The sequence below is a fragment of the Streptomyces sp. NPDC126510 genome (genome assembly GCF_040302345.1).
Lineage (GTDB): Bacteria > Actinomycetota > Actinomycetes > Streptomycetales > Streptomycetaceae > Streptomyces.
This window is the reverse complement of record NZ_JBEORR010000003.1, coordinates 283,899-340,546: the sequence shown is the minus strand read 5'-3', so window position 1 is coordinate 340,546 and position 56,648 is coordinate 283,899. Positions and strand designations below refer to the sequence as shown.

The 56,648-nt window shown below is 70.8% G+C and carries 50 protein-coding genes and 1 pseudogene (2 of these 51 cut by a window edge); 23 read left to right on the top strand and 28 right to left on the bottom strand.

Annotated elements, in window-relative coordinates; translation table 11 throughout:
- From typA to ABTX60_RS05520, 3 genes are all read right to left on the bottom strand, one after another.
- Positions 1 to 1,376 carry the 5' portion of a translational GTPase TypA gene (typA, locus tag ABTX60_RS05530; protein ID WP_352095751.1) on the bottom strand. The gene continues 532 nt to the left of window position 1, outside the view, so only the first 1,376 of its 1,908 coding nucleotides appear in the window; its start codon is at positions 1,374 to 1,376; its stop codon lies beyond the left edge, outside the window.
- Between the two features lie 140 nt (positions 1,377 to 1,516).
- The gene (locus tag ABTX60_RS05525; protein ID WP_352095750.1) at positions 1,517 to 2,167 is read right to left on the bottom strand and encodes a hypothetical protein; all 651 of its coding nucleotides are present in this window, start codon (positions 2,165 to 2,167) and stop codon (positions 1,517 to 1,519) included.
- Positions 2,168 to 2,280: 113 nt separating this feature from the next.
- Positions 2,281 to 4,434 (bottom strand): ABC transporter family substrate-binding protein, encoded by a 2,154-nt coding sequence (locus ABTX60_RS05520; RefSeq protein ID WP_352095749.1) that lies wholly within the window; start codon positions 4,432 to 4,434, stop codon positions 2,281 to 2,283.
- A gap of 288 nt (positions 4,435 to 4,722) precedes the next feature.
- Here ABTX60_RS05520 and ABTX60_RS05515 point away from each other — a divergent pair, with 288 nt between their 5' ends.
- From ABTX60_RS05515 to ABTX60_RS05500, 4 genes are read left to right on the top strand one after another with little or no spacing between them, the layout of a single operon-like run.
- Positions 4,723 to 5,013: an Rv0250c family protein gene (locus ABTX60_RS05515; RefSeq protein WP_053671702.1), complete on the top strand. Its 291-nt coding sequence runs from the start codon at positions 4,723 to 4,725 to the stop codon at positions 5,011 to 5,013.
- 57 nt (positions 5,014 to 5,070) lie between these two features.
- The gene (gene sdhC, locus ABTX60_RS05510; RefSeq protein ID WP_352095748.1) at positions 5,071 to 5,907 is read left to right on the top strand and encodes a succinate dehydrogenase subunit SdhC; all 837 of its coding nucleotides are present in this window, start codon (positions 5,071 to 5,073) and stop codon (positions 5,905 to 5,907) included.
- A gap of 18 nt (positions 5,908 to 5,925) precedes the next feature.
- Positions 5,926 to 7,866, top strand: a complete 1,941-nt coding sequence (locus ABTX60_RS05505; protein ID WP_352095747.1) for a fumarate reductase/succinate dehydrogenase flavoprotein subunit — start codon at positions 5,926 to 5,928, stop codon at positions 7,864 to 7,866.
- Entirely contained in the window at positions 7,863 to 8,639 is a 777-nt protein-coding gene (locus ABTX60_RS05500; protein ID WP_352095746.1) for a succinate dehydrogenase/fumarate reductase iron-sulfur subunit, read from the top strand. Before ABTX60_RS05505 ends, ABTX60_RS05500 begins: the two co-directional genes overlap by 4 nt.
- Here ABTX60_RS05500 and ABTX60_RS05495 read toward each other — a convergent pair whose 3' ends face one another.
- The 9 genes from ABTX60_RS05495 to ABTX60_RS05455 all read right to left on the bottom strand — a co-directional run bounded on the left by ABTX60_RS05495 (position 8,640) and on the right by ABTX60_RS05455 (position 17,662).
- On the bottom strand, positions 8,640 to 9,728 hold the full coding sequence (locus ABTX60_RS05495; RefSeq protein ID WP_352095745.1) for a glycoside hydrolase family 18 protein: 1,089 nt from the start codon (positions 9,726 to 9,728) through the stop codon (positions 8,640 to 8,642).
- A 69-nt stretch (positions 9,729 to 9,797) separates the two neighbouring features.
- Entirely contained in the window at positions 9,798 to 12,434 is a 2,637-nt protein-coding gene (locus tag ABTX60_RS05490) for a SpoIIE family protein phosphatase (protein WP_352095744.1), read from the bottom strand.
- Between the two features lie 252 nt (positions 12,435 to 12,686).
- Positions 12,687 to 13,094 carry an ATP-binding protein gene (locus tag ABTX60_RS05485; protein WP_352095818.1) on the bottom strand — a complete coding sequence of 136 codons (408 nt, stop codon included), beginning with the start codon at positions 13,092 to 13,094 and terminating at the stop codon, positions 12,687 to 12,689.
- A gap of 330 nt (positions 13,095 to 13,424) precedes the next feature.
- On the bottom strand, positions 13,425 to 13,880 hold the full coding sequence (locus ABTX60_RS05480; RefSeq protein ID WP_352095743.1) for a (deoxy)nucleoside triphosphate pyrophosphohydrolase: 456 nt from the start codon (positions 13,878 to 13,880) through the stop codon (positions 13,425 to 13,427).
- Positions 13,881 to 13,942: 62 nt separating this feature from the next.
- A complete protein-coding gene (locus ABTX60_RS05475; RefSeq protein ID WP_352095742.1) occupies positions 13,943 to 14,137 on the bottom strand; it encodes an SPOR domain-containing protein in 195 nt (64 codons plus the stop codon).
- A gap of 341 nt (positions 14,138 to 14,478) precedes the next feature.
- Entirely contained in the window at positions 14,479 to 15,231 is a 753-nt protein-coding gene (locus tag ABTX60_RS05470) for a GntR family transcriptional regulator (protein ID WP_352095741.1), read from the bottom strand.
- Positions 15,232 to 15,378: 147 nt separating this feature from the next.
- Positions 15,379 to 16,527 carry a DUF4190 domain-containing protein gene (locus ABTX60_RS05465; protein WP_352095740.1) on the bottom strand — a complete coding sequence of 383 codons (1,149 nt, stop codon included), beginning with the start codon at positions 16,525 to 16,527 and terminating at the stop codon, positions 15,379 to 15,381.
- Positions 16,528 to 16,610: 83 nt separating this feature from the next.
- Positions 16,611 to 16,754, bottom strand: a complete 144-nt coding sequence (locus tag ABTX60_RS05460; RefSeq protein WP_352095739.1) for a hypothetical protein — start codon at positions 16,752 to 16,754, stop codon at positions 16,611 to 16,613.
- The gene (locus tag ABTX60_RS05455) at positions 16,751 to 17,662 is read right to left on the bottom strand and encodes a LysR family transcriptional regulator (RefSeq protein ID WP_352095738.1); all 912 of its coding nucleotides are present in this window, start codon (positions 17,660 to 17,662) and stop codon (positions 16,751 to 16,753) included. The genes ABTX60_RS05460 and ABTX60_RS05455 overlap by 4 nt, the downstream gene beginning before the upstream one ends.
- Positions 17,663 to 17,750: 88 nt before the next feature.
- Here ABTX60_RS05455 and ABTX60_RS05450 point away from each other — a divergent pair, with 88 nt between their 5' ends.
- Positions 17,751 to 18,581 carry an oxidoreductase gene (locus tag ABTX60_RS05450; protein ID WP_352095737.1) on the top strand — a complete coding sequence of 277 codons (831 nt, stop codon included), beginning with the start codon at positions 17,751 to 17,753 and terminating at the stop codon, positions 18,579 to 18,581.
- A gap of 10 nt (positions 18,582 to 18,591) precedes the next feature.
- Here ABTX60_RS05450 and ABTX60_RS05445 read toward each other — a convergent pair whose 3' ends face one another.
- Entirely contained in the window at positions 18,592 to 18,966 is a 375-nt protein-coding gene (locus ABTX60_RS05445) for a MarR family winged helix-turn-helix transcriptional regulator (RefSeq protein ID WP_352095817.1), read from the bottom strand.
- A gap of 24 nt (positions 18,967 to 18,990) precedes the next feature.
- On the opposite strand from ABTX60_RS05445, the pseudogene ABTX60_RS05440 reads away from it, so the two are divergent.
- From ABTX60_RS05440 to ABTX60_RS05410, 7 genes and pseudogenes are all read left to right on the top strand, one after another.
- Positions 18,991 to 19,362: pseudogene (locus ABTX60_RS05440) on the top strand (MMPL family transporter); the annotation flags it as partial.
- A gap of 117 nt (positions 19,363 to 19,479) precedes the next feature.
- Positions 19,480 to 21,063, top strand: a complete 1,584-nt coding sequence (locus ABTX60_RS05435) for an SDR family oxidoreductase (protein ID WP_352095736.1) — start codon at positions 19,480 to 19,482, stop codon at positions 21,061 to 21,063.
- A 4-nt stretch (positions 21,064 to 21,067) separates the two neighbouring features.
- Positions 21,068 to 22,441 carry a cryptochrome/photolyase family protein gene (locus ABTX60_RS05430; RefSeq protein WP_352095735.1) on the top strand — a complete coding sequence of 458 codons (1,374 nt, stop codon included), beginning with the start codon at positions 21,068 to 21,070 and terminating at the stop codon, positions 22,439 to 22,441.
- A gap of 85 nt (positions 22,442 to 22,526) precedes the next feature.
- On the top strand, positions 22,527 to 23,669 hold the full coding sequence (locus ABTX60_RS05425) for a polyprenyl synthetase family protein (RefSeq protein ID WP_352095734.1): 1,143 nt from the start codon (positions 22,527 to 22,529) through the stop codon (positions 23,667 to 23,669).
- On the top strand, positions 23,666 to 25,228 hold the full coding sequence (locus ABTX60_RS05420; protein ID WP_352095733.1) for a phytoene desaturase: 1,563 nt from the start codon (positions 23,666 to 23,668) through the stop codon (positions 25,226 to 25,228). The genes ABTX60_RS05425 and ABTX60_RS05420 overlap by 4 nt, the downstream gene beginning before the upstream one ends.
- On the top strand, positions 25,215 to 26,195 hold the full coding sequence (locus tag ABTX60_RS05415; protein ID WP_352095732.1) for a phytoene/squalene synthase family protein: 981 nt from the start codon (positions 25,215 to 25,217) through the stop codon (positions 26,193 to 26,195). The genes ABTX60_RS05420 and ABTX60_RS05415 overlap by 14 nt, the downstream gene beginning before the upstream one ends.
- A complete protein-coding gene (locus tag ABTX60_RS05410; RefSeq protein WP_352095731.1) occupies positions 26,188 to 27,204 on the top strand; it encodes a Rieske (2Fe-2S) protein in 1,017 nt (338 codons plus the stop codon). Before ABTX60_RS05415 ends, ABTX60_RS05410 begins: the two co-directional genes overlap by 8 nt.
- 100 nt (positions 27,205 to 27,304) lie before the next feature.
- Here the strand turns inward: ABTX60_RS05410 and ABTX60_RS05405 are convergent, their stop codons facing one another.
- The 4 genes from ABTX60_RS05405 to ABTX60_RS05390 all read right to left on the bottom strand — a co-directional run bounded on the left by ABTX60_RS05405 (position 27,305) and on the right by ABTX60_RS05390 (position 32,372).
- On the bottom strand, positions 27,305 to 28,813 hold the full coding sequence (locus ABTX60_RS05405) for an FAD-dependent oxidoreductase (protein ID WP_352095816.1): 1,509 nt from the start codon (positions 28,811 to 28,813) through the stop codon (positions 27,305 to 27,307).
- Between the two features lie 98 nt (positions 28,814 to 28,911).
- Positions 28,912 to 29,643: a class I SAM-dependent methyltransferase gene (locus ABTX60_RS05400; RefSeq protein WP_352095730.1), complete on the bottom strand. Its 732-nt coding sequence runs from the start codon at positions 29,641 to 29,643 to the stop codon at positions 28,912 to 28,914.
- Complete coding sequence (locus ABTX60_RS05395) at positions 29,640 to 30,869, bottom strand: lycopene cyclase family protein (RefSeq protein ID WP_352095729.1); 1,230 nt, start codon at positions 30,867 to 30,869, stop codon at positions 29,640 to 29,642. The genes ABTX60_RS05400 and ABTX60_RS05395 overlap by 4 nt, the downstream gene beginning before the upstream one ends.
- Before the next feature lie 186 nt (positions 30,870 to 31,055).
- A complete protein-coding gene (locus tag ABTX60_RS05390) occupies positions 31,056 to 32,372 on the bottom strand; it encodes a MerR family transcriptional regulator (RefSeq protein WP_502992275.1) in 1,317 nt (438 codons plus the stop codon).
- Positions 32,373 to 32,533: 161 nt separating this feature from the next.
- Here ABTX60_RS05390 and ABTX60_RS05385 point away from each other — a divergent pair, with 161 nt between their 5' ends.
- From ABTX60_RS05385 to ABTX60_RS05370, 4 genes are all read left to right on the top strand, one after another.
- Positions 32,534 to 33,139, top strand: coding sequence for a sigma-70 family RNA polymerase sigma factor (locus tag ABTX60_RS05385; RefSeq protein WP_352095728.1), 606 nt, complete (start codon positions 32,534 to 32,536; stop codon positions 33,137 to 33,139).
- 97 nt (positions 33,140 to 33,236) lie between these two features.
- Positions 33,237 to 34,064, top strand: a complete 828-nt coding sequence (locus tag ABTX60_RS05380) for a DUF4397 domain-containing protein (RefSeq protein WP_352095727.1) — start codon at positions 33,237 to 33,239, stop codon at positions 34,062 to 34,064.
- Entirely contained in the window at positions 34,057 to 34,737 is a 681-nt protein-coding gene (locus ABTX60_RS05375) for a class F sortase (protein WP_352095726.1), read from the top strand. Before ABTX60_RS05380 ends, ABTX60_RS05375 begins: the two co-directional genes overlap by 8 nt.
- Positions 34,725 to 35,108, top strand: a complete 384-nt coding sequence (locus ABTX60_RS05370; protein ID WP_352095725.1) for a hypothetical protein — start codon at positions 34,725 to 34,727, stop codon at positions 35,106 to 35,108. The genes ABTX60_RS05375 and ABTX60_RS05370 overlap by 13 nt, the downstream gene beginning before the upstream one ends.
- Positions 35,109 to 35,345: 237 nt before the next feature.
- Here the strand turns inward: ABTX60_RS05370 and ABTX60_RS05365 are convergent, their stop codons facing one another.
- The 4 genes from ABTX60_RS05365 to ABTX60_RS05350 form a co-directional block, all read right to left on the bottom strand.
- Positions 35,346 to 35,777 carry a YybH family protein gene (locus ABTX60_RS05365; protein ID WP_352095724.1) on the bottom strand — a complete coding sequence of 144 codons (432 nt, stop codon included), beginning with the start codon at positions 35,775 to 35,777 and terminating at the stop codon, positions 35,346 to 35,348.
- A 133-nt stretch (positions 35,778 to 35,910) separates the two neighbouring features.
- Entirely contained in the window at positions 35,911 to 36,933 is a 1,023-nt protein-coding gene (locus ABTX60_RS05360) for an alcohol dehydrogenase catalytic domain-containing protein (protein WP_352095723.1), read from the bottom strand.
- 39 nt (positions 36,934 to 36,972) lie between these two features.
- On the bottom strand, positions 36,973 to 38,409 hold the full coding sequence (locus tag ABTX60_RS05355; protein ID WP_352095722.1) for a carboxylesterase family protein: 1,437 nt from the start codon (positions 38,407 to 38,409) through the stop codon (positions 36,973 to 36,975).
- 410 nt (positions 38,410 to 38,819) lie between these two features.
- Entirely contained in the window at positions 38,820 to 39,641 is an 822-nt protein-coding gene (locus tag ABTX60_RS05350; protein WP_352095721.1) for a helix-turn-helix domain-containing protein, read from the bottom strand.
- A 234-nt stretch (positions 39,642 to 39,875) separates the two neighbouring features.
- On the opposite strand from ABTX60_RS05350, the gene ABTX60_RS05345 reads away from it, so the two are divergent.
- From ABTX60_RS05345 to ABTX60_RS05335, 3 genes are all read left to right on the top strand, one after another.
- Positions 39,876 to 40,271 (top strand): MmcQ/YjbR family DNA-binding protein, encoded by a 396-nt coding sequence (locus ABTX60_RS05345; RefSeq protein ID WP_352095720.1) that lies wholly within the window; start codon positions 39,876 to 39,878, stop codon positions 40,269 to 40,271.
- Entirely contained in the window at positions 40,268 to 40,636 is a 369-nt protein-coding gene (locus ABTX60_RS05340) for an MmcQ/YjbR family DNA-binding protein (protein WP_352095719.1), read from the top strand. The genes ABTX60_RS05345 and ABTX60_RS05340 overlap by 4 nt, the downstream gene beginning before the upstream one ends.
- A 100-nt stretch (positions 40,637 to 40,736) precedes the next feature.
- The gene (locus ABTX60_RS05335) at positions 40,737 to 42,050 is read left to right on the top strand and encodes a replication-associated recombination protein A (RefSeq protein ID WP_352095718.1); all 1,314 of its coding nucleotides are present in this window, start codon (positions 40,737 to 40,739) and stop codon (positions 42,048 to 42,050) included.
- 300 nt (positions 42,051 to 42,350) lie between these two features.
- Here ABTX60_RS05335 and ABTX60_RS05330 read toward each other — a convergent pair whose 3' ends face one another.
- Together ABTX60_RS05330 and ABTX60_RS05325 are read right to left on the bottom strand one after the other, a co-directional pair.
- Positions 42,351 to 43,535 (bottom strand): tyrosine-type recombinase/integrase, encoded by a 1,185-nt coding sequence (locus ABTX60_RS05330; protein ID WP_352095717.1) that lies wholly within the window; start codon positions 43,533 to 43,535, stop codon positions 42,351 to 42,353.
- Positions 43,510 to 44,073 carry a hypothetical protein gene (locus tag ABTX60_RS05325; RefSeq protein ID WP_352095716.1) on the bottom strand — a complete coding sequence of 188 codons (564 nt, stop codon included), beginning with the start codon at positions 44,071 to 44,073 and terminating at the stop codon, positions 43,510 to 43,512. The genes ABTX60_RS05330 and ABTX60_RS05325 overlap by 26 nt, the downstream gene beginning before the upstream one ends.
- A gap of 142 nt (positions 44,074 to 44,215) precedes the next feature.
- On the opposite strand from ABTX60_RS05325, the gene ABTX60_RS05320 reads away from it, so the two are divergent.
- Together ABTX60_RS05320 and ABTX60_RS05315 are read left to right on the top strand one after the other, a co-directional pair.
- Positions 44,216 to 44,380: a helix-turn-helix domain-containing protein gene (locus tag ABTX60_RS05320; RefSeq protein ID WP_352095715.1), complete on the top strand. Its 165-nt coding sequence runs from the start codon at positions 44,216 to 44,218 to the stop codon at positions 44,378 to 44,380.
- Positions 44,381 to 44,488: 108 nt separating this feature from the next.
- Entirely contained in the window at positions 44,489 to 45,436 is a 948-nt protein-coding gene (locus tag ABTX60_RS05315) for an AAA family ATPase (protein ID WP_352095714.1), read from the top strand.
- 556 nt (positions 45,437 to 45,992) lie between these two features.
- Here ABTX60_RS05315 and ABTX60_RS05310 read toward each other — a convergent pair.
- The 5 genes from ABTX60_RS05310 to ABTX60_RS05290 form a co-directional block, all read right to left on the bottom strand.
- A complete protein-coding gene (locus ABTX60_RS05310; RefSeq protein WP_352095713.1) occupies positions 45,993 to 48,053 on the bottom strand; it encodes an ATP-binding protein in 2,061 nt (686 codons plus the stop codon).
- A 141-nt stretch (positions 48,054 to 48,194) separates the two neighbouring features.
- Entirely contained in the window at positions 48,195 to 48,875 is a 681-nt protein-coding gene (locus ABTX60_RS05305) for a M48 family metallopeptidase (RefSeq protein ID WP_352095712.1), read from the bottom strand.
- Positions 48,876 to 48,909: 34 nt separating this feature from the next.
- Complete coding sequence (locus tag ABTX60_RS05300) at positions 48,910 to 52,002, bottom strand: type I restriction endonuclease subunit R (protein WP_352095711.1); 3,093 nt, start codon at positions 52,000 to 52,002, stop codon at positions 48,910 to 48,912.
- The gene (locus ABTX60_RS05295) at positions 51,995 to 53,236 is read right to left on the bottom strand and encodes a restriction endonuclease subunit S (RefSeq protein WP_352095710.1); all 1,242 of its coding nucleotides are present in this window, start codon (positions 53,234 to 53,236) and stop codon (positions 51,995 to 51,997) included. The genes ABTX60_RS05300 and ABTX60_RS05295 overlap by 8 nt, the downstream gene beginning before the upstream one ends.
- On the bottom strand, positions 53,233 to 55,668 hold the full coding sequence (locus ABTX60_RS05290; RefSeq protein ID WP_352095709.1) for a type I restriction-modification system subunit M: 2,436 nt from the start codon (positions 55,666 to 55,668) through the stop codon (positions 53,233 to 53,235). Before ABTX60_RS05290 ends, ABTX60_RS05295 begins: the two co-directional genes overlap by 4 nt.
- Before the next feature lie 317 nt (positions 55,669 to 55,985).
- On the opposite strand from ABTX60_RS05290, the gene ABTX60_RS05285 reads away from it, so the two are divergent.
- Positions 55,986 to 56,381, top strand: coding sequence for a hypothetical protein (locus tag ABTX60_RS05285; RefSeq protein WP_352095708.1), 396 nt, complete (start codon positions 55,986 to 55,988; stop codon positions 56,379 to 56,381).
- 232 nt (positions 56,382 to 56,613) lie between these two features.
- Positions 56,614 to 56,648, top strand: the start of a protein-coding gene (locus ABTX60_RS05280) for a hypothetical protein (RefSeq protein ID WP_352095707.1). It continues 277 nt past the right edge of the window; 35 of the gene's 312 nt are visible here — the first part of the coding sequence; its start codon is at positions 56,614 to 56,616; its stop codon lies beyond the right edge, outside the window.

The following is a 56,648-nucleotide window of genomic DNA, read 5'->3' as shown; positions in this document are numbered from 1 at the left end:
GACATGTTGTCCATGCGGCCCTTGCGGACGCCCATGAGCTGCGTGACGGCGCCCATGTGCTCCTCGGGCACGTCGATCGTCATGCGCTCGACGGGCTCGTACGTCTTGCCGTCGACCTCCTTGGTGACGACCTGCGGCTTGCCGATGGTCAGCTCGAAGCCCTCACGGCGCATCTGCTCGACCAGGATGGCCAGCGCCAGCTCGCCGCGGCCCTGCACCTCCCAGGCGTCGGGACGCTCGGTGTCGAGCACGCGGAGGCTGACGTTACCGATCAGCTCGCGGTCGAGGCGGTCCTTGACCTGGCGGGCGGTGACCTTGCGGTCCTTGACGGCCGCCTTGTTGTCGGCGCCCTTGCCGGTGGCGCCACGGCCGACCAGCGGGGAGGTGTTGGTGCCGATGACCATGGAGATCGCGGGCTCGTCGACCGTGATCAACGGCAGCGCGACCGGGTTCTCCGGGTCGGCCAGGGTCTCGCCGATCATGATGTCCGGGATGCCGGCGACGGCACAGATGTCACCGGGGCCCGCCATCTCGGCCGGCTTGCGGGTGAGCGCCTCGGTCATCATCAGCTCGGAGATGCGGACGTTGCCGACGGACCCGTCGCGCTTCATCCAGGCGACCGTCTGGCCCTTGCGCAGCTCGCCCTGCTCGACGCGGAGCAGCGCGATACGGCCGAGGAAGTTGTCGGCGTCGAGGTTGGTGACGTGGGCCTGGAGCGGGGCGTCCTCGTCGTAGGTCGGGGCCGGGATGTGCTCCAGGATCGTGGAGAAGAACGGCTCCAGGCTGGTGGAGTCGGACGGGACCGTGCCGTTGTCCGGCTTGGTCAGCGAGGCGATGCCGTCGCGGCCGCAGGCGTAGACGATCGGGAACTCGATCTGCTCCTCGTCGGCATCCAGGTCGAGGAAGAGGTCGTAGGTCTCGTTGACGACCTCGTCGATCCGGGAGTCCGGGCGGTCCGTCTTGTTGATGCACAGGATGACGGGCAGGCGCTGCTGGAGCGCCTTGCGCAGCACGAAGCGGGTCTGCGGGAGCGGGCCCTCGGAGGCGTCCACGAGCAGGACGACGCCGTCGACCATCGACAGACCGCGCTCCACCTCGCCGCCGAAGTCGGCGTGGCCGGGGGTGTCGATGATGTTGATGGTGATGACGTCCCCCCCGTCCTTCGGGTGGTACTTCACCGCCGTGTTCTTGGCCAGGATCGTGATGCCCTTCTCACGCTCCAGGTCGTTCGAGTCCATCATGCGGTCGTCGACCGAGTCGAGCTGGTGCGCGGCGAAGGCGCCGGCCTGCTTCAGCATGCCGTCGACGATGGTGGTCTTGCCGTGGTCGACGTGGGCGACGATGGCGACGTTGCGGATGTCGTGGCGCGTGGCCATAAAAGGCGTACTCCCGGAGTAGTGAATGCCCTGCGCGTACGTCGGTGGTGCGCGGGCCCTGCCGGGCTCAACATGCCACGGCCTCACCCCATGGTACGGGGCTGCGGCGGCAGGGGTTAGCCGGGCTACGTCGGCGCAGGTCAGGCCGGTCCGCAGGACCGCCGGGCGGCCTCCCGGGCCACGGGTGAGTCCGGGCGTACCCCGCAGTCGGTCAGGACGGCGAAGTCGACCGTCCAGTTCCGGGCGTGACCGGAGACGGTCCTGCCGTCCGGGCAGCGGTAGCGGAAGTCCGCCGCCACCTCCCTCACACCGGCGTACTGGATGTACTCGCCCGCCGTGTCGGGCTTGATGCGGTCGGTGTCGAGCTCCGGGGCCGGCTGCCGGGCGTCGGTGAACGGCCAGGTCTCGCCCGCCTCCGCCAGGGTGCGCGCGTCGGAGTCGATCTCGCCGGCCTTCTTGCCGAGCGAGAAGAGGATCTCCGCGGGGGACGGGGCCGGTCCGTCGGCGCGTACCGAGGGGCTGGGGGTGTACACCCGCCGCATCGGGTTCTGCAGAGGGCCGCCGCCCTTCCCGAGCCGCTCGGGGTCGGAGACGCCGGTCAACCGGTCCCGCTCGGTGAGGTGGGACCAGGTGAAGGTGCCGTTCGCACAGGCCGTCGCGACGGGCTTGACCGGCCTATGGCCCTGGTCGGCCTCGTTCCCGCCCGCGCTCCCCGTGCACGCCGCCACCCCCGTCACCAGCACCCCGATGACCAGCCCCGCCCCGCAGGCTCGCCCCACTCTGCCGCGCATCCCCCGGCTCCCCTCCCCTGCATACGGACGCCCGGCGTCCGCACCATGATCACTGCTGATCCCAGGGTGCGGACGCCGGGCGGGGACGGCAAGCCGTTTGAGCGTTCCCAGAGCTACGGGGCGGTCGTGCCCTTCACCGACGGGCCCGCCGCCGGCTTCGCGCCCTTCTTCAGGAAGCCCATGTCCTCGTAGACCGGCGTGCCGAGGCCGAAGGCGCCGGTGTTGACCAGGTTCTTGCGGGCCGCCAGGAGCTGGGGGCGCTGGAAGAGGGGGATCGAGCCGGCCGCCGCCCAGATCCGGGAGTCGGCCTTGCGGAGCAGGGAGTTCGACTCGCCCTCGTCGAGTGTGGCCACGGCCTCGTCGAAGAGCTGGTCCACCTGGTCGGTGCCGACGCGGGTGTAGTTCTGCTCGACGTTCAGCGAGCCGTCGGCGGCCGGGACGGGCTTGGCGTAGACGGGGCGGGCGTCGGTGGCGGGGAACGCCGTGGCGGGCCAGGAGTACAGGGCCAGGTCGTACTGGCCGGAGGCGATGTGGTCCTTGAAGTAGGACTCGTCGGAGACCTTGGAGATCTCGGTGGTGATGCCGACGCGCTCCAGCATGCGGGAGATGCGGTCCGCGACCGTGCGCAGCGGCTGGGAGCCGGGCCCGGAGGGCAGCACGAAGCGGAGCGTGAGGGGCTTGCCGTTCTTGGCGAGCGGGGCGGCCTCCTGGTTCGCCGGGGCGGCTGTGCCCCCAGGGGCGTACGCCCCTGGGGCGCCGCCCTGGTGCGGGGCCGCGTACTGCTTGCCGTCCCGGACGAGGTGCTCGGCGGGGTCCGGTCCGCGCCGCGCCTTGTCGTCCTCGCCGGAGTCGTCGGCCTTGCCGCCCTCGGGGCCGGCCGCCTTCTCCTTCTCCTTCTTCTTCTCCTCCTTGACCGGGCCGCCGCGCACCCACCCGGCGTCCGCGAGCAGGGCCTGGGCCTCCTTGGTGTCCTGGCCGCCGAGGGCGCCGCTGTTGTCGGCGTAGGCGGCCTGGCCGGACAGGGCGAGGTGGCTGCCGACCGGGACGGCGGGCAGGCCGAGGGGCCCCAGGACGACCCGGGCGAGTTCCTTGCGGTCCAGGGCGCGGGCGACGGCCCTGCGGACCCGCTCGTCGGTGAGCGGGCCCTCGGCGCCGTTCAGGGCGAGCTGGGTGTAGGCGGGCTCCAGGGACTTGCGGACCTCGAAGCCGCTGAGTGCCTGCTGCTGGCGGGCGTACTTGACGGCCGCCTTGCGCAGCTTCTTGCGGGCGACGGTCTCCTCGTCGGCGGCGTCCTCGTCGGAGCCGTTGGCGCGGGCCCAGGACTCGAGGGAGTCCGCGGCGGACCGGTCGGCGCCGGGGCCCATGAGCGGGCTGGCGGAACTTTGCGGGCGGGCGGCGACGGTGATGCGGCGGGCCGCCGTGGGGTCGATCTCGGCCAGGTCGAGCTCGCCCGCGGCCAGCTCGGCGGCCCGCTTGTCGCGCGGGACGGTGCGCAGCACGATCTCGGAGAGCTTGGCCGGCTTGCCCCACCAGCGCGGGCTGCGGGCGAGGGTGATCTCCTCGTCCTCGCGGTCGACCTTCTTCACGGTGAAGGGTCCGGCGGTGACCTTGAGCTTCTTGCGGGCCCCGTCGTTGAAGGAGTCCGGGGTGCCCATGACGTCCTTCGGGTACAGCGGGGAGAACAGCGAGCGCCAGTCCGCGTAGGGCCGGCTGAAGGTGACCCGGACCTCCAGGGCGTTGTCGCCGCGCTCGATCTTCTGGATGCGGTCGTAGCCGGCGTTGCGGGCGGTCCAGTAGGCGGTGTTCTTGCCGGACAGGGCGCGCCACTGGGCCGCGAAGTCGGCGGCGCCGATCTCCCGGCCGTCGCTCCAGACGGCCTGCTGGTTGAGCTTGTAGAGGACGACCTGCTTGGGCTCGGTGTCGACGACCTCGGCGGACTCCAGGTAGTCGGGGTCGCGCTCCGGGCGGCCGGAGGCGTCCATGCGGAACATCGACGGCAGGACGGCCTGGGCGACGCGGGCGGTGGTCGCGTCGGCGTCCGACTGGAAGGTGTTCAGCGTGTCCGGTACGGAGTCGACGGCCCAGCGCAGGGTGCCTCCGTCGGTGATCCGGTCCCGGGGGGCGGGCTGGATGTCCTGCCCGGCGAGCGGCTTGCCGGACGGGTCGTCGGAGCCGCATCCGGCGAGCGCGGGCACCGCGAGCACTCCCGCGGTGAGGAAGGCGACCGAGCGCATGACCGCGCGCGGGCCGACGCCGTGCTGGGACATCTGTGCTACCTCCGGGAAGCCGCGGGCGTTATGATCACGTTTGGCGGTATTTGGCTTTCATCTGATGTATGCGGCCACTGAAGAGGAAAGGGTTCGGCAACACAGGGCGACACGGCGGTCACGGACGGGAAGTCACCCGTGCGGCGCAACGCACCGCGCAATGCACCCGTACGCCTCGGCCAATCGATGCACATCCCTTCACAGCACAAGGTGTGACGCGCAACACTCGCAGGCGCATGAGCGTCGCCGCCTTGGGCCACGAAGGACCCGCGGAAGTGAGGGCAAGTCATGTCCGTTCACGACGAACTGATGTCAGTCCAGCGCAGTCTCGACGAGGTGTTCCGATCGCTGGGGCGCCTGGAGAAGCAGCTCGGCACCGGCGGCCTGGAGATGCGCCGCGTCCGTGCCGACGCCAACCACCTGCGCGAGAGCGTCGCCCTGCTGCGCGACGCCGCCGCGTCACCGGCCGCGCCGACCCGCCCCGAGCTGGTCACCATCTCGGACACGCCGTACGACTCCGCCCTGTGGAGCGACTCGGACGACGAGGGGCTCGGCGCCCGGGACCGGCGCGCTCCCTGATCCGGGGAGGAGTCGAGCCCGACCGGCACCTCCCCCGAACCCGACCGGAGTCGTCACGTGGCCACTGGTACGGAACCCCCTGCCACCGAACCCAGACCTGAGAGCGGCGGTGTCCGGGGCGCCGCGCGCGCCGCGATCGCCGCCCCGCACCTGCGCACCGACCGCTGGTGGCTGGCCCCGGCCGGCACCGCCGCGGGCCTGCTCGCCTTCATCGTGTACTCGACGTGGCGGGCCTTCGCGAACACCGACTACTACGCGGCGCCGTACGTCTCGCCCTTCTACTCCCCGTGCCTGGCGGAGAACTGCGAGCCGATGAGGTCCGGCCCGAACTGGGAGCTCTTCGGAAGCTGGTGGGGCATCTCGCCCGCGATCATCATCCTGATCTTCCCGCTCGGCTTCCGCCTGACCTGCTACTACTACCGCAAGGCCTACTACCGGGGCTTCTGGGCGTCCCCGCCGGCCTGCGCGGTCGCCGAGCCGCACGGGAAGTACACCGGCGAGACCCGGTTCCCGCTGATCCTGCAGAACATCCACCGGTACTTCTTCTACGCCGCGATCGTGGTCGCCGGGATCCTGACCTACGACACCGTGCTCGCCTTCCGCGACGAGACCTACGCCTGGGGCCACATGGGTCTCGGCACGCTCGTGTTCCTGGTCAACATCGTCCTGATCTGGGCGTACACGATCTCCTGCCACTCCTGCCGGCACATCGTCGGCGGCAAGCTCAAGCACTTCTCCAGACATCCGGTGCGCTACCGGATGTGGCAGTGGGCGGGGAAGCTCAACGCCCGGCACATGCAGCTCGCCTGGGCGTCGCTGGTGAGCGTGGCGCTCGCCGACTTCTACGTCTACCTGGTCGCGTCGGGTGCCTTCGACGATCCGCGCTTCTTCTAGAGGGATGGGACCTTATCGATGTCCGTGGTCGACCGGCAGGAGTGGGACGTCGTCGTGGTGGGCGCGGGCGGCGCGGGCCTGCGCGCCGCCATCGAGGCCCGGGAGCGGGGCGCCCGTACGGCCGTGATCTGCAAGTCGCTGTTCGGCAAGGCGCACACGGTGATGGCCGAGGGCGGCATCGCCGCGGCCATGGCCAACGTCAACAGCGGTGACAACTGGCAGGTGCACTTCCGCGACACCATGCGCGGCGGCAAGTTCCTCAACCAGTGGCGGATGGCCGAGCTGCACGCCCAGGAGGCGCCGCAGCGGGTGTGGGAGCTGGAGACCTGGGGCGCGCTCTTCGACCGTACGAAGGACGGCCGGATCTCCCAGCGCAACTTCGGCGGCCACGAGTACCCGCGCCTCGCGCACGTCGGTGACCGCACCGGCCTGGAACTGATCCGCACCCTCCAGCAGAAGATCGTCTCCCTCCAGCAGGAGGACCACAAGGAGACCGGCGACTACGAGTCCCGGCTGAAGGTCTTCCAGGAGTGCACGGTCACGCGCGTGCTGAAAGAGGGCGGCCGGGTCTCCGGGGTCTTCGCCTACGAGCGCGAGTCGGGCCGCTTCTTCGTGCTGGAGGCGCCGGCCGTGGTGATCGCCACCGGCGGCATCGGCAAGTCCTTCAAGGTGACGTCGAACTCCTGGGAGTACACCGGCGACGGCCACGCACTCGCCCTGCTCGCGGGCGCTCCCCTGCTGAACATGGAATTCGTGCAGTTCCACCCGACCGGCATGGTCTGGCCGCCGTCGGTGAAGGGCATCCTCGTCACCGAGTCGGTGCGCGGCGACGGCGGGGTGCTGCGCAACTCCGAGGGCAAGCGGTTCATGTTCGACTACATCCCCGACGTCTTCAAGGACAAGTACGCCGAGACGGAGGAGGAGGGCGACCGCTGGTACGACGACCCGGACCACAACCGGCGCCCGCCCGAGCTGCTCCCCCGTGACGAGGTCGCGCGGGCGATCAACGCCGAGGTGAAGGAGGGGCGCGGCTCCCCGCACGGAGGCGTGTTCCTCGACGTGTCGACGCGGATGCCCGCCGAGACCATCAGGCGCCGGCTGCCGTCGATGTACCACCAGTTCAAGGAGCTGGCGGACGTCGACATCACGGCGGAGGCGATGGAGGTCGGGCCCACCTGCCACTACGTCATGGGCGGGGTCGCGGTCGAGTCCGACACGGCGGCGGCGCGCGGGGTGCCCGGGCTGTACGCGGCCGGTGAGGTGGCCGGCGGTATGCACGGCTCCAACCGGCTCGGCGGCAACTCGCTGTCGGACCTGCTGGTGTTCGGCCGCCGGGCGGGCCGGCACGCGGCCGAGTACGCGGCCGGTCTGGCCGGGGCGCGGCCCGTGGTGGACGACGTCCAGGTCGACGCGGCGGCGGCGGAGGCCCTGCGGCCCTTCTCGGCCGAGGCGGAGATCGAGGAACCGGCGGGCGGCCCGCCGGAGAACCCGTACACCCTGCACCAGGAGCTCCAGCAGACGATGAACGACCTGGTCGGCATCATCCGCCGCGAGCCGGAGATGGAGCAGGCCCTTCAGAAGCTGGCCGAGCTGCGGCTGCGGGCGCGCCGGGCCGGGGTCGAGGGGCACCGGCAGTTCAACCCCGGTTGGCACCTCGCCCTGGACCTCAGGAACATGCTGCTGGTCAGCGAGTGCGTGGCGCGGGCCGCGCTGGAGCGCACCGAGTCGCGCGGGGGGCACACACGCGAGGACCACCCGTCGATGGACCGCACGTGGCGGCGGATCAACCTGCTGTGCGCGCTCACCGACCCGACGGGCGGACTGGCGGCGACGGACCCGGTCCGCGGCCAGATCGCCCTCACCCGCGAGACCACCGAACCCGTCCGTGCCGACCTGCTCGCCCTGTTCGACAAGGAGGAGCTGGTCAAGTACCTCTCCGAAGAGGAGCTCTACGAATGAGCGGCTATACGGCCCACTTCAAGGTGTGGCGCGGGGACGTGAGCGGCGGCGGCCTGGAGGACTTCGAGGTCGAGGTCAACGACGGTGAGGTGGTGCTCGACATCATCCACCGCCTCCAGGCCACCCAGACGCCCGACCTCGCCGTGCGCTGGAACTGCAAGGCCGGCAAGTGCGGTTCCTGCTCGGCGGAGATCAACGGCCGTCCGCGGCTGTTGTGCATGACGCGCATGTCGGTGTTCGACCGCGCGGAGACGATCACGGTGACGCCGCTGCGGGCGTTCCCGGTCGTCCGCGACCTGGTCACCGACGTCGGCTTCAACTACGCCAAGGCGAGGGAGGTTCCGGCCTTCGTCCCGCCGGCCGGTGTCGCACCGGGCGAGTACCGCATGATGCAGGAGGACGTGGACCGCTCGCAGGAGTTCCGCAAGTGCATCGAGTGCTTCCTGTGCCAGGACACCTGCCATGTGGTGCGCGACCACGAGGAGAACAAGCAGGCGTTCGCCGGGCCGCGTTTCCTGATGCGGGTGGCGGAGCTGGACATGCACCCGCTGGACGCGGCGGCGGAGTCGGGCCTGGACCGCAAGACCACCGCCCAGGACGAACACGGCCTCGGCTACTGCAACATCACCAAGTGCTGCACGGAGGTCTGCCCGGAAGGCATCAAGATCACGGACAACGCGCTGATCCCCCTGAAGGAACGGGCGGTCGACCGCAAGTACGACCCGCTGGTGTGGCTGGGCTCGAAGATCAGGAGGCGCTCCTCGGCAGGCTGATCACTCGTCGGCCCAGCCCTCCTGGTACGCACGCCAGTCCGCCTCGGTCGCGGCGAAGTCGATGTACAGCGCGACACCGAAGCGGGCCCGGTCCGCGTCCGTCCGGGACAGGCCCAGGCGGACGCCGCGTACGGCGGCGGGGACGGTTTCGGCGTGGTTCCAGTGCCCGAAGCGGTTCTCGTGGAAGAAGGGCAGCCCCATCAGCAGGTCGGTGGACGGCGGGGTGACCTCCAGGGCGAGGGAGGTCTGCTGGGCGACATAACCGCCGTAGGTGCTCTGCAGGGGCTGCATCGTGTCGTACGACATCACGGCGATCTGGTCGACGCGGCGGGCGACCTGGCCGAAGAACTCCTGCGACCACCACTTGGGGTGGCCGGTGATGCCGCCCCAGACGGTGTGGAAGGCCGGGAGCGGGTCGATCTGGTGGGCGGCGACGGAGAGTCGCGCGTCCCGGGAGCGGGTCTCGCGGCGCACGGCTTCGAGCAGGGTGAGGTAGTCGCCGTCGCCGGAGTGCAGGGGCTCCAGGTCCAGGTGGATGCCCTCGTAGCCGGTGTCCAGGACCTGGCGGGCGGAGCGGACGACCGCGGCTCGGGTCTCCGGCTCCTTCAAACGCATCCCGTCCGGGCTCTCGGTGGCGAGGACATCGCCGAGGAAGGCCTGGACCCGGACGCCGGGCAGCTTCTCGTGGACCGCGTCGATGAACCAGCGAGCCCTGGGATACACGGACTCCGGAAGCGTGCCGTCGTGTTCCAGCGGGCCGGAGTGGACGTACAGGTCACGGATGCCGGTGCCTTGCAGGCGGCGCGCGAGGGCGGTGACGTCGGCGTCCTTCTTGCGGCCGTCGACCCAGGCGTGACCGAGCCACAGGGCGTCCCGGTCGCGGGTCCGGGTGTCGTCCGCCGGGTCGCCCATGTAGTTGATGCGGAGGGCGGTCAATGCGGAGAGGAGCGGGAGCAGGAGCAGCAGGGGGAGGCCGATGGCCGTGCGTCTGACCCAGCGCCGGCGCCTGGTGCCGCTGCCCCGGGCGGGCTCGGGATCCCCTTGTGGCGCTAAGGAGTTCTCGTTGTCGGCGCCTTCCGTGCGGTCCATGCCGTCTCCCCCCGGTGGTGCGGTTGATGTTGCCGGGGAGGACGATCAGCATCTCTGTTCGGTTGCGGGTCAGAACAGACTCAGGAGGGCCTCCGCCGGATCCGTGAGGCTCGTGTCGCCGCCCGGCAAAGGCAGTTCGAACCAGACCGTCTTGCCCCGCGGGGTGCGGCGGGAGCCCCACGCCGCGCTCAGGAGGCCGACCAGTTGGAGGCCGCGGCCGCCCTCGTCGGTGTCACGGGCCCGGCGGCGGCGGGGCTGGACCAGGCCGGAGTCCCACACCTCGCAGACCAGGGTGCGGTCGAGCAGCAGGCGCAGGCGGATCTCGCCCTCGCCGTAGCGCAGGGCGTTGGTGACCAGCTCGCTGACCAGGAGTTCCGTGGTGTCGACCAGGGGTTCCATGTCCCAGGCGAGCAGCTGGGCGCGCGCGTACTCGCGGGCCCGCCCCACGCTGCGCGGCTCGCGCGGCAGGGTCCAGTCACCGACGGATTCCGTGGGCAGCCCCTGGACACGTGCCATCAGCAGCGCGATGTCGTCCTCGCCGTGATGGGTGTCGAGGGTGTTGAGGACGTGGTCGCAGACGTCCTCCAGCGGCTGGGTCGGGTCGGAGAGGGCGCTGACGAAGGCCTGGAGGCCCTCGTCCAGGGGGTGGTCGCGGCTTTCGACCAGGCCGTCCGTGTAGAGCGCGAGCAGGGCGCCCTCGGGCAGTTCGACCTCGACCTCCTCGAAGGGCTCCCCGCCGACGCCGAGCGGCATGCCCGGCGGCACGTCGAGCATCAGCGCCGCCTCACCCGGTTCGACCAGCACCGGCGGCAGATGGCCCGCGTTGGCGAAGGTGCAGCGCCGGGTGACGGAGTCGTAGACGGCGTAGACGCAGGTCGCGAGGTACACCTCCGACAGGTCCGCCTCGCGGGGCCGGCGGGCCGCCCGGGTCGCCTGCTGAACCCCTCCGGGGGCGCCGAGGCCACGGGCGATCTCGTCCAGCTGGGAGAGCACTTCGGCCGGTTCGAGGTCGAGCTGGGCCAGCGTGCGGACCGCGGTGCGGAGTTCGCCCATGGCGACGGCGGCGCGCAGGCCACGGCCCATGACGTCGCCGACGACCAGCGCGGTGCGGTGTCCGGGCAGTTCGATGACGTCGAACCAGTCGCCGCCGACCTCGCTGGGCCGGCCGGTGTTGACGCTGCCGGGCAGGTAGCGGCAGGCGATGTCGAGGCCGGAGGCCTCCGGGTCGCCGGGCGGGAGCAGGGACCGCTGCAGTATCAACGCGCGTTCGTGCTCGCGGCGGTAGAGGCGGGCGTTGTCGATGCAGACCGCGGCTCGGGCGGCGAGTTCGACGGCCAGGTCCCGGTCACGGTCGCCGAACGGCTCGCTGCCCTTGGTGCGGGCGAACTGCACGAGCCCCACCACGGTGTCGTGGGCGACCATCGGCACGGCGAGCGTGGACTGCACGAGCCCGCCGTCCTCGCCCGGGACGGTCTGGGGCCGGGCGGTGCGCAGGGCGTCCGCGCAGGGCGAGTTGAACGGGTAGTGGTGGACGGCACCGACCGCGACGGGCACACCGGCGCCCGCGAAGGGCGCGTCGGAGACGGCGCTGGCGAAGGCCACCCGGCGCAACTCGGCGCTGCCGTCGGCGAGCCCGGGCGGCGTCTCGTCACCGGCCAGCAGGCCCTGGTAGAGGTCGACGGTGGCCAGGTCGCAGAAGCCGGGGACGACGACGTCGAGGAGTTGCCGTGCCGTGGTCTCCAGGTCGAGGGAGTTGCCGATGCGGGCACCCGCCTCGTTCAGCAGGGCGAGGTTGCGCCGGGCCGCGGCGGCCTCGCGGGCGGCGGCGCGGCGGGCGGTGATGTCGGTGCCGAGCCAGGCGACGCCGATGGGGCGGCCCGAACCGCTGTGCACGCGGTAGAGGTTGACGGACCAGTGGCGGCGCTCGTCGGAGCCCGGCACGAAGCCCGTGACGTGCATGTCCGTGATGGAGTTGCCGGTCTCCAGCACGCGGCGCAGGGTCGCGGCCACCCGCTCGGCCTCGCCGCGCTGGAGGTAGTCGTGCACGCCCTTGCCGCGGTGGTCGTCGGGCGTGCCGCCGAAGATGGACGCGAACCGCTGGTTGGCGCGGCGGACCCGCAGATCGGGGTCGATCAGCAGGAAACCGAACGGGGATTGACTGAAAATGGCCTGCGAGGCGGCGAGGTCGGTCTCGATGCTGCGCAGGGTGCGCACGTCGACGACGATGCAGACGGCGGCCTTCTCACCCTCCTCGGTGCGCGTCGGCATGACGTACACCTCGGCGAGCCCCTCGTGGCCGCATTCCCCCTCGGCGCCGCTCGGCATCCGGAAGGGCACCACGCCGGTCCACTCGCGGCCGTCGAGGATCTCGGCCATCTTGCGCATGCCGCGCTCACGGTGGCGCGGGTCGATGAACGCCTCGATGGGGTCCATGCCCACGGCGCGGTCGGCACGGATGCCGAACAGGTGCTCGGCGCGCAGGCTCCACTGGTCGACCAGCCCGTCGGGGCCGATGGAGAAGGACGCGACCCTGATGTAGTCGTAGATGGACCCGGGGGGACTGCTCTGCCACATGGCGTCCCCGGACCGCACACCGTCGACGGCGAGCGCACCACCCACCGCGGAGGCCAGGCCGTCGGCAGCCCTCGCCCTCGCGCCCTCCGACGGGTCCTCGGACTCCGTGGCCTTCGCTGGTATCTCGCTCACGCGAACCGTCCCCTCCAGCTCACCGCGTCCGGCACCGGTCACCGGGGGCGGCTGCCCGCAGTATCCAGCACTACGGTGCCGCACAACACGGTGTTCACGATCACAGCACGGTCCCGATGGTTTTCGGTCCGGACCGTGACAACACTGCCAGTCTTCTAACCAGGGGACACGCCGTCGAATCCCGTCCACCGGCAACCGCCACTGGCCTGAACCAATCGCTCTACAGCGGCGAGCCGTACGTACACCGGATATTCACTCCGGCACCGCGAGTTCGAACCACACCGTCTTGCCCGTGGCGCCGGGCCGGGTCCCCCAGCGACGGGAGGAGGAGGCCACCAGATGCAGTCCGCGGCCGCTCTCGTCCTCGAGTCGGGCGGCGCGCTCGCGGGGCGGGTCCGGAAGCGGGTCGGAGACCTCGACCAGCAGGGCGCCGTCCAGGCCCGAGCGGCGCACCAGGCGGACCCCGATGGGGCCCGTGGCGTGCCGCAGGGCGTTGGTGACCAACTCGCTGACCAGCAGTGCCGCGAGGTCCGCGAGACCGTCGAGGTCCCAGGCGCGGAGTTGGCCGCGCACGGCCTGGCGAGCGGTGCGCACGGCGCCCGGTTCGGCGGGAAAGGTCCAGTCGGCGCAGTCGTCCGCGGTGTCGATCACGCCGATCACTTCCCAGGCAGGAGCCCACACCCATGTCCGGTTTCATGGGGTTAATGGGCACATACCCGATATCCGGGGTGGAGTACCGCGCGGGGCAGCGCACTGTGGCACGAAAGGCGTAAGGGCGCTGGTACGGCAGTGCGACGGAGGCCGCGCGCCCCCGGCCGGCTTCGGGCGCCGGGGGTCTTCCGGCCTTCCGGGGCGAGGTGTTCCGGCCTTCCGGGACCTTATGCGTTCCAGTTTTCGGGGCCGAAGCGTTCCATCTTTCCCGGGGCCGAAGCGTTCCGGCCTGCCGAGGGCGAAGCGTTCCGGCCTGCCGAGGCCGAAGCGTTCGGGCCTTCAGGCGCCCAGTTCGTCCGGCCTGTCGGAACCCGGGCCGCGAGAGGACGGGATCTGCGCGATGCCGAGATGTGCGAGGGCCTGCCGCACGGCCGGGACGTCCTGCTCGAGCCAGGGCACGTCCCAGATCTCGTCGGGGCCGAGCCAGCGCAGTTCGTCGTGGTCCTGCAGGGGCCGGGGCGCGGCTGACCCCGGGCGCAGCCGAGCGGTCCACACGTGCAGGACGTAGGGCACCCTGAGGGGCCACTCCCCCGGAACGCGCCCGCGCACCTCGGCGTCGACGCCGAGTTCCTCGCGCAACTCCCGCGCGAGCGCCGCGTCGGCCGTTTCACCGGGCTCGACCTTGCCGCCGGGCAGCTCCCAGCGCCCGGCCAGCTCGACGGGCGCGCTGCGCCGGGCGGCCAGCAGCCGCCCGTCCTCGACCAGCGCGGCCCCCACGACGATCCGCTCACTCATGCGGGGAGCCTACGGGAGCCCCGCCGGCCTCCGGGGCCCTCCCCGGGGCGACCTCGCGACGGTCAGTCGTGCGCCACGGCCGTCCCGTTCTGGCCGAGCCGCTCGACCCAGTACAGCTGCTTGTGGCCGCGACCGTCGAGGCTGTCCGCGATCTTCTGGGCCTCGGCCCGGGTCGCGTACCGGCCCACTCGGTAACGGTTGCCGTTGTCGTCCTCTCGTATCACGAGCCAGGGGAGAGTGACCGTGCTGTCGTTCATCGCGCCCCTCCACTTCCCGCCCGCGGCTTGTGCCGTGCCCCACCCGCCAAGGAAACCGCAATGCGCATATGCCCGAGCCTACGCCTAACCTTCACGGAGCGAATACGGATTTTCACGAAGAGGTACGCAACCAGCCAGAACGCAGGGGGCGCACGCCGGTGAACGCGCCGTTCGCGTGCCTTTGCGCAACAAGCCGCGGGCATACCGCATACACGGGTGACGACCTGCGTGAACGACGCTCGGCCACGGGCCGCGCGGCACGCCGGCCCAGGCCGGTCCGTACGGCGATCGGGTGAACGGGGCGCGCGAGGAGCGCGCCGCGGGGCGGATGGGAGCGTGCGCTACTTGACCGGAAGGTGGTAGGCGACCCGGTACCGATCGGCCGGAATGACCACGTCGGCCGTCTCCACCGGACGTCCGGAGGCATAGAAGGTGCGCTGGATGACCAGGACCACATGCCCCGGGACGCCGCCCAGGACGAGCAGCTCCTCGGCGAGGCCGGGGCGGGCGCCGACCTCCTCCGTGACGTTGTCCACGACCACGTCGATGGCGCGCATGCGCTCGACGACTCCCATGCCGCCGACCGGCCCCTCCTCCGGCAGCATCACGGGCGTACGCCCCGTGACCGTGAGCGGCTCCCAGGACGTGGAGAGCATCATCGCCTCGCCGCCCTCGCGGTAGAGGTACCGCGTGCACATGACCCGCTCGCCCGGCTCGACGCCCAGCCGCGCGGCGACCGCGACACTCGCCTCGGACTGCTCGCTGCTGGATTCCCAGGTGCCGCGCCCGTCGCCGTCGGCCTGCTCCTGGCGGAACGGCGTGGCCCCGCCGGACGGGCGGTAGCCGGAGCGGGAGATGCGCCGGGGCACGGGCCGCTCGCGCACATAGGTCCCCGAGCCGGAACGGCCCTCGACCAGGCCTTCCGCCATGAGCACCTTGCGGGCCTCCAGCGCGACCGTGTCCGAGACCCCGTACTCCTGGCGGATTCTGGCCTGGGAGGGCAGGCGGGTGTGCGGTGGCAGCTGACCGTCGACGATCTTCTTGCGGAGATCACCCGCGACGCGCAGGTACGCCGGCTGCTCACCGAATGTCACTGGCCGCTCCCATCAGGTTGTACAGACAGCAACAGCGTGGCAACCGTAGGTTGTGCGGTGCAAGCAAAGGCCAGAGAATCACTCGATGTGATGACATGCGGTGGTGGAGGGCTTTACGCAGGCACTTTCTCCCCGCTATAGCCGCCGTCACACCTGCGCTTCGGACTCTTTCTTCTCGTCGTCCCCGGGGGCAGGCGGGGTGGCCGCAAGGCCGAGGGCTTTGCGCGCCGTGACGGTCGCCGGCCCGTCCACGAAGCCGTACGCCTTGTCGTAATGCGCGTAGTAGGTGTCCGCGTCCCCCGCGGTGCTCGCCCTCTTCCACTCCGTCCGGGCGTCCTCCAGGTCGGCGACCAGGTCGGCGACGGGTGTGCGGGCGCCGGCCGGCCAGGGGTGCCCGCGCAGGGCCCCGATCTGCTCGCCGAGCACCTCGTGGACCCGGGCGGCCCAGGCCCGGTGGGCGGCGAGGTCCTCCTCGGGGGTCCTCCCGGGCTCCTCGTAGAGGGCCGCGTCGAGGGCGTTGGCCGTCGACAGGAAGAGGACCTGGTGGGTGTCGAGCGTGGTGGGATCGCCGCGCAGGGAGCCGGTCAGCCCGGCCCCGGCCTCGGTGTTGCCGAAGAGGCAGGTGATCGCGCGGTCGCCGTAGCGCCAGCTCTCCCGGGACGGCATCAGGTAGTACACGTCGACATCGGCCGGCATCGCCCAGGTGTCCATCGCGTACCGGTCCTGGAGGGCGTAGCACTTCTCGTCGGCGACGTCGGTGATCCGGGCGTCGCCCGGGAAGGCGCCGCCGGGCAGCGTGATGACCGCGAACACCTCGCCGTCGTGCCCGCCCCGGCACGGCACCCGGTCCACGTCGTAGGTGTCGCCCTCCAGCCCGCCGGGCGCGTCGAAGCAGTCGCCCTTCTCCAGCGACAGGCTCTCGTTTCCCCGCGCGGTGTCCTTGAAGCCCTCCCAGGCCTTGGACTCGGCCCCCGTGGGCAGCACCACCGCCCACAGTGCGATCCCGGCGAGCGACAACACCGACCCCGCGATCGCCATGCCCCGCCCGCTCTGCCCGGACCGCCGGATCTGCCGCAGCGCGATCAACCCCGGCACGAGCCCCGCGGCGGGCAGGAAACAGAGCACGCCGAGGGCCAGCGCGGCCACGGCGAGCGCGTTGACGGAGACCGGAGTGCCGTACGGGCGACCGGCAGGACCGTAGGGGCCGTGACCCGGGGCTCCCTGGGGCCGGTTCGCCTGGGGCGGGCCGAACGGGGCCCGGGGCCGCTGGTGCCCGGGAGGCGGGGGTATCGACACGGGTACGGTGCTCCTGGCTGAGGCGGTGAGAGAGCGGGCCGTCCGAAACCGAGGTACGGCTGGGCGCATCGTAAGCGGCGGGATCACGGGGGCGGAACGCGGGCGACGAGCGCGGCGATACGGGCGGCGAACGCCCTGACGGCCCGCTGGGCGTCGAACGTCTCCGGGGGCACGGTGTTCTCGGCGGGAGGGTGACGGCCGGTCGGTTCGGAGCGGGTGCGCCTCATCCCGTGCCGCGGCCCGCCACCCGGCGGCAGGCCTGTGCGTACGCTCGCACCAGGGGCCGCCGCCCGTCCTCGCGTCTCCAGGCCAGGACGTAGCGGCTGGGGGTGACGCCGCGCACCGGGCGGGCCGTCACGCCGCCCAGGGTGAGCAGGGGGACGTTGCCCTCCGCCACGAGGCAGACGCCGAGGCCGGCGGTCAGGGCCTCGTACGTCTCCTCCGTGCTCGCGATCTCGGCGCCGATGCGGGGCGGGCGGCCACCACGCGCGTCGAGGGCGAGCCAGTAGTCGCGCAGCGGACCGGTGCTCTCGGGCAGGGCGAGGAACGGCTCGTCGAGCAGGTCGGCGAAGTCGATCGCGGCGCGACCGGCGAGCGGGTGGGTGTCGGGGAGGGCGACCATGAGCGGTTCCTCGGCGACGAGCGTGAAGTCGTAGCGGTCCTGGCCGGGCAGGGGCAGCCAGACGAAGGACAGGTCGGCGGTGCCGTCGGCGAGACCGGCCGTCGGATCCTCCCAGTTCACCTGCCGGATCCGGACGGCGGCCTCCGGGTGGGCCGCCGAGAAGCGGGAGCGGATCGCGGGCAGCAGGCCGCCGCGGACCGGGCTGGTGCTCATGCCCACGACCAGTGTGCTGCGCTGCGCCGCCCGGACGGCGTCCACCGCGGCGGCGCCCTCGTCCCACGCGCCCAGCACCCCGCGTGCGTGCGGCAGCAGCGCCGTACCGGCTTCGGTGAGGGCCACGCCGTGCCGGTCGCGCCGGAAGAGCTCGACACCCATGTGCCGCTCCAGCGCCCGGATCTGCTTGCTCAGCGCGGGCTGCGACACATAGAGGCGCTCGGCGGCTCGGGTGAAGTGCAGTTCCTCGGCCACGGCGACGAAGTAACGCAGGTCCCGCAGATGAACGTCCATGCTCATAACCCTCGGCTATCACCGAATGTCTTGGACGGTCCGTCGCCCCGGGCGAGAGGGTGACGGACGTGACGACACGAGACGGGGAGCTGTCATGAACAAGGTGTGGCTGATCACGGGCGCGAGCAGTGGCTTCGGGCGGGCGATCGCCGAGGCGGCCCTCGCGGCCGGCGATGTGGTGGTGGGCGCGGCCAGGCGCCCCGGGGCGCTGGACGATCTGGTCGCCGCCCACCCCGACCGGGTGGAGGCGCTGCGCCTGGACGTCGCCGACACCGGCGCCGCCGAAGCCGCCGTGCGGGACGTCGTGGCGCGGCACGGGCGGATCGACGTCCTGGTCAACAACGCGGGCCGGACACATGTCGGGGCGTTCGAGGAGACCACCGAGGAGGAGCTGCGGGCGCTGTTCGACGTGCACGTCTTCGGCCCGGCCGCCCTCACCCGGGCCGTGCTGCCGCACATGCGGGAGCGGCGTTCGGGCGCGATCGTGCAGATGAGCAGCATGGGCGGGCAGTTGTCCTTCGCGGGTTTCTCGGCGTACAGCGCGACGAAGTTCGCCCTGGAGGGCATGTCCGAGGGGCTCGCGGACGAGGTCGCCGAGTTCGGCGTCAAGGTGCTGATCGTGGAGCCGGGCGCCTTCCGCACCGGCCTGTTCGAGACCGGGCGGGCGGGGACGAGTGCGGACAGCGGGGTGTACGGCAAGGTGAGCGAGACCCGTGGCGCCGTCGCCGGCGGCGACGGCACGCAGCCCGGTGACCCGGCCAAGGCCGCCGCTCTCATCCTGGCCGCCCTCGACGCCGAGCACACGCCCCTGCGCCTGCCCCTCGGCGACGACGGCGTCAGCGCGGTCCTCGGCCACCTCGACCGGGTGCGGGACGAGGTCGTGGCGTGGGAGAAGCGAACCCGGGACACCGGGTTCGGCCACTGACGGCGGGTCGTCAGGCGGAGCCCCGGCGCAGCTGGACGAGTTCCGCGTTCATCTCGGCGAGGAACCGGACGACCACCTCCAGCTCCTCGGAGCTGAAACGGCCCCGGGCCGCGTCGGTGCTCCGGGCCAGGGGGCGGAAGTAGTCCCGGGCCAGGCCCCTGGCCGCGTCGGCGTAGTGCAGGTGCACCACCCGGCGGTCGCCGGCGTCGCGGACCCGGCGGATGTGTCCGGCACGCTCCAGCCGGTCGAGGCAGGCGGTCACCGCGCCGGAGGTGAGATTGAGCTGCCCCCGCAGGCGGCCCGGGGTCATGGGCTCGCCGCCCGCGTCCGGGTCGGAGTCGGCGTCCAGGATCGCGATCAGTGCCTGCATGTCGGTGAGGTGCAGGCCCTGCTCCTGGGCGAACTCCTGGGCGTCGGCGGCACGGACGCCTCGGTGCCGCTGTACGGCTTCGTGTTCCTGGTGGCGCTCGGCGTCGACTACAACATCTTCCTCATGTCCCGGGTCCGGGAGGAGGCGCTCGCGCACGGCAACCGGCAGGGCGTGCTGCGCGGGCTGACCACCACCGGCGGCGTGATCACCTCGGCGGGCGTCGTGCTCGCCGCGACGTTCGCGGCGCTGATGGTGATCCCCCTGGCGTTCCTGGTGCAGATCGCGTTCATCGTCGCCTTCGGAGTGCTGCTCGACACGCTCGTGGTGCGCTCCCTGCTGGTGCCCGCGCTGATGATCGACATCGGGCCCCGGGCGTGGTGGCCGAGCGCTCTCGCCCGCCGGGAGGACTGAACCGCCCGCGCCGACCGGGGGTGCATCCGCCGCGGGCGCCGGGCCGGAAGTGTTCTCGTCAGGCCGGTCGCGATCCGGCAGTACGGCAGCGGTGCGGGGCGCCGGGGAGGTACGGGTATGACGACGGACGGGCGGCGGCTGCACTGCCTGGTCACCGGGGCGTCCGGATACATCGGCGGGCGCCTGGTGCCGGAACTGTTGCAGGAAGGCCATCGCGTCCGGTGCCTGGCCCGCTCCCCCGGCAAGCTCCGTGACCACCCCTGGGCTGCGCACGCCGAGTCGGTCCGAGGCGACGTCACCGACCCCGGGTCGGTCGCCGCCGCCCTGCGCGGAGTCGACGTCGCCTACTACCTGGTGCACGCCCTGGGTTCCGGCTCCCGCTTCGAGGACACCGACCGCGCCGCCGCCCGGATCTTCGCCGAACAGGCCCGGGCCGCGGGCGTACGGCGGATCGTCTACCTGGGCGGGCTCACACCGCACGGCGTGCCGGAGGCGTCGCTCTCCCCGCACCTGCGGTCCCGGGCCGAGGTCGGGCAGATCTTCCTCGACTCCCCCGTGCCCGCGACGGTGCTGCGGGCCGCCGTCGTCATCGGCTCCGGGTCGGCGTCGTTCGAGATGCTGCGCTACCTCACCGAACGCCTGCCCGTCATGGTCACCCCCAGCTGGGTGCACACCCGCACCCAGCCCATCGCGGTGCGGGACGTGCTGCGCTACCTCGTCGGGTCGGCCGGCATGCCGGCCGATGTCGACCGGGCCTTCGACATCGGCGGGCCCGACGTCCTGACCTACCGCGAGATGATGCTGCGTTACGCCGCCGTGGCCGGGTTGCCGCGGCGGTTCATCGTGCCGGTCCCGGTCCTCACCCCGCGGCTGTCCAGCCACTGGGTCGGCCTGGTCACCCCGGTGCCCGCCTCCCTGGCCCGGCCGCTGACCGAGTCGCTGCGGCACGAGGTCGTCTGCCGCGAACACGACATCGCCCGGTACGTGCCGGACGCCCCGGGCCGCCCGCTGCCGTTCGACGAGGCGCTGACCCTGGCGCTGCGCAAGGTGCGTGAGGCACAGGTCGCCACGCGCTGGTCCTCGGCATCGGTCCCCGGAGCGCCCAGCGACCCGCTGCCCACGGACCCGGACTGGGCGGGCGGCAGCCTCTACCAGGACGAGAGGCAGCGGCCGGTCGACGCGTCCCGGGCGGCGCTGTGGAAGGTCGTCGAGGGTATCGGCGGCGAGAACGGCTGGTACTCCTCCCCGCTCGCCTGGGCCGTCCGGGGCTGGCTGGACCGGTTCGCGGGCGGGGTCGGACTGCGCCGCGGACGGCGGGACACCGAGCGCCTGAGGGTCGGTGACTCGCTCGACTTCTGGCGGGTCGAGGAGCTGGAACCGGGTCATCTGCTGCGGCTGCGCGCCGAGATGCGGCTGCCGGGACTCGCCTGGCTGGAGATGTACGCCGAGACCGACGACGACGGCCGCACCCGCTACCGGCAGCGCGCCCTGTTCCACCCGCGCGGCCTGCTGGGCCACGCCTACTGGTGGAGCGTCGCCCCGTTCCACTCCGCGGTGTTCGGCGGCATGGCCCGCAACATCGCCCGGGCCGCGTCCGAGGGCCCCGGCGGACACCGCGGGGCCTCGCGCATCCGGCGGGCCCGCGAGCGGCGAAGTGTCCGGCAGCAACGGACGGCATCCGCACCACCGCACCAGGAGTGACACCATGACCGTCGCGGTCGTCCTGTTCACCTCGGACCTGCGTCTGCACGACCATCCGCCCCTGCACGCCGCGCTGAACTCGGCCGACGAGGTGGTGCCCCTGTTCGTCCGCGACCCCGCCGTGCACGCCGCCGGCTTCGACGTGCCCAACCGCGCCGCCTTCCTCGCCGACTGCCTGGCCGACCTCGACTCCTCGCTGCGCCGCCTGGGCGGACGGCTGGTGGTGCGCAGCGGGCCGGTCGCCCGCGAGGTCCGCGCGGTCGCCGCAGCGTGCGGGGCCACGGAGGTGCACATGGCGGCGGGGGTCACCGGCTACGCCCACCGCCGCGAGGAGCGGCTGCGCAAGGAACTCGACGCCGACGGGGTCGCGCTGCGGGTGCACGACAGCGTGGTCACCGCCGTCGCGCCGGGAGCCGTGACACCGCTCGGCTCGGACCACTTCGCCGTGTTCACCCCCTACATGCGCCGCTGGTCCAAGGAGCCCCTGCGCGGCCTCCTTCCCGCGCCGCGCGCGGTGCGGGTCCCCGACGCGGCTCGCGGCGAGGGACCGCCGCCCCGCCCGGAGGCGGCGGACCTGTCACCGGACCTCCCGGCCGGCGGGGAGTCGGCGGGGCGCGCCCGGTTCGCGCGGTGGGCGGACACCGGCCTGCTCCGGTACGAGGAGCGGCACGACGACCTGGCCGGTGACGCGACGTCACGCCTGTCGCCCTACCTCCACTTCGGGGCGCTCTCGCCGGTGGAGGTCGTCCGGCGGGCCCGCGAGCGGGGCGGTGCCGGGGCCGAGGCGTTCGTCCGCCAGTTGTGCTGGCGCGACTTCCACCACCAGGTCCTCGCGGCCCGGCCCGAGGCGTCCGTCCGGGACTACCGCTCCAGGGACGACCGGTGGCGCGGCGCGGAGGAGGCCGCCGAGGACATCGAGGCGTGGAAGGCGGGCCGCACCGGCTATCCCCTGGTCGACGCGGGCATGCGCCAGCTGCGCCACGAGGGCTGGATGCACAACCGGGCGCGGCTGGTGGTGGCGAGCTTCCTGACCAAGACGCTGTACGTGGACTGGCGGATCGGCGCCCGGCACTTCCTCCGCTACCTGGTGGACGGCGACCTCGTCAACAACCAGCTGAACTGGCAGTGGGTCGCCGGCACCGGCACCGACACCCGCCCCCACCGCGTCCTCAACCCCGTGCTCCAGGGCAAGCGCTACGACCCGGACGGCACCTACGTACGCCGCTGGGTGCCGGAACTGGCGGACGTCGCCGGCGCCGCGGTGCACGAACCCTGGCGGCTGCCCGACGACGAGCGGGCCCTGCTCCGCTACCCGGCTCCGCTGCTCGACCTCGGCGAGGGCCTGGCCCGCTTCCGGCAGGCCCGGGGGCGCGACTGACGGCCCGGAACCCGGCGCATCCGAAACACCGCTCCCCGCGGAAAGCACTGATGTGCGGAGGACCGGAAGCGAGAAGGGGTTGCGCATGCTTGGACCGCGGCCGACGGTGGCCGGACCGGCGGAGACGGACGACGCCCCGCTCACGGCTCCCGGGGCCACCCGTGCCATGGAGGCGGTCCTCGAGCGGGTGCTCGAGGCGCGGCTGCGGCAGGCCCGGGACACGGATGCGGTGTTCACCCACGAGATGGCCGAGCGCGTCGCCGCGTTCGTCCGGCGGGGTGGCAAGCGGCTGCGCACGGCGTTCGTGTGGTGCGGCTGGCGGGCCGCGGGCGGCTCCGGTGACGCGGACGCCGTCCTGCGTACGGGGGCCGCCCTCGAGCTGCTCCAGGCCTGCGCCCTCATCCACGACGACCTGATGGACGGATCGCCGCTGCGCCGGGGCGGGCCCGCGATGCACGTGGACTTCACCCACGGGCACCGGGCCGGCCGGGCGAACGGGTCCGCCGAGGCCTTCGGGACGTCGGCGGCCGTGCTCGCGGGCGATCTGGCGCTGGCATGGGCGGACGACCTGCTGACCGAGACGGCGCTCGCCTCGCCGTACGGCCCGCGGCTGCACGACGAGTGGCGGGCCATGCGCACCGAGATGGTCGCCGGGCAGTACCGCGACCTGCGCGCGCAGGAAAGCGGCTCGTCCGGCGCCGAGGAGGCGCTGACCATCGCCGTTTTGAAGAGCGCCCGGTACACGGTCGCGCGGCCCCTGGCGCTCGGTGCCTGTCTGGCCGGTGCGGACGCGCCGACCCTGGGCGCGCTGCGGGCGGCGGGCCGGTGCGCGGGGCTGGCCTTCCAGTTGCGCGACGATCTCCTCGGCGCCTTCGGGGACCCCGCGCTCACCGGCAAGCCGGCCGGCGAGGACCTGCGCTCCCGCAAGCTGACCCCCCTGCTCGCCCTCGCCGTCCGGCTCGCGGAGGCCGGCGGCGACCACGAGGCGGCCGCCGTGCTCGCCCCGGACGCGGACGCCCTGCCGGGGCACACCGTGGAGCGGATGCGGGAGGCACTGGAACGGACGGGTGCCCGGGCCGACGTGGAGTCGAGGATCGCGGACCTGGCGGCCGCCGGTCTGCGGCGCTTCGCGGAGACCGGCGCCGCCCCCGCCGCACAGCGGGAGTTCGCCGCCCTGGTCGAGCAGGCCTCGGGCGTCGCCCCGCAGCACGCGCAGGAGCTCGTATGAGGACGGTGACGGGCCCTACGGACCATGTCGTCGTGGTCGGCGCCGGCTTGTCCGGACTGGCGTGCGCCCTGCACCTGCTGGGCGCCGGCCGGCGGGTCACGCTCGTCGAACGGGACGCCGGCCCGGGCGGGAGGGCCGGGCGGATCCAGCTCGGTGACTACCTGGTGGACACCGGGCCCACCGTGCTGACGATGCCGCATCTGGCCGACGAGGCCTTCGCGGCGGTCGGCGAGCGACTCGACCGGCACGTCGAGCTGGTGGCCCTGCACCCCGCCTACCGGGCCGGATTCGCGGACGGGTCCTCGCTCGACGTGCACACCGACGGCGACGCCATGGAGGCGGAGGTGCGGCGCTTCGCCGGACCGGCGGAGGCGGCGGGCTACCGCAGACTGCGCCAGTGGCTGGAGCGGCTGTACCGGGCGCAGATGCGCCGTTTCATCGACACCAACTTCGACTCGCCGTTCCAGCTGGCGCACCCGGACCTGGCCCGGCTGGCGGCCCTCGGCGGTTTCGGGCGCCTGGACGGCCGGATCGGCCGCTTCCTGTCCGACGCCCGCCTGCGCCGGGTCTTCTCCTTCCAGGCCCTGTACGCCGGTGTGGCACCGGCCCGGGCGCTCGCCGCCTACGCGGTGATCGCCTACATGGACACCGTGGCGGGCGTCTGGTTCCCCAAGGGCGGCATGCACGCGCTGCCCCGGGCGATGGCCGACGTGGCGGCCGGTGCCGGCGCGGAGCTGCGCTGGTCGGCCGAGGTGAGCGCGCTGGAACGCTCCGCCCGACGGGTGCGGGCGGTCCTGCTCGCCTCGGGTGAGCGCATCCCGTGCGACGCGGTCGTGCTGAGCTGCGAACTGCCCGCCGCGCACCGGCTCCTGGGCCGGGCACCCTGGCGCCCGGTGCCGCTGCATCATTCGCCGTCGGCGGTGGTCCTGCACGCCGGGACCGACCGCACCTGGCCCCAGCTGGCCCACCACACGCTGTCCTTCGGCGCCGCCTGGGAGCGCACCTTCGACGAACTGACCCGCTCGGGCACGCTGATGAGCGACCCGTCGCTGCTGATCACCCGGCCGACGACGCACGACGCCTCCCTGGCGCCGCCGGGCCGCCACCTCCACTACGTCCTGGCTCCCTGCCCCAACACCGCCGTCGGCCCCTCCGCCGCCGCCTGGCGCGACCTCGGCCCGCGTTACCGCGACAGCCTGGTCGCCGAGCTGGAGCGCCGCGGCCTGGACGGTTTCGGGGCCGGTGTCGAGGAGGAACTGCTGGTGACCCCGCTCGACTGGACGGCGCAGGGCCATGCGGCGGGCAGTCCCTTCTCGGTCTCCCACACCTTCGCCCAGACCGGGCCCTTCCGGCCGCGCAACCTCGTCCGCGGGCTGGACAACGTGGTGCTCGCGGGCTGCGGGACCACCCCCGGTGTCGGCGTACCGACCGTGCTCCTCAGCGGGAAGCTCGCCGCCGCCCGCGTCACCGGGGGCGGCACCCGGGTCGCACGGGCGGGTCGGGCCTCGTACCGCCGCACCTCCACCCCGACCGGAGCAGGTGCCCATGACCCGTCGTGAACTGGACGCCGCCGGGATCACCGACCCCGGCCTGCGCGCCGCCTACGGCCGGTGCCGGCGGCTCAACGCCCGCCACGGCCGGACCTACTTCCTGGCCACGCGCCTGCTGCCGCTGGAACGCCGCACGGCCGTGCACGCGCTGTACGGCTTCGCCCGCTGGGCCGACGACATCGTCGACGACCTGGACCGGCGCCTGACACCCGACGAACGGGACCTGCTGCTGAAGCGGCTGGAGGAGGACCTCGCCCACGCCCTGCGCACCGGCGGCGGGGCCGAACCGGTGGTCCGGGCCGTGGCCGACACCGCCGACCGCTACCGCATCGAGGTCGACCTGTTCGCCGACTTCCTCGCCTCGATGCGCGCCGACCTGACCGTCACGGACTACCCCGCCTACGCCGACCTGCGGGCCTACATGCACGGCTCGGCCGCGGTGATCGGCCTGCAGATGCTGCCCGTGCTCGGCACGGTCGTCCCGCGCGAGGAGGCGGCACCGCACGCCGCGGCCCTCGGGGTGGCGTTCCAGCTGACCAACTTCCTGCGGGACGTGGGCGAGGACCTGGAACGCGGTCGCGTCTACCTGCCGGCGGACCTGCTGGCCGCCCACGGCGTGGACCGGCCGCTCCTGGAGTGGAGCCGGCGCAGCGGCCGCCGGGACCCGCGCATCCGGGCCGCACTGGTCGCGGCGGAGGCCCTGACCAGGAACGTGTACCGGGAGGCGGAACCGGGCATCGCGATGCTCGACCCGCGGGTGCGCCCCTGCGTCAGGACCGCGTTCACGCTGTACGGCGGCATCCTCGACGCGATCGCGCGGCACGACTACACCGTGCTGCACCGCCGTGCCGTGGTGCCCCGCCGGCGGCGGGCGGCCACCGCCGCGGCCGGGGTCCTCAAGGTGGCCCGCGCCCGGTGGGCGGCCCACGCGGCGGCTTCGGCCGCACCGGAACGGAAGGGGCAGGGTCGTGGCTGACCGAGCGGACAGGACACGCTGGACCTCACCACTGCGGCGGCGCCGCGGCCCCGGCTGGGCGGAGCAGACACCGACCTGGCGCGCGGCCCGTCCGGCGCTCATCGCCGACACCCTCAAACGGGCGTCCGCCCGGCCCTCCGGCAACTGGTTCGTGGTGGGCGCCTCCCGGGACGTGCGCCCCGGCCGCCCCTACGGCAGGACCGTCGGCGGCGTGGAGGTGGTGCTGTGGCGCTCTGCGGCCGGTGAGCTCCGGGCCGGTCCCGGCGTCTGCCCGCACCTCGGTGCCCCGCTGCGGGACAGCCGGGTGGTGTGCGGCACGCTGGTGTGCCACTGGCACGGACTGGCCCTGGACGGCTCCGCGTTCGCCGGCTGGCAGCCGTACCCGGCCCACGACGACGGGGTGCTGGTGTGGGTCCGGCTGGACGCGGTGGGCGGTGAGGAGCCGTCGGAGCGGCCCGTGGTCCCGGCCCGGCCCGCACCGGGCAGCGGGGTGGACGCCGTGTTCACGGCGGCCGGGCGGTGCGAACCGCAGGACGTGGTGGCCAACCGGCTCGACCCGTGGCACGGGTCCTGGTTCCACCCGTACTCCTTCGTCGACCTGACGGTCGTGCGGGAACCGCGGGGCGACGAGGGGGGCGACGAGGACGACGCCTTCGTCGTGGACGTCTCCTTCCGGGTGGCGGGCCGTCTGGTGGTGCCGGTGCGCGCCGAGTTCACCGCGCCGGAGCCCCGCACCGTCGTCATGCGCATCACCGACGGCGAGGGCGCCACGTCCGTGGTGGAGACCCATGCCACGCCGCTGACCGCCGCGGACGCCGAGCAGCCGCGGACGGCCGTGATCGAGGCGGTCGTCGCCGCTTCGGAACGCCCCGGTTTCGCGCTGGCCCGCGCCGCCGCCCCGGCGCTGCGTCCCCTGATGCGGCAGACGGCCGGGCGCCTGTGGCGCGACGACCTCGCCTACGCCGAGAGGCGCTGGGAGCTGCGGAGCACCGGGCGTTTCCCCGGGTGACATGAAGCCGGTCGCGCGGCACCGGCCCATCGCCCCGAATGAGATGACCCCGTCGGACGGGCCCGCGCGGAGCGGCCCGGGCCCGTCCGGCGGCCCGGCGTCATCGGCGCGCCGGACGTCCCGCGAGCGCGCCGAGTGCCCGCAGCACCGGGGAGCGGCCCGCCCGTGGCACGGTCCACAGCACCTGGCCGCGGACGCCCCACCCGGCGAGCAGGGCGTTGGACGCCAGGAAGCCCGTGGTGGCGGCGCGTTCCATCAGGGCGACGGGCAGGTCGCAGCGGAGCCCGTCGCCGGCCAGTGTCAGCCACGGGTGCGGGGTCCGCACCGTGGGCCGCCGGTGGTGGGTGCCGACCGGGAAGAGCGGGCAGTCCGAGCGCCACTCGTGCCGGGCGTCGACGACCCGCGCCCGGCCTGTCTCCGGGTACACCCGGCGCAACTGCCCGAGCAGCGCGTCCTGCACGGCCCCCGGGTCCGCACCGGGGGTGACGGCGTAGGCGTGGAGTTCCACCACGGAACCCCCGTGCTTCTCGGCCCAGCGTGCGGCCTCGCCCTCGAAGCGTTCCAGGACGCTGATGTTGTCGAGGCCGTCGTAGCCGCTGGTGCCGAGGAAGCCGGGGCGGTCGGCGCGGACCGGCCGGTCGAGCCAGAGCCGCGAGACGAGGAACGGCGGGGCGGTGCGCAGGGCGGCGACGCCGTCGCGCCAGGGGGCGGTGCCGAGGGCCGGTGAGGCGGCGACGACCCGGCGCAGTCCCCCGGTGTCGAGGGCGAGCACCACGGCGTCGTGCCGGTCGGTGCCGGTGCCGGTGCGCACCTCGGCTCCGCCGGTGCCGGCGGGGTCGACGCCTGCCACGGGGGTGCCGGTGCGGACGGTCGCGCCGAGCCGCCGGAGGTAGTCGCCGAGCGGCTCCCACAGGGCCTGCGGGAAGGGCTCGTCGGGCACGTCGAAGAGCAGCCCTTCCGAGGAGCCGAGGAAGTAGATGTGGAACATCAGCATCAGTTCCGCGGCGGAGAGCTCGCGCGGGTCGGCGAAGAAGCTGCGTGAGAACACCTCGAAGGCCAGGTGGTGCGCGGCCTCGGGGAAGCGGACGCGTTCCAGGAAGGCGGTCGCGCCGAGGTCGTCGAAGCGTGTGTACACCCCGGGCACGCGCACGTCCGTCAGCGGCAGCGCCGCCCGGGCGTCCAGGGCGGTGAGGTCGCGCCAGCCGAAGGTGGGGCTGAGGGCGACGAAGCCGAGGGCGCTCAGGGGCGGGGTGCGCGGGACGCGGGCGAAGCTGTCGGTGAGTCCGCCGCTGTGCCGCAGGGGGTAGTCGGGCAGGGGGGTGAGCCGGGCGAGGGCGGGGTCGGTACGGCGCAGCAGGCCGCGCAGGTTGTAGTACTGCCGGAAGAAGGCGTGGAAGCCGCGGCTCATGGTCACCTCGGAGCCGTCGGCCAGCCGGGTGCGGTACCCGGCGAGGCGGCCGCCCAGGGAGTCCTCGCGTTCGTAGAGGGTCACCCGGGCGCCGCGTTCGGCCAGTCCGGTGGCCGCGGCGAGTCCGGCGATGCCGCCGCCCACCACCGCCACGGACGGTGCGTCCCCGGGCCCGAACCGGTCCCGGCCCGGCGCCGGCATCAGGACCTCGGCCTTGCGGTCCCGGCCTCGGCGGGCGGCCGGACGGGTGCTCGTCGAGCGGCTCCCGGGCGTGCTCTTCGGTGTGCTCTCCCGGGAGCTCATCGGGTGGCCTCCCCGGCCGCGGCAGATCCGTTGCGGGCGACGAACGTGTGCGTGATGCCGGTCTGCCACCCGGCGAGGGGCAGGGCCCGCGCGCCCGCGAACCCGGCCCGGGTCAGCCGCTCGGCGAAGTCGGAAGCCGTGTCGAAGTCGAGGACGCTGTGCCACAGGTGCCGGTACAGGGCCCGGTCACCGGTGAGCGTGCCCGCCGGGATGATCACGCCCTGGCACACGGCCGTCCACAGCGCGCGGTGTGCGGGCGAGCCGCCGAGGCTGTACTCGTGGACGGCGAGCCTCCCGCCCGGCCGCAGCAGTCCGCGCACCGTGCCGAGGACGGCGTCCGGGTCGGAGACGTTGCGGAACAGGTAGGCGGCGAAGACCGCGTCGAACGGCCCCGCACCGGCCGTCGCCAGCTCCTCGGCGCTCAGGTGCAGGAAGCGCACGCTGTCGGGCCAGGGCTTGGTTTCCGCCCGCCGCAGCATGCCGGCGGAGGCGTCCACCGCGGTGATCCGCGCACGGGGCGCGGCCCGCAGCAGGGCCCGGGTGGAGGCGCCGGTGCCGCAGCCGAGGTCGAGCAGGTGCAGCCCGGCCCCGTCCTCCGGGAGCCTCAGCCGGCGGGCCGAGCGCAGCAGGTCGGCGCGGTAGCCCGGGTTGAGGCCGGTGAGGCGGTCGTAGGTGCGGGAGGCGTGGTCGAAGGCGCGGGCCAGGTCGCGGTCGCGCAGCAGGGTCATCGGTGGCTCTCTCCGGTTCCTGGGGCGGGGTGGGTGCGGCGGGGCAGGAAGGGCACCTCGAGCGCGGTGCGCAGCATCGGGCCCACCGGGGTGCGCAGTCCGATGCCCCACTCCTCCCGGAGCGAGGTGGCGCCGTCGAGGAAGCGCAGCAGGCGGTGGGCCGGGGTCCGGCGGAAGAGGCCGGTGAAGAACGCGGGGCCGTCGATCCGGCCGGTGTCCAGGGCCCGCAGCAGCACCGCGTCCATGGCGAGCGCCCGCCGCCCGTGCGGCGCGGGCACGACGGCGCGGCCGTCCCGCAGAGCGGAGGCGACGGCCCGGCTGTGCCGCTGTACGGCCGCGAAGGTGTAGCCGGTGGCGGGGCGGGTGGCGCCGCCCGCCGTCCCGATGCGGAAGACGGCCGTACCGGTCCGCCGGGGGAAGCGGGCGTCGGTCATGGGGATGATGCCCTGTTCGGCGCTCTCCACGGCGAACTCGCCCAGGCCCAGCACCTCACGGGCGTAGTGACCGAGCGCCGCCTCGTACGCCGCCGTCGCCAGCGGGGTCCGGGAGAACTCGGTGTACTCGACGAGCGCCCGGTCCGGGGCCAGCGGAAGGACGTAGCCGAAGGCGAGGCCGTGCCGCGGCTGGGGCACCCGGAAGTCCATGAGGTCGGCGACCGCCGGGTCGAACCGGTGGGTGCGGGTGCGCACGAACCAGCCGCGGAAGTGCTGCAGCAGCTGCGTCCGGGCCGGTGGCAGGGCGCGCAGGGGCCGCGAGTCGAACACGAGCCGGGCGCGCAGGGTCAGGGTCCGGCCGCCGGGTGCCGTGCAGCGGACCTCGGCGCCTCCGGGCACGTCGCGCACGGTGTGCGCGGTCGCGCGCAGCAGCCGTCCGCCGGGCGAGCGCGCCAGCCGCGCGTGCACCAGCTGTTCGAACGCCGTGGAACGCACCATGCGGTAGCGGGCGGGGGCCGGATCGACGGTGAGCGGGCTGCCGTCGGGGTCGTGTACCCGCAGCAGGGGCCAGGTGGCGGCGACCGCTTCGCCGAAGCCGTCGTCACTGTCGTCGCCGTCGCCCTGGTCCCAGTAGCACCAGGTCCGCTCCGCCGGGCGCGCGGGGCCGTCCGGCGGCTCCACCACGGTCACGGTCGCGACGGCCGTCTCGACCAGCCGGTACGCGAGACTGAGGCCCGCGGCACCGCCTCCGAGGATCACCACGTCCGGCGCGCCGACGGACCCCTGGCTCACCGGGCCCACCACACGCCGCCCATCCCCGCACCCCGCTCCCGGCCACATCGTCGACTGTGTTCTGTCCGTTCACCGCTTCCGGCCGTCGGCCGTGTTCGGATGCAGTCGGATGCGGTCGGTTGGAAGGCACCACGCCATGGATGCCGTCGGCCGGAGTCACCGTGACGGTCGCCCCGACGGCCGGACTCACCGTGACACGACCGACTCCAGAACGGCGACGGCCTCGGCCAGCCCCGTCGGACGCGGCAGGCCGGGAACGGTCCGGCCGGTCCAGCCCGGCCCTATCGTCAGGACGACCGGCTTGCGGCGGGCCCCGCGCACCCCCCACTCCATCGCGGCCACGTGCTGGGCCAGCGGACGGCTGGCGGTCGTCCGGGACTGCGCCCACAGTCCCACCGCCGCCGGCCCCGTTCTGCGGACGGCTGTGACGAGTGACTCCACGGGCAGGGCGCCGCCGAACATCCGCACCGGCAGACCGCGTTCGGCCAGTGCGGCGGCCAGCACCTCCAGGGGCAGCGTGTGGTTCTCCCCCGGCACACAGGCGAGCACGACGGTCGCGCCCGGGCGGTCGGGGGCCGCGGCCGGGGCACCCCTCCGCAGTGCGCCGGAGACGTGCCAGGACAGGAAGTGCTCGACCTCGACGTACCTCTCGCCCGAGCTCTCCCACTTGCGGCCGACCGCCTGGAGGGTCGGCATGATCACCTCGGTCCAGGCGGCGATCAGCCCGTGCTCGGCGATCGCGGACTGGAGCAGGTCGTCCAGGGCGGGGGCGTCGAGGCGCAGTGCGGCACGGGCGATGCCCTTGCATTCCTGGCGCACGTCACCGAGGCGCAGCCCGCTGCCTGCGCGGCTGCGGATGGCGGTGGTGGTGGGGGTGCCGGTGGCTGTGGGGACCGGGGTGCCGGTGAGGACGGGGGCAGGGGTGCTGTCCGACGGTCGCGGTGCTGTGTCGGCGGGCGTCCGCTCCGGGTCCGCCGGCCCCGTTCCCGGTGACGCCCCGGTGTCCCACCCGCCCGGGGCCGGGACGGCTCCCGGGGCAGCCGGCCCGGCCGGGTCCGCCTCCTGCGCCGTTCGGGCGGCGGGGCCTCCCGGCTGGTCGCGACGGCCGTCCCGACCGGCGGGAGCCGGCGCCTGCGTCGCCCGGGCTGCCGGCCCCGCGGAAGCCGGTGTCTGCGTCGCTCCGGCGGCCGGGCCCGCCTGAGTCGCTTCCTGAGTCGCCTCCTGCGTCGTTTCGCCGAGTACCGCGCGGGCCGCCTCGGCGGGGGGTATCCCGGTCGCGGTCAGGGCGCACATCCGCTCCAGCCGGGCCACGTCCGACGGGGTCCACCGACGGTGCCGGCCACCGGTGTGCGCCTCGGGTCCGAGGCCGTAGCGGCGGTCCCAGGTGCGGACCGTCGTCGGAGCGACCCCCAGCCGCCTGGCCACCTCCCCCGTGGTCAGTCCGACGCCGGCCGGCGCGCTCTGGGGTCCGCGGCCCTGGCTGTCCCGTTCGTGTGCACCCATACCCCCGACTGTACGACGCACAAACGACGCATGTTGAGCCGCGTCGTTTGTGCACCGAACACTGGCCTGGAGCGCACGGGCGCGGCTCACACAGCGCGACCGGTGCGGTTCGGCAGACGGCCTTCCGTCCCCGCACGACGCACTGCAGGAGGAACCAGGCCATGATCACGAACACGCGACTCACCGCCCCGGCCGCACCAGCGGAGGAAACGCGGTACGAGGAAGAGCTGGCCCGTGGCCTCGTCGCCGCCGACGAGGAGGCGTTCGCCGCGATCTACCGGCGCTGGGGCTCGCTCGTCCACACCATGGCCACCCGACTGCTCGGCGACACCCACGAGGCGGAGGACGTGACCCAGCAGGTCTTCCTCGGCGCCTGGAACGGCCGGGCGGGCTTCCGCCCCGAACGGGGTCCGCTCGGCGCCTGGCTGGTCGGCATCACGCGCCGCAAGATCGTCGACGCGCTGGCGGCCCGGACGCGACGGCTGACGCTCATCGACTCGGCCGGCCGCGACGCGGACACCACCGGCCCCGACGAGGCGGCACCGGACCGCGTCCTGGACCGGGTGCTGCTGGTCGACGCCCTGGCACGGCTGCCGCGCCACCAGCGGGAGGTGCTGTGCATGGCCTTCTACGAGGACCTGACCCAGGCGCAGATCGCGGAGCGGACCGGGATGCCCCTGGGGACCGTCAAGAGCCACGCCCGCCGCGGCCTGCACCGGCTGCGCATGGTGATCGAGCAGCCCCGGGCCGCCGAAGCGGACCTGTAGCGGTGCCGCCGTACGCGCATCCGCGGCGGCCCCCACACCTGAAAACAGGACCGGGACTCCGCACCGTACGGAGCCTCCGTTCGAAGGGATGATTCCCATGACCTCCCACACCCGCATCGCCATCGCCGCCTCGGCCGGAGCCTGTGCCCTGGCCCTCGGCGTTTCCGCTCCCGCCCTGGCCGAACAGCAGAACCAGGCCATGGTGTCCGTCTTCCACGGCATCCCCGGCATGACCGTGGACGTGTACGCCAACGGCGACGAGCTGATCGGCGACTTCAAGCCCGGCACGGTGACGGACCCCAAGTCCCTCGACGCCGGCACCTACGACATCAAGATCTTCGAAGCGGGCAAGGATCCCGGTGGAACTCCGGCCCTGGAGAAGAAGATCCAGGTGCCCGAGGGCGCGAACGCCACGGTCGCCGCCCACCTCTCCGCCGACGGCGAACCGGAGTTGACGGCCTTCACCAACGACGTCTCCCAGGTGGACGCCGGCAAGGCCCGTCTGACGGTCCGCCATGTCGCGGCAGCCCCGGCCGTCGACGTCCGGGCCGGCGGACAGCCCGTCTTCAGCAACCTGACCAACCCGAAGGAGGACACAGCCGAGGTCGACGCGGGCACCCTCAACACCGATGTGGTGCTGGCCGGTACGGACACCGTGGCCATCGGCCCGGCCGACCTGAAGCTCGGCGAGGGCACGAGCAACGTCGTCTACGCCTGGGGCAGCGCCGCCGACAAGAACCTGGCCCTGGCGACCCAGACGTTCAGCGGCATGGCGTCGTCGCCCCGCGGCGTCCCCGCGGGTGGCAGCGGTGCCGCCGTCGCACCGAACTCCTCCGACCTCGGCCCGGCCTGGGCCGCCGGGGCCGGAGCGGTCACGGTGGCGGGCCTGCTGGTGGCCCGCCGGGTCGCCCGCCGACGTGGCTGACGGCGCGCGCCGGCCGGCGGGACCGACACTGGCGGCTGCCGCCCTGGCAGCCGCCCTCGGTCTCCCGGCCGGGCCGTCGCAACCGGCCGCACCGCCCCCCGACTTCACGGCCGGCCGGTCCGGGCGGACAGCCGACCCGACGACCGCGCCGTCCGGGCAAACGACCGACTCGACGACGAAGACGGCACCGTGGACGGCACCGGCCCCGCCACCCCGCCGCGTCCTGCTGCCCCAGGCGGGCGTCGATGCCCGGGTCACCCCGGTGGGCGTGACGGACCGGGGCGAGATGGCGGTCCCCGACGAGCCGTCCGTGGCCGGCTGGTACCGCTACGGCCCGGCGCCGGGCAGCGCTTCGGGTTCGGCGGTGCTCGTCGGCCATGTGGACGGCGACACCGGAGCCATCGGCGAATTCGCCGCGCTGTACGGCGTACGGCGGGGGGACCGCGTGGAGGTACGGCGAGCCGGGGCGGAACCGGTGCGGTACCGCGTCGTCTCACGCGTCACCGTCCCCAAGGACGAGCTGCCGTCCTCGACGTTCCGCCGCACCGGTGCCCCGGTCCTCACGCTCATCACCTGCGCGCCCCCGTTCGTCCCCGAGCGGGGCGGCTACCTGTCCAACCTCGTCGTCACGGCGGAGCCCGTGAAGTCCGGGAGGGTGCAGTGGCCCACGTAGAGCCCGCGCACCTGGTGGAACTGGCGCTGGGCAACGCCACCCCGACCGAGGCCGACACCGAGGCCCTGCGTCACGTCGACCAGTGCGCCCGCTGCCGTGACGAACTCCGCGTCCTGACCCGCCTGGTGAACGCGGCCCGCACCGCGCGACTGGTGGACCTGCCGACAGCACCCCCGGAACGCGTCTGGCGGCGGATCAGCAGAGGCATCTCCCCCGAGACGAACACTCCCGAGCCACCCCCGCGCGTCCTGGACCGCAGGACGCGGGCCGTCCTGGCTGTGCTCGCCCTCGCCACCACCGTCGGCGCAGCCGTAGCCCTCCGCTGCCTGCACGAACGCTCGAGAGTCGTGCGGTGCAGGGTCATCCGCTAGGGCCGGACGGAGCGCCCGAGCCACGCGACACCGCAGCGCTCGGCCGACACCCGCAGGGCCTGCGGAGCAGTTGTGTACACATGGCACACTCGGTACGACCTGTGACGATCAGGAACACCTTGCCCGCGACCTTGTACACGTCGAGTCCGGGGGTGAAGCGGTATCCGTGGCTGACGTCGGGGAGGGCCAGGGCCGCCTGGCGGGCGTGACGGAAACGCGGCGGAGGCCCCTTTGCCGTCAGGAGGCGACGGCTGTCGTCGCGGTCTGCGGGAACGCCCAGTGGGAGTGCACGATGTGCCACTCGCCGTCGATCAGCCGGTACGCCTCGGTGGCGTTCCAGGCGCGCAGCTGCCGTTCGCTGCCGTCGTCGTCGAGGACGTAGGTGTTCAGGTTGTAGGCCAGGACCGCGAAGTCACCGCTGTCGGCGACGCTCACCGCCGGGTTGAGGTACTCACTGCGCACGATGTGCGGGTTCGAGTAGATCGACTCGATGTGTGCGATGACCTTGTCGCGTCCCACGACCAGTTCCTCGAGGATCGGATCGAAGTAGCTGACCTCCTCGGCGTAGTTGTCGAGGTAGCCGCGGTTGTCGCCGATACTCCACCGTTCGTTGAAGGACTTCTCCAACTCCAGGATGGTCGTGCTGATCTCCGCCCTGTCGACGCCCATGTCAGTTCCTTTGCCGGTCTCTCTTACGGATGCTGGGGCCGGCCGTTGTCGACCGGCGGGCATCGGGGGTGGTTGGTCGTCGTTTCTCAGCCGCCCGGGTCTCTCAGGGGCCCGGGTCTCAGTCGTCCAGGTCTCAGTCGTCCAGCACGACGACGTGCTTGCCCGGCGTGGTGCCGGACTCGACGTCGGCCTGGGCGTCACGGGCCTGCTCCAGGCCGTGGTAGACCTTCGCGACCCGGACGTTGAGGCGTCCTTCGGCTATGTCCTGAAGCTGGTGGGCGAAGACGTCGGCCGGGAGGTCGGCGGCCTGACCGCCGTAGGAGGTCAGGCGCACCCCGCCCGGGATCATGAACGGGGTGAAGTCGGGGATCGTCCACTGGCCCGCCAGGGCTCCGGTGAAGCAGACGGTGCCGTGCCGGCGGACGGTACGGAGGGTGTCGGCGAGGACCGAGCAGCCCACCAGTTCCAGTGCGGCGTCCACACCGTCCGGGAACAGCTCGCGCACCTGGTCGGCGAGGGTGCCGTTGTCGACGAGGGGGTGGTCGACGCCCGCCGCCCGCAGTTCCCCGGCCCTCGCCTCGCTGCGGGTGGTGGAGATGACGGTGGCGCCGAGGTCCTTCGCGATCGTGGCCGCGCTCAGCCCGACCGTGGAGGTGCCGCCGCGGATCAGCAGCGTCTGCCCGGCCTTGAGGTCCAGGCCGGTGGTCAGCGATCCGTAGGCGGTCTGGAACATCTCCGGAAGCGCACCGACGACCTCCCACGGCAGGCGGGTCTCGAACGGGATGACCTGCGCCGCGGGGACGGTCACGTACTGGGCATACGCGCCGTCGTACGAGCGGCCCATGCCGCCCATCATGGTGGCCACCTGCTGGCCCGGCCGCAGCCCGCTGTCCTCGTCGGCCTCATCGACCACGCCGACGCCCTCGATACCGGGAACGCGCGGATAGGTGACCACCGCGTCCGACTCGCCCTTGCGGGTGGTGACCTCGGATTCGTTGACACCGAACGCCTTGACCTTGATCCGCACCCAGCCGGGCTTGCGGACGGGCACCGGGACATCCTTGATCTCCAGCGCTTCCAGGCCGCCGGGCCGGGTGACGACGACGGCCCGCATCGTCGCCGGCGCGGCGGCATCGGCCGCTGTGGGGTGGCTCATGTCGTACTCCTTGTTCTGCTTGTTCTGCGTGCCGGGCCGTCAGGGACGGTCGATGCCTTCCCACAGGTGGAGGACCTGCTGGTAGTGGGCGGTGCCCTCGAAGGGAGAGTTGCCGACGGTTCCCGCGGTGGGCTTGTCCGTGACGGCGGGCCACAGGCGGGAGTGCTCGCCGGTGGCGAAGTCGAGGACGATGTCGCGGATACGGGTGTCACGCTCCGCCTGCTCGGCGCTGCGGCCCGGCCGTTCCTGGCCGACCAGGGCGTACATCTCGGTGCCGTGCACGGCGGGCGCGCCCTCGGCGGGGCCGATCAGGAGGAGGTGGGCATTGCCGCCGGCAGCGGCGTGGGCCAGGGCGCCGCGGGCGGCCGGGATCGCGAAGAGGTAGTCCGCCATGACCGCGGCGCGGACCTCGGCCGGGGTACGGCCGCCCCGGTCGTAGGCGTCGACGATCTTCTGCGCGCGGGAGCGGGAAATACGCCACCCCGCGACCTCGTCGACGACGCGGTCGACGGTGCCCGGGTCGAAGCGGTCGAGGTCGTTCGCCACCCACCAGCCCATGTCGTCGCTGGCCATACTCAGCAGGATGTCGACGTTGCGGTGCGCGCCCGTGGCGAGGACGTCCATCGGGTGCGCGTGCACCACCGCGCCCGGCTGCCCGATGTCCAGGACGACGCCGGTGGCCTTGTTGTCCACCCCGCCGCGGACTCCGAGGTCCGTCGGGGCGACCTTGCGCAGGGCGTCCCGCAAGGAGAACGGGTCGAGATCGAGCAGCTTCTCCGGGTTGTCCGCCACGCCGAGTTCGGTGACGAACAGGTGCGCGAGTTCCTCGGCCCACCAGGCCGGGATGCTGCGCGCGGGCCCGCCGGAGAACCCGGCCAGCCGCCGGTACAGGCCGTCGGCGGAGGAGGCTCCCAGCAGCCCGAAGGTGGAGTAGGCGCCGGCACTGTGTCCGTAGACCGTTACGTTGTCGGGGTCGCCGCCGAACTGGGCGATGTTCCGCTGGATCCAGGTCAGCGCGGCGATGATGTCCTGGAGGAAGAGGTTGCTGGCCTCGGCGAGCTTCCCGCCGTACTGCGAGAGCGAGAGCGGGCCCAGGGCACCGAGCCGGTAGTTGACCGACACGCCCACCATCCGCCCGGACGCGGCGAGACCTGAGGCGTTCGAGGTGATCTGCGTGTTCGCGCCGACCTCGAATCCGCCGCCGTGGACATACACGGTCACCGGGAGCGCCTTGCCGGCCGGCTGCTCGGGGGCCCACACGTTCAGGTTCAGGCAGTCCTCACCCATCCCGTTGTCCGCCTCGAGCCAGTCCCCGCTGTCGGGCTGGATCGAGACGACGCCCTTGCGGTCGTAGGGAAGGTCCGGATCGAAGTCCGCGACCACGGGGCGGCGGTACCGCTCGGCGGTGGCGTACGGAATCCCCCACCAGGACCGCACCCCTGGTGCAGTCGGAGCCTTGGGAACGGTAGCGGTCATGACGTGTCCTTCCAGCGCGGTTCGGGCGTTTCGCGCGGTGTTTCGGCGGCTGGTTGCTCGCGGTGACGTCTCCCATCGTTTCCCGGGATACGACAAAACGCCCGGCGCGCAGCGGTCACCTGGTGGTCAGCAGGTGACACTTCCAATGCTTGTGGGGTCTGCCATCGGCGGGCCCGGAGGACCTTGGGAAGCCAGCCGAGCGGGCACCGCATGGGGCCGCGGCACCGGTGAGCTGCCGTCGAGGGCGAGCCTCAGCGGTGCGGCGAACGGCCTGAGGGCCGGGCCCTGTCGGCCGGACTGAAAGCCAGAGGGCAGTGCGCGACCCGGTGTTCGCCACCCACCGCAAGCCGGGCCCCGGCAAGGTGGCCGGCCCGCGGGCGGTCAGAGGTCGGTCAGCCGCCGCGCTCCGCTCACGGGGTGTCGCCGGCCGCGTAGACGGCGGGGGTGAGACCGGTGCGGTCGCGGAAGAAGCGGCCGAAGTTCGCGGGATCGGTGAAGCCGAGGTGGACGGCCACGGCCCGGGCGTCCCACCGGGCGCCGCCCAGCAGGCGCCGGGCTTCCAGGAGGCGCCGCTCGTCGATGAGTTCACGCACGCCCTTGCCGGTGGCGTCCCGTGCGGCGCGGCTGAGGGTGCGGACCGAGCAGCCGAGCAACTCTGCGTAGTCCGCGGCCCGGTGCAGTTCACGGAAGTGCAGCTCCAGGGCGTCCAGGAAGCGTCCGTACCTGTCGGTGCGGCCCGTGTTGGCCCTGGCCGTGCCGACGGGGGCGATGCCCGGGGAGCTGGCCAGGCGCAGCAGCAGGGATTCGAGCAGGCTGCGGCGCAGGGCGTGGTGGATGTCGAGGGGGCGGCGCCCGAGTGCGCGGTGTTCGTCGAGGAGCTGGAGCGCGGTCTGGTGGAGCCAGGCGGTGTCGTCGGGGTGCGGGCTCAGCACGGCGGGGGCCTCGTGCCCGGTGAGCGGGGCCAGGAGACGGGCGATGTCGGGCCGCAGCACGTCCGGCTCGAACAGGATGAAGGGGCCGCGGGCTGCGCCGGGAGGATGCCAGCACTGCGCGTGCCCGGGACGCACCCACAGCCACTGGCCGGGGGCGACGGTCCGCGTGACGTAGTCGACGTCGTGCCGCAGCTCGCCCTCGGTGACCAGGATCAGGTAGTGGAAGGTGGCACGGCCCGGACGGGGCGGGTTCCACGGCCAGTCGTCGTGCTGGGCAAAGAAATCCTCGACGGTACTCACTTCAAGGCCGTAGGGAGTACCGACCGGGGGCTGGAAACCGTACAGCGGAACCGCAGCCGGTCCGGCCTGCCTGCGGGGCCCTGAGTGTCGCTTGTCGACCATCACGTGTCCGCAGCCTACCGCCATTCCAGTCGGCTTCGACGGAAGGATGGGACGTGCCGGCGCGCCCGCGCGGCGCGCCCTGCGCCTCCTTCGATGTCACAGTCCGTCACCACCTGGGAAGGCTCACCACCCATGAACGGATCGGCCCTGCACAAGACCGCCGCCGACTGCGCGGAGGAACTCCCCGGAGCCCAGCTGGAGCACCCCTTCGGCCCCGACTGGGAGGTCTTCAAGGTGCGCGGCAAAGTGTTCATGCTGATGACCGAGGTCCCGGGGCGTCCCGTCGTGATCCTCAAGGCGGACCCGGGCGAGGCCCACGCCCTGCGGGAGCAGTACAGCCACATCACCCCCGGCTACCACATGAACAAGAGGCACTGGATCACCCTGGAGGGCGGGGAAGGCGTCGACAAGAAGCTGGTCGAGGAACTCGTCACCGACTCCTACCGGCTCGTCGTCGCCCACCTGCCCAGGGCCGAGCAGCCCGTCGACCCGCACACCTACGGCACCGGCACCCGGGCGGGCCGGTGAGCGCGGCCGGTGACCAGCTCCAGCACACCGCCCGCCAGGCTGCCCTGGCCCTCCCCGACGTCAGCCACGGATACCCCTTCACCCCCGGACTCGACGTGTACAAGGTCGCGGGGAAAGTGTTCCTGATCGTCACCGACGACCCGGACGAGCAGATCATCACGGTCAAGTGCGAACCCGAACACGCCCGCGCGCACGTACGCGGCCACGCCTCGATCACACCGGGCCGCTACCTCGACAAACGGCACTGGATCTCCCTGGGACCAGGCCCCGGCATCACCGAGCGACTGGTCACCGACGCGGTCGAGAATTCCTACGACCTGGTCGTCGAGGCGCTGCCGCGACGCGACCGCCCCGGGGCTCGATGAGCTCCGCGAGCCTCCCCACGAGTGGCTGAGCCGACGCCTGTCAGTGCCCCGTGCAAGGCTCGCCGCTTCCGCACACGTCCGCCTCCGACCCGAGAGACCGATGGAACCGACCGAAGCGACCCTGCCGCTCTTCGGCGAGGAGCCCGCCCGGCCCCTCGCCGACCGCCTGCGCCCCACCCGGCTGGAAGATGTCGTCGGGCAGGACCACCTCCTTGCCCCGGACGCCCCGCTGGGCCGCATGGTCGCCCAGCAGCGCCTCAGCTCCGCCGTCCTGTGGGGCCCGCCCGGCGTCGGCAAGACCACCATCGCCCGGCTCCTCGCGGACGCCGGTCGCCTGGCCTTCGAACCGGTGTCGGCCACCTTCTCCGGCGTGGCCGAGCTGCGCAAGGTCTTCGCCGCCGCACGAAGCCGACGCGGCATCGGTCAGGGCACCCTGCTGTTCGTCGACGAGATCCACCGCTTCAACCGGGCCCAGCAGGACAGCTTCCTGCCGTACGTCGAGGACGGCACCGTCACCCTGATCGGCGCCACCACGGAGAACCCGAGCTTCGAGCTCAACGGCGCCCTCCTCTCCCGCACCCAGGTCCTCGTCCTCAAACGCCTCGACGAGGCAGCGCTGTCCACGCTCCTCGACCGCGCCGAGCAGCTCACCGGCCACCATCTGCCTCTGAACGATGACGCCCGCCGCGCCCTGATCGCCATGGCCGACGGCGACGGCCGCTACCTCCTCAACATGGCCGAACAACTCCAGGCCCTCCCGGACACCGGGACTCCCCTGGACACCGCCGGGCTCGCCCATCACATCCAGCAGCGGGCCCCGCTGTTCGACAAGGCGCAGGAGGGCCACTACAACCTCATCTCGGCGCTGCACAAGTCGATGCGCGGCTCCGATCCGGACGCGGCCCTGTACTGGCTCGCCCGCATGCTCGACGGCGGCGAGGACCCGCTGTTCGTGGCCCGCCGCCTGGTCCGCTTCGCGAACGAGGACATCGGCATGGCCGACCCGCACGCCATCCAACAGGCCCTCGCCGCCTGGGACGTCTACGAGCGACTCGGCTCCCCCGAGGGTGAGTTGGCGATCGCCCAGGCCGTCGTCTACCTCGCCACCGCCCCCAAGTCCATCGGCGTCTACCGCGGCTTCAACGCAGCACACCGATCCGCCCGGCACACCGGCTCCCTCATGCCGCCCGCCCACATCCTCAACGCCCCGACCCGGCTGATGAAGGACCTCGGCTACGGCAAGGACTACCAGTACGACCCGGACACGGCCGACGGCTTCTCCGGTGACGACTACTTCCCCGACGACATGGACCGCGAGACGTATTACCAGCCCACCCGCAACGGCTACGAAGCCCAGATCACCGAGCGCCTGCGCCACTGGAGCGCTCTGCGCGCCCGTCGGCAACGCGGCTGACCGGCCGACAGCGCGCCCGAGTTGTCCGTGACGTGCAGCCAGTACCTGCGGGAAAGGCAGCCAGGGGCGTTCGGAGCGCCATCCCCGCCTCATCCCATCAAGCACCTATCCAGCACGGTAAAAATCCAGGGGCCTGACCCCAAAGAGTCAGACCCCTGCGAAGTGGTGCCAAGTCACCCGCTACACGTTGAACCGGAACGTTCATGGAACCCCTTCCTCCCCAGTGTTCCCAAGGGTTGCGTCCCCTCGCAGGGGTGCAGGGTCAGCACCAAGTCAGCACCGCGTCGTCGGGTCAGCACGTCATGCCGCCACGGTGACGGCACGCACCGGAGACGGCCGAAGCGCCTGCTGCATCACGTCCCGGCACCGGTCCCACGCTTCCGGCACCAGGTGCCCGTACGTGTCGACGGTCGTCTTGATGTTCCGGTGCCCGAGCCAGCGGCTCACTTCATGGATTGGGACGCCGTTCGCGAGCGCCGTCGACGCGAAGAAGTGGCGCAGCGAGTGAGGGGTGCACTTCGGCTTCTTGTCCGGGGTGACCACGCCCGCCGCTACGCACGCCTTCCGCCAGTGATAGCCGTACGTCGAAGCCGTGGGCATCTTCCCCTTGCCCCGCTCACGCGGCGCGAACAGCGCCTCTACGCCGTCGACCTCGACCGTGCCCCAGCGCTTGAGGTGATTGCTGATCTCCTGGCCCAGGAACGTCGGCGTGGGCACGTCCCGGTACTCGTCCGCCGTGCGGTGCTTGAGCGGCACGAAGCGGGTCACGCAGTCACCCTGGTTCGCCTTGGCGCTGATCTGCCGGCGCAACCGCAGGAAGCCCTCTCGCTGGCAGTCGGAGGTCAGCCCGAGAGCCTCGCTGATACGCAGCCCAGCACCCGCCTGGAGCCATACCGTGAGCCGGTACTGATCGGACATGGCCGCAGCGATGGCGTACACCTCCGCGAGCGTGGGTATTTCGTCCGGATCGACGGCGGCGCCCGCCGTCTTGATCGGCGGTACGCCGTCACAGGGGCTCTCGTAAATGCGCCGTTCCTTGACGGCCGTCGCCATCATGGCGCGTAGGATGTTCATACGGTCGTTGACCGTCGATGCCGCCAGTCCGCCGTTCACCATGGCCGTCTGAAGCTTCTTCACGTCCGGGATGGTGACGCTGGCGAGGGTGCGGGCACCGAGTGCGGGAACCAGGTGGTTCGAGATGAAGCTCTGGTAGTTCCGTCGGGTCGACTCGTTCACCTGGTGCTGCGCGAGCCACTCTTCCGCCCACTTGCGCATGGAGATCTGCCCGAGCTGGTGGTCGATGTACACCCCGGCCCGCTTGTCGTTCTCCGCCTTAACGCCGAAGCTCTCGGCTTCCCGCTTCGTAGGGAACGACTTCTCCCGCTGACGCCCGGTCCGCCCGCCGGGCTCGCGGTAGCGGACGGTCCACAGGTGCACGCACCTGGTCTTGTTCCGGCAGTCACACTTCTTCAGTACCTGCGCCACTCTTCATCCCCCTAAGTATCTGCACTGCCTTGTCCGTGAGCTGCCCACCCGCCTTGCCTTCGACCTTGGTCAGGAAGCCTCGCTGCCGCGCGGCGCGTAGGTGCCCCTTCACCGTGGCCGGATTCAGGTCGAACCCCACCGCCAAGCGTTGGGCGGGGGCGCGCTCTCCTGCATCGACGAAGTGCACGTAGAGGGCGGAGAGCACCGCCAGCCGCTCATCTGTGAGGCCACCCGGAAGGCAAGCCAACCGCTCGCCAAGCTCGCGGATCTCCAAGTCTGTGGCCTTCGCCAGCGACCGCATCGCAGCGAAGTCCGCGCTTGGCGTAGTGCTGATCCGCCGAAGGACGGTGCTGGAGATGCCGCGCGCTACCTCCTGTGGGTCGGCATCATCCGCAGGAGCAATGTGGATCTCTCGCGGCCCCACGGTTCCGGCGGTGCCCTTGGGCCAGTGCATGGTCACTGCCCAGGCACCCATGCGCTTGATGACCGTCACACCGTCTCGGGGCTCGGCATCCGGTGGCTTAGGTGTCGAGTTCATAGCTGCACCGTAAGTAGCCACCACACCCCAGTCAAGTCCGGATAAGACAACGCCGGACTTGACCAAGCCAGACTGATCCACTCAAGATGTGAAGGCCCCGCCCACCATCGACAGGAGTTCGCCTTTGCACCACCACCGCCTCATGACCGTTGACGAGCTGGCCGAGTACCTGGGCAAGAAGCCCGCGTGGATCTACAACAACCATCGGGTTCTCGGCATCCCGTCCCGGAAGGTCGGCGGAAGCCTCCGCTTCCGACTGTCAGAGGTCGACCGCTGGATCGACCGAGAGTGCCCCGTCTCGGCCTGACTGACCTTCTCCCCGTCTGCACCCAATCGAAAGGAGGTCACATGATCCCGCCGCCCGGCGGGAGGGCATCGGCGCACCTACGCGCCGCAAGAAGGGACGGTCTCCGCCATGGGTGCCATCAAAACCAGAGGCCGACTGCTCCACCAGATCGAGCGCGTTCCGTACGAGGACGCATTCCTCATCGGCGATCTGCTCACTACCAGGATTACGGTCCTGTCCGGAGAGCCGAAGGCCGGGAAGACCCTGCTCAGCGCAGGTATGGGCATTGCTCTGCTCAACGGAGAGCCGACGTTCCTCGGTCAGCCCGTACATCAGAAGCTGGACCACATCGTCTACGGCCTCACGGACGACGGCGCACCTGAGGAGCTGAAGGAGCGCCTGCACGGCGCCGTTCCAGACGACTCGATCACCGTGTTTCCCGTCGAGGATCCGGGGCATTCCGGCTACTGGCCCAGCATCGTGGACGACCTCATCGACATGAAGCCCGGCCTGTTCGTCCTGGACAACATCATCGGTGCGCTTGCCCCCGGCGAAGACATCTCGTCCCCCGTCACCGCACAGCGCATCATGCGCAGCCTGAAGCCGATCAGCGAAGCGGGCATCCCCACGCTGCTCGTGACCCACACCCCCAAGGGGGCAGCGGAAGGCATGACCGTCGCCTCGTCCCCCATCGGCGGCCGTGCGATCGCAGCCGGCGCCCGAGCCGTGGTGGCCCTGCGCAACTCCGGGAAGCACGGACGCCGGATACACACTGCCATCAATCGCGCCACGGAGGACTTGGACCTGCACGTTTCCGTGCGCCCAGCCAGCGAGTCCAGCGAGGTGCCGATATGGGAGCGCGTAGACACGAAGCCTCAGCGCGAGCCGAGCATCCAGACAGCGGCTCCGTGGCAGGAGCTCCTCGCCCAGCAGATCCTCAGGGAACAGCCGGAAGAGACGTCTATCGCCAGACTCGCCCACCGCTACGCCGCCACCGTCGGCAAGGCGGTCAGCACCCTCCGGGCGGAGCTCCCGAAGCTCGTCGTCCACAGCGGGGAGGGGTGGGCAGCGGCGTAGTGAGCTGCTGATGATGACGCCTCCCCCTTATAGAGACATCGTCATCAGCACCCACCTCGCTCCGCTCGGCACGCCTCGCTCCGCACATGACTTGCGTACCTATGTAAGTACGTCAGGCTCTCTGAACTCTGGCGGCCTCCGGCCGACCAGCACGCAGGCCGCTGGGGACTGCGAAGGCCAGAAGCTTCGATGTCTCTCAGGCAAGACAGCGGCTCCCCGAAGGATCCGCTGAAACAGCAAGACGCTTTACGTAAGTACGCGAGTACGTCCAGCGGCGAAGCCGTGAGCCTGTGCAGCGGCGAAGAGCAAGTACGTGAAGAGGTAAAGCAGTTCGACCAGGAAGCGGCCTGTCGGCCGTTCTTCAAGAAGACGACTCACCATGCTCGGCTTCCCCTTCCCTGCTGACCTCTTCGCCGCTGCCTTCCTCGGGCCGCAGGGCGGCCATCTCGTCAGGAGTTGTTCAGGCTCATGCCTTGCTCTGGCTCTTCGTCCTTGCCCGTCCACCGTTGCTCTTCACCGCCGCTGCGTACAACGTCGATCTACCCCAAGACACCCCTCACGGGGTGACGGCAGCTCCGACCGAACCGCTGTCCCCCGACCTCGCCGCGGGTACTGTGCCGTCGTTCACCAGGTCCACGACCGTATCGGCGTGTTCCCTGATCAGATAGTCCATAGCGTGCTCGGTCGACGACTGGTACTCAAGCTGCTCGCTGTAGAAACGAAGCCGCTCCTGGGCATCCTCAATGATCTCGCCCCAGGTACGCACCCAGATCCGGTACGTCGGCTGCGTGACAGCGCATCCGGGCATTCGGTCCGGCTGGTGGGCGAGTTGGCGGAGGCCGTCGTCCATCGCGTTGCCGACGAGCCAGAAGTCCCAAGTCACCTTAGGTTCCCGGAACCTGTCGTCGCTCATGACCGCTTGCGCGTAACTGTTGATCTGCGCAAACTCAGTCATACCGAGCGTGACACTCGACCTCTTGAGTTCCACCACGAGATGGTGACGCTCCCCTTTCCGCTGCCGGGCAGCACGGGACAGCATCAAGTCAACGATCCCCCGACTCCCGTCCTCTCTCAGGACAGGGTCCGGAGCCGGCGCGTCCCGGTCGAGTAGACGGCAGTGCTGCCTCAGCACCTCGTTGAGACTGCGGTCGCTGACATGCAGTCCGTACTCCTCACCGAAGATCCAGCACTCGTTCTCCAGGATCCGGTGCAGCTCGGTGCGTTCCTTGACCCGCCCCTTGGCCACGGGCTCGAAAACGAGGTGCTCCAGAGCCGACAAGAAGTCGAGGCGTCCGGTCGTCGCTGTCGACGCCTTGATCAGGGCGGACAGCGGCGTACGGTCCAGCAGCCGGCTGAGTTCTGTCTGCTCCTGCTTGGAGAGCGCGAAGAGCTCCTCGGCGATACGCAGCACTTCACCCGGCTCGTGGGTCAAGACGGAGCGCAGAAGCGCGAAGGACACCTTCTGGGCCCTCTTGCTCGCCGGCAGGTGCCGGACGACCGCGGTCGCCACGGCGTCGAAGGTCTCGCGCTCCGCGCGCTCCTGGTCATTGGCGGGCTCGCCTGTATACGGGTAGAAGCCTTCCGCACGCCACGAGTCGACGAGCTCACGACGGCGCTCGTCGGCGCGGGAACGGAAGTGCTCACGCATTCGCTCCCGGGCTTCGGCCAGTACCTCGGCAGCGGGCCCCTCCGGTGTCCAATCGGCGAAGGCGAGGTCGCCGACCGAATCGTCCTCGAACCCCGACCAGGACAGGTACGCCGTGAAGTGGAAGCCCGGAGCCTGGATCTCCGGCTTCAGCTGCGCCAAGGACATACCTCGGCCGTCACAGAGGATCAGAGCCCGGGAGTACGGACGCGACCATTCGATGATCTTCAGCTGGGCCGACGGGTGAGAACTGTCCGGCGGAGCCGCCACCTCGTACGTATCGACGTGAACCTGCTCCGACGCCGGGTCCAGCCGCGTCCCGTCGTAGGTGATGCAGATATCCGGGTACGCCTCCAGGTGGAGTGCGAAGGCGGCAGTGAGCGCGGTACGGGCGGCGTCCTCGGTCAGCTTCTGGAGGTCCTCCCCGCCGAACGCCTCAAAGACCGTCCCCGTTACGTCGGCCGTCGGCTCGGGATCGCTGACGTCGAACTCGTCCATGGAGCTGCGATCGGACTCGATGACGACACGACGGCGGGCCCCATGCACTTCGCTCACGCTGGTCCAGCGCACCTCACTGCCGAGGGCAAACGCCCGGACACGGCCTCGTCCGTTCTTCCCGTGCAGCACGCGCTTCTTGACCTCGCTGACCTGCGTGCGCTTCTTCCAGGACGTACCGATCTGCTCGAAGTAGTCGCCGCACTTCTCCGCCGCGATACCAGTGCCGTCGTCGATCACGGCGACCCGGTCGACTCCACCGAAGTCGTTGCGCTCAAGCACGACGGTGACAGTCTCGGCGTCCGCGTCGAGAGAATTCCAGATCAGCTCCTCGACGGCTCCGACAGGATGGCGCAGGCGTGCCAGCTCCTCAACGTGCCCCCGCCCTACGGTCAACCGAAGCTTCGCCATGGGGTCAGCACCTTCCGCGTCATCGTCATCTGATGGGACTGAGGGGAAGCTGGACGCCTCCCCCATCTTTAACTCGTATAGCTGATAAACGTCACTCGATATTTTCGAGCAACGGAAATGCGTCCACTGTCCCTACGGGCTTCAGGGCAGACATGGGGCTGTTGCCGTAGAGAAGGCCCCGTCGGACACAAGTAGTCCTCGCTACACTCAACGCCCCGTCCAAAGCTCGTCAGAGAGCGGTGCGTTATTCAGGCGATCACGGCGACTACGCCAGTCCGGCAGGAAGCCATCCATCAGCTGGGCGAAGCGCTGGCCGTGTCCCCGTTCGAGATAGTGGACCATCTCGTGAACGACGACGTACTCAAGGCACTCTGGATGCTTCTTGGCCAGTTCGGAGTTGAACCACAGGCGGCGGGTCTCTCGGTTGCAGGAGCCCCACTTGGTCTTCATCCGGCGGATACCCCACCACGGCACCGAAACCCCGAGCTTCGTCTCCCAGCGTTCGATGAGCGCAGGGATCGCCTGACGGAGTTGCTCGCGACACCACCGGTCGAGCAGGTCGCGACGGCGCTCCTCACTCGTCCCGCTCGGCGCGTAGAGCACCATACGGTCGCCGTCGATTTCTACATGCGGGCGTCCCGGCCGCTCGATGACCTTCAGGCGTCGTCGCACGCCCCACACGTAGTGGGACTCTCCGCTGACCATCTCGCGCACTGACTGACGCTCCGCCGAGCGCAGTTGATCCTGCTGACGCTTGATCCACGGCAACCGCTGGATGACGGCCAGGCGGACCTGATCGTCATCCAGCTGCTGAGGCGCGGCCACCCGAACGCGCCCTATGGGGGGGTACACACCGATGTGCAGGTTCTTGATGTCCTTGTAGACCACGTGGACGTCAATGCCCCGGACCGCGAGACGGGCGCTAGTGGTACTCATGCCTTGCCTTCACCAGTTCAAGGAGCTCATCAAGCCGGTCGAAATCGTCGGGCAGCGCTCGCTTCAGCGCGTTCCGAACCTTCCGCTCCCTTAACGGGTTACCCACCCATGCATGCGGCTTCGAGTGGAGCACCGCGGTGTCGACCTCGACAGCCAGTCGCTCATCAGGGAGGAAGAAGTCGACCAAGGCCCGCTTCGCCCCGTTGTTGGCCCAGGCGGGGTACTTGTACGTGTCGTCGGACTCTCCCCTACCGAGCTGCGCGGCAGTCTCCAGCAGTTTGGCGAGGTAGTCCTGGTACTCGATCGCGCCCTGGCGCCGCTCCTCGATTATGGCGTCGAGCAGCTCCGACATCTTGTCGAAGTACTTCGGATTCGTCGCATGCTCTTCAATGATCAGCTTGCGCATGTTGTTGGCGACCGTCTCGGCGACGGCTTCAGGGCTGCTCTTGATTCCCTTCGGCAGCTTGTCGAGGGCCCCGGCGCCCAGTTCGACGATGAGTTGAACGAGGCCGGTGTCCTCGAAGTCGGACACGGTCTCGGACGCGTCCGCCTGGATGTAGGTGTCCAGAAGGAACCGCATACCGGCCTCGTACTGCTTGAAGTCAACGTCCTCGCCGGCTCCGAGCTTCACCTCGTCGCGGACATCCGTGTAATGCCGGATCTCAGCGCGGATGTCCTCGGCCTCCTGGCTGGTGTATCCGGCGGCTTCCATGTCGTTGGCCAGGTTGGCGAAGGCCCGCGTGACCGCGGCAACGGCCTTGTAGAGCTCGACACGCTTGGGCTCGTTGGCCTTGAGCTGCTCGGCGTTGCCGGGATCAGCCGCACAGAAGTACTGCTGGTACTGGAGCGTGTTCCGGGGCTGCGCAACCACCTCGCAGAGCGCGCGGATTCGTTCCAGCGCTTCGTCGAGAGCCTCTCGCCCCTTCTCGATCCGGTCAGTCAGCAGGCCCTCGATGTCCTGTGGTTCGTACCCGTCGAGTGCCCCGGACGTGTAGTCGGTGATGGCGTCCTGTAGGGAGTTGAACAGGTCGCGGTAGTCGACGATGCAGCCGAACTCCTTGTCGTCTCCGTCGAGTCGGTTGACCCGGCAGATCGCCTGGAACAGGCCGTGATCGCTCATCTTCTTGTCGATGTAGAGGTACGTGGCGCTCGGCGCATCGAACCCGGTCAGAAGCTTGTCGACCACGATGAGCAGGCGCATCCGGCCAGGCTCCTCGACAAACTGTCGCTTGACCTCTTTCTCGAACTCGTCAACCTTCGTCATGGCAGCGTCTTCGGACTCTCCGAAGTGGTCGGCGAGCATCCTTCGATAGATGTCGTACTGACGCAGCTTCTCCGTCTGGCCTGCGCCGGAGTCCTCCTTGGAGATATCTCCGGGACTCGGGGCGTAACTTGTGACGATGGCGCACTTCCCTCGGAAGCCCGCGTTGCAGAACAGCTCGTAGAACTTGCATGCCTGGTAGATGCTCTCGCCCACGAGCATGGCGTTACCGCGCCCGTCCATCAGGCGGGGCTTGGTCTCCATGTCGAGCAGGATGTCCTGCACGATCTGCTTCGCCCGAGGTTCGGAGGAGACGACCTTCTGCATCGTGCCCCAGCGCTTCTTCAGCTCCGCCTTCGACAGGTCGGTCATGCCCCGGGTCTTGGCCTCGAACCACTTGTCCACCTGCGCTGGCGATGTCAAGTGCTGGTCGATGGAGCGGGCTTCGTAGCAGAGGTCGAGCACGACGCCGTCCTCGACGGCCTCGTCGAACTTGTAGGTGTGGATGAACGACCCAAATTTCTCCATGCTGGTGGCCTTGTCCGCCTTGAGCAGCGGTGTCCCCGTGAACCCGATGAACATGGCGCCCGGCAGCAGGTCCTTCATCGCGTCGTGCATCTTGCCGGACTGAGTGCGGTGGGCCTCGTCGACGAAGACGAAGAGGTTGCCCTTGGCCTTGAAGCCCTTGGGGATCCTGGCCTTAAGCTCCTTGATGAACTCGTTGTCGGCCTTGGATCCGTCCTTACCATCCGCCGAGCTACCGAACTTGTGCACGAGAGAGCAGATGAGCCACTCGGCAGACTTGTTCAGAGTGTCCAGGAGGTCCACGCCACTACTGGTGCGATAGATCTGCTCGTTGACGCCGTTGAAGACCTTCTCGATCTGCTCGTCCAGCTCGGTGCGATCGGTGATCAGCAGGACTCGGGCGTCGTCTTGGTGCTCCCGGATCCACTTCGCCAGCCACACCATCGTGAGCGACTTCCCCGAACCCTGGGTGTGCCAGATGATGCCGCCCTCGCGACGACCGATACGTTCCTGCGCGGCCTTGACACCGAAGTACTGGTTGTGACGGCATGCCTTACGGACACCGGAGTCGAAAACGGTGAAGTCATGGATCAGTTCAAGCAGCCGCTCCTTACCGCACATCTGAAGCAGAGCCCGGTCCAGCGGCTCCTCGACGTCAGAGGGCTCCTTCCACTGCAACCAGTACTTCTCAGGCGTATCGATGACGCCGTAGCGCAGGCCCTCCACGTCGTTGCCGGCGAGCACGAGCTGGACGGTGGAGAAGAACGACCGGATGAACCCCGGCTTCTGATTCCCGATGGTCTGCCGAATTCCCTCGCTCACGGCCACCCGGGAGCGCTTGAGTTCCAGAGTTACCAGGGCCAGGCCGTTGACGTAGAGTACAATATCGGGCCGCTTCGTCTGCCGCCCGACGATCGTCACCTCTTCTACGACAACGAAGTCATTGGTCTGCGGGTCGCTCCAGTCGATGAGCCAAACCGTCTCGTACTGCTCGCTGGCACTCGGCTTGACCTTCACCCCGTAGCGCAGGAGCTCGTAGACGTGACGGTTCGCCTCGTACAGGTCACGCCCGCCACCGAGCGAGGCAACCTTCTGTAGCTGGTCGATTGCCCTGTCGATGAGGTGATCGTCGTAACCGCGAGCGCGCAGGTTCCCGGTCAGCAGCTCAAGGTCGATATTCGAGGTGCCTTCGCGATACTCCCAGTTGCCCAGATAGCGGTAGCCCAACCGCTCGGCGAATAGCCGGACCACGCGGCCCTGCGCCTTGCGTTCGACCTGCCCGACGTCACTCATGAAGCCCTCTCGTCACAGGAAGACGCATACGTCCGGTGAGGAGCTCCCGGGCCATCGCGTCTTTGATCAGCCGAGCTTTGTCAAGGCGACGGCCTAGCGTCGTGATTTCGGCGTCGATTTCACTCACGACGCTCGCGATGACATTCTGCTCTTCGATCTCGGGAACATAGATCGGGAGCTGCGCGAACTCCCGGCCGTTGATTCCCGGTTGTCCGCTTCGGACTGAAGTGCGCGCCACCCAGTCCCAGTACCCCTTGGTCTGGGCGAAGAGGGCGAAGTACGCAGGGTTGAGGACCTGCGGGTCGGGGGCGATATTGATCAGGAATCCCGCGTACACGAGCTCACCGTCGCGAGGGTCGTACAGATAGGACTTGCCCACGCTGGCGCCAGTTCGAGCGAAGACGAGCTCCCCCTGACTGAGCCGGTAGTCGTCGCTCTTCGGGTGGCTGACGCCGACCTTGGGGGAGAACCTGCCCGAGTCGTCAATGTCCGTGATGCGAACATATGTGGGCGTTCTCGAAGTCAGCGGCACCGCTGCCGCGTTGATCCCGTAGCGAGGCGAGCGGAGGAGCAGCTTCCCGAGCTGCTGTTCTTCCCGCTCTGCCCGCGCGCCGTTCCCACCAACCGGTGCACGCGTCGCACCGTCGAAGAACTGCTGGACCATGCCCTGCTTGACCTGCTGCTTCTTCGCGATGAGGTGCTTGAGACCGATAACCACCTGGTCGGAGTCGCGAAGGGCGTCGACGATCGCTCTCTGTTCACCCAAAGGCGGGAGGGCGACGGGCAGCCTCCTGACGATCTCGCTGTTGATGTTCGACTGCGAGCCGGTCTGACCGGCGGTGCGCAGTTCGTCCTGGGCTGCCTTGAGGACGTAAAACAGGTAGGTCTGATCGATCCCCTTCAGATTCTCGACCGACACGAAGCCGTCATGGATGCACGCCGGAATTGCGGTGATGATCGGCACCCCGACCGTGGCCGCGATGCTCAGGATCAACGTGCCCGGAGGCAGGAACCTGCTCCGCGCAATGCCGTCGGGTGAGAGCCGTTGCGTGGTCGACTCCAGGGTCAAACCGTCCGATCGGCCGAGGTCGGAAATGCGCACCCAGCCGACGTCACTCGTGTCGCTGAACCAACGGGGGGACGCGATGGGGCGCGGGGAAGCCCCACGGGAGATTGAGGCGACATCGCCGAGGACAACGCCCCTCCAGCCCTGGGGCAGCGCACCCGCGGTCATGCGTCGACTCCCATGGCGACGAGGTGCCCGGCGACCCTGGCCTCCAGGCGCTTCAGCTCCTCGGTGAGCACGCCGACGGGTGTCGTGTAGCGCGCCCCGAGTTCCCGGAGGCGCCTCACCAAGGAGAGGGTCAGCGCCTCGGCTTCGGATACGACGCGCTGTGTGACGATCGCCCGCCACTTGTCTTCAAGCACGAGGGTCCGCACGTCGTCTTCCGTGAGCTCTCCGCACTTAATAAACGTGGCGAGATTGAGGGCGGCTTCAGCGTCCTTGGCGGCCTTCTTGGCGATGGCCTCTGCGTTGTAGAGGCTGATCAGGTGTGCGAGAGCCGTCGCCTCGTCGCCGTCGGGGTCCTCGTGCCGGGCCACCTTCAAGCGTGCCGATGCGAGCGCCTTGCTGATCTTCCCTTCGTCCATGGCGTCGGCCAGAAGTCCGTCCTCGACGGCGTGCTCTTCGACGTACTCCTCGACGGCACGGGTGGCGTCCTCCGCCGATGCCGCGAGCTCGTCGACCTTGGTCTGCTCGGCCGCGAAGTAGCGTGACACGATGAGAGTCGGGGGGATGAGGTCCATCTTGTACTTGACCGCGCTGCGGCCCGTACCGACGACGAGGTCAGGCGTCTCGGAGAGCTTGCGGTCCTTGGCCACGACGATCCTGCGCGGCTTAGCGGCGCCGAGCCAGCCGTCATTCATGATCATGAAGACGTCGTCGTGCACGACGTCGTGCCAGTAGGTCATGAGCTGCTCGTATACGTCGTACTCGTCCAGCAGGGACACCGGCTTGAAGCGGGCGAGCAGGTCGTCGCCGAGGGTGGCGATGAGATCGTTCGGCTTGGTGTTGGCGTCGATCTCTTCGAGCTGCTTGCGATGGGCGCGGAACCACTCCTCGGCAAGGGCGCGGGCCTCGCCGGTGAACTTCTGGAACTCAGGCGAGTCGAGGATCGTTTGCTGGACCTGGCCGACGTCGATCGTCAGGTCGCTGTACCCGGTGCGGTTCGGTTGGAAAAGCTGGGCGCGCAGCTGAGGGAAGGCGTCCCAATAACCGCTGAGCGCGTCGAGGTCCCGGTCCGGGATGCCGCCGTACAGGTGGGCGTGGAGGTCTTGGATGTCCTCGGGCTCGGAGGAGTCGATGTATCGGGGGATGTTGAGGTTGTAGTCGTTCTTTGGGTCGGCGATCTCTGACAGCGGGACCATGCGCGAGTAGCGGTCGATCGTGGTCTGCCGGGTGAAGATGTCGACGATCTTGTGGATGTCCTGGCTGCGGAGACGGTTCTTGTTGCCGTCCTTAATGAAACCCTTGGACGCGTCGATCATGAACACGCCGGTGCGGCCGACGGCGTTCTCCTTGTCGAGCACGATGATGCAGGCAGGGATGCCGGTCCCGTAGAACAGGTTCGCGGGGAGACCGATGATGCCCTTGATGAACCCTTGCTTCAGCAAGCGCTGGCGGATGTCGGCTTCGGCGTTGCCTCGGAAGAGCACTCCGTGCGGGAGGATGACCGCCGCCTTGCCCGTGCTCTTGAGTGACTTGAGGATGTGCAGCAGGAAGGCGTAGTCGCCGTTCTTCTCCGGCGGCCGGCCGTACTCGAAGCGGCCGTACTCCTGCTCCAGCCCGTTGCTCCAGGACTTGATCGAGAACGGCGGGTTGGCCACGGCGAAGTCGAACGTCTGGAGTGCGCTGCCGTTGGTGAACTGAGGGCTGGTGATCGTGTCGCCCTTGAGGATCTCAGCGTCCTCGTGCCCGTGCAGGATCATGTTCATCTTGGACAGCGCCCACGTGGCGTTGTCCTTCTCCTGGCCGTAGATCGTGATGCCGCGCGAGGTCTCGGCGGCGACCTTCAGGAGGAGCGAGCCGGAGCCACAGGTCGGGTCGTAGACCGTCTGGTCCTGGCGGGTGTCCTTGGTAATGCCAACCACCTTGGCCAGAACCCGGGAGACCTCGGCGGGTGTGTAGAACTGACCCTTGCTCTTGCCGGACTCCGTGGCGAAGTGGCGCATCAGGTACTCGTAGGCGTCACCAAGGAGGTCGTCACCCTCAGCTCGAGAGCCTCGAAAGTCCAGGTCACTGAAGATCGTGACCAGCTTGGAGAGCCGGTCCTGGATCTCCTTGCCCTTGCCGAGCTTCTCCTCATCGTTGAAGTCGGCGAGGTCGATGACGTTGCGCAGGTCGTTCGCCTCGGCGAGACGACTGATGATCTTGTTGAAGCGGTCGCCGATCTCCTTGTCCCCCTTGGCGGCAACCATGTCGTCGAAGGAGCCGCCGGGCGGGACGTCGATGAGGCTGTCGGGGTCCGCTTTGGCCTTGTCGGAGACGTACTTCACGAAGAGCAGCGTGAGGATGTAGTCCTTGTACTGGCCGGCGTCCATCCCGCCGCGCAGCTCGTCGCAGCTCTTCCAGAGCGAGCTGTAAAGGTCTGTCTTCTTGAGGGCCAAGGCTCTTCTTCCCGGTAAGTCATGGCGGTCGCGCGGGCCGCCAACCCTGATGCCTGCGGCGTGACGCACGTCGCGCGGCCGTTTCCAGCCGTCGATGCGAGTCCACGCAAGCGGCAGCTGAGTCCACGCGGGAAGCGTAGTGGAGAAAGCGGCCGAGCTGCCCTGTATGGGAAGGAGAGGCACCTCGCGGCCAACGCCAAACAGAGCCGCCGGCGGGCAGGCCACAGAGCGAAGCCGTACGAGCGCCACGAAACCTGATCGGGCGATGTCAGGTGATTGCCTGACAGGCGAGGGATGGGTCCGGTAGATCTGTGCTCGTGACTGACTCCACGCCCCCCGAGGACGGCGAGCCCACCACCTTCCGCGAGAAGGCAAAGGACTGGGCCGAGAAGCACCCCAGGACGATCCGCCTCGCCAAAGCCGCGGTGGCGACTGTAGGCATGGCTGTCGTGGTCGGGGTCCTCACACCGCGCGGCATGACAGAAGACGAAGCCGAGTTCGCCGGGCAAGCCGAGGGCGCCGCAGACGCGGAGGATGCCGAGTCGGCCGCCGACTCCACACAGGAGACCGAGCAGCGGAAATCGCCCGACAAGCACAACGTCGTCCCGCACAAGAGGCGACTTAAGGACGGCCGCGAGATCGACGTGTCGGGCTACGAGCGGGGCGGCTCCTCGGAGGACGAGGACGAAAACCCTGGCGAAGCTGCGGCCTGACGCCTCTCATTCCTGTGCAGTGCCGGCGGAGGCCCTGCAGAACGCTCGCGCCGCCGCTGACCTGCGGAGATGCGCCCGCTTGACCGCGTGGGCGCGAAGCCCTCGTCGACCCTGGAACCGTGGCAGAACCCGAGCTGCTAAGACGCGGCGGACTGGAGCACAGGGCCAAGGGGTCATACCCCACCCTCTTCGCCCTCTCCCGGTTCTCCGTCGCCACCCCTACGATCCGCCCATGATCAAGCTGACGTGGGCGCTGATAGCCCAGCA

Excerpts from the sequence above, each read along its gene's own strand:
- ABTX60_RS05525 (WP_352095750.1), bottom strand. The coding sequence starts at position 2,167 with ATGCGCGGCAGAGTGGGGCGAGCCTGCGGGGCGGGGCTGGTCATCGGG.
- ABTX60_RS05520 (WP_352095749.1), bottom strand. The coding sequence starts at position 4,434 with ATGTCCCAGCACGGCGTCGGCCCGCGCGCGGTCATGCGCTCGGTCGCC.
- ABTX60_RS05515 (WP_053671702.1), top strand. The coding sequence starts at position 4,723 with ATGTCCGTTCACGACGAACTGATGTCAGTCCAGCGCAGTCTCGACGAG.
- ABTX60_RS05505 (WP_352095747.1), top strand. The coding sequence starts at position 5,926 with ATGTCCGTGGTCGACCGGCAGGAGTGGGACGTCGTCGTGGTGGGCGCG.
- ABTX60_RS05500 (WP_352095746.1), top strand. The coding sequence starts at position 7,863 with ATGAGCGGCTATACGGCCCACTTCAAGGTGTGGCGCGGGGACGTGAGC.
- ABTX60_RS05495 (WP_352095745.1), bottom strand. The coding sequence starts at position 9,728 with ATGGACCGCACGGAAGGCGCCGACAACGAGAACTCCTTAGCGCCACAA.
- ABTX60_RS05480 (WP_352095743.1), bottom strand. The coding sequence starts at position 13,880 with ATGAGTGAGCGGATCGTCGTGGGGGCCGCGCTGGTCGAGGACGGGCGG.
- ABTX60_RS05475 (WP_352095742.1), bottom strand. The coding sequence starts at position 14,137 with ATGAACGACAGCACGGTCACTCTCCCCTGGCTCGTGATACGAGAGGAC.
- ABTX60_RS05460 (WP_352095739.1), bottom strand. The coding sequence starts at position 16,754 with ATGAGGCGCACCCGCTCCGAACCGACCGGCCGTCACCCTCCCGCCGAG.
- ABTX60_RS05455 (WP_352095738.1), bottom strand. The coding sequence starts at position 17,662 with ATGAGCATGGACGTTCATCTGCGGGACCTGCGTTACTTCGTCGCCGTG.
- ABTX60_RS05450 (WP_352095737.1), top strand. The coding sequence starts at position 17,751 with ATGAACAAGGTGTGGCTGATCACGGGCGCGAGCAGTGGCTTCGGGCGG.
- ABTX60_RS05435 (WP_352095736.1), top strand. The coding sequence starts at position 19,480 with ATGACGACGGACGGGCGGCGGCTGCACTGCCTGGTCACCGGGGCGTCC.
- ABTX60_RS05430 (WP_352095735.1), top strand. The coding sequence starts at position 21,068 with ATGACCGTCGCGGTCGTCCTGTTCACCTCGGACCTGCGTCTGCACGAC.
- ABTX60_RS05425 (WP_352095734.1), top strand. The coding sequence starts at position 22,527 with ATGCTTGGACCGCGGCCGACGGTGGCCGGACCGGCGGAGACGGACGAC.
- ABTX60_RS05420 (WP_352095733.1), top strand. The coding sequence starts at position 23,666 with ATGAGGACGGTGACGGGCCCTACGGACCATGTCGTCGTGGTCGGCGCC.
- ABTX60_RS05415 (WP_352095732.1), top strand. The coding sequence starts at position 25,215 with ATGACCCGTCGTGAACTGGACGCCGCCGGGATCACCGACCCCGGCCTG.
- ABTX60_RS05405 (WP_352095816.1), bottom strand. The coding sequence starts at position 28,813 with ATGCCGGCGCCGGGCCGGGACCGGTTCGGGCCCGGGGACGCACCGTCC.
- ABTX60_RS05400 (WP_352095730.1), bottom strand. The coding sequence starts at position 29,643 with ATGACCCTGCTGCGCGACCGCGACCTGGCCCGCGCCTTCGACCACGCC.
- ABTX60_RS05390 (WP_502992275.1), bottom strand. The coding sequence starts at position 32,372 with ATGGGTGCACACGAACGGGACAGCCAGGGCCGCGGACCCCAGAGCGCG.
- ABTX60_RS05385 (WP_352095728.1), top strand. The coding sequence starts at position 32,534 with ATGATCACGAACACGCGACTCACCGCCCCGGCCGCACCAGCGGAGGAA.
- ABTX60_RS05380 (WP_352095727.1), top strand. The coding sequence starts at position 33,237 with ATGACCTCCCACACCCGCATCGCCATCGCCGCCTCGGCCGGAGCCTGT.
- ABTX60_RS05365 (WP_352095724.1), bottom strand. The coding sequence starts at position 35,777 with ATGGGCGTCGACAGGGCGGAGATCAGCACGACCATCCTGGAGTTGGAG.
- ABTX60_RS05360 (WP_352095723.1), bottom strand. The coding sequence starts at position 36,933 with ATGAGCCACCCCACAGCGGCCGATGCCGCCGCGCCGGCGACGATGCGG.
- ABTX60_RS05355 (WP_352095722.1), bottom strand. The coding sequence starts at position 38,409 with ATGACCGCTACCGTTCCCAAGGCTCCGACTGCACCAGGGGTGCGGTCC.
- ABTX60_RS05345 (WP_352095720.1), top strand. The coding sequence starts at position 39,876 with ATGAACGGATCGGCCCTGCACAAGACCGCCGCCGACTGCGCGGAGGAA.
- ABTX60_RS05335 (WP_352095718.1), top strand. The coding sequence starts at position 40,737 with ATGGAACCGACCGAAGCGACCCTGCCGCTCTTCGGCGAGGAGCCCGCC.
- ABTX60_RS05325 (WP_352095716.1), bottom strand. The coding sequence starts at position 44,073 with ATGAACTCGACACCTAAGCCACCGGATGCCGAGCCCCGAGACGGTGTG.
- ABTX60_RS05320 (WP_352095715.1), top strand. The coding sequence starts at position 44,216 with ATGACCGTTGACGAGCTGGCCGAGTACCTGGGCAAGAAGCCCGCGTGG.
- ABTX60_RS05315 (WP_352095714.1), top strand. The coding sequence starts at position 44,489 with ATGGGTGCCATCAAAACCAGAGGCCGACTGCTCCACCAGATCGAGCGC.
- ABTX60_RS05310 (WP_352095713.1), bottom strand. The coding sequence starts at position 48,053 with ATGGGGGAGGCGTCCAGCTTCCCCTCAGTCCCATCAGATGACGATGAC.
- ABTX60_RS05300 (WP_352095711.1), bottom strand. The coding sequence starts at position 52,002 with ATGAGTGACGTCGGGCAGGTCGAACGCAAGGCGCAGGGCCGCGTGGTC.
- ABTX60_RS05295 (WP_352095710.1), bottom strand. The coding sequence starts at position 53,236 with ATGACCGCGGGTGCGCTGCCCCAGGGCTGGAGGGGCGTTGTCCTCGGC.